At 59.1% G+C, this 56,541-nt stretch carries 55 protein-coding genes (2 of these 55 only partly in view); 31 read left to right on the top strand and 24 right to left on the bottom strand.

The window, feature by feature from the left end; translation table 11 throughout:
* The 8 genes from CLU80_RS13745 to CLU80_RS13705 form a co-directional block, all read right to left on the bottom strand.
* Positions 1-283, bottom strand: partial view of an MlaD family protein gene (locus tag CLU80_RS13745; protein ID WP_099757617.1) — the 5' portion only. Its footprint begins 656 nt before the window's first position; 283 of the gene's 939 nt are visible here — the first part of the coding sequence; its start codon is at positions 281-283; the stop codon falls past the left edge of the window.
* Between the two features lies 1 nt (position 284).
* Positions 285-1,088: an ABC transporter ATP-binding protein gene (locus tag CLU80_RS13740; protein ID WP_099757616.1), complete on the bottom strand. Its 804-nt coding sequence runs from the start codon at positions 1,086-1,088 to the stop codon at positions 285-287.
* Positions 1,085-2,233, bottom strand: a complete 1,149-nt coding sequence (locus CLU80_RS13735) for an ABC transporter permease (protein WP_093429519.1) — start codon at positions 2,231-2,233, stop codon at positions 1,085-1,087. Before CLU80_RS13735 ends, CLU80_RS13740 begins: the two co-directional genes overlap by 4 nt.
* 54 nt (positions 2,234-2,287) lie before the next feature.
* A complete protein-coding gene (locus CLU80_RS13730) occupies positions 2,288-3,316 on the bottom strand; it encodes a DUF5924 family protein (RefSeq protein WP_016986428.1) in 1,029 nt (342 codons plus the stop codon).
* Positions 3,317-3,494: 178 nt separating this feature from the next.
* A complete protein-coding gene (locus CLU80_RS13725) occupies positions 3,495-4,886 on the bottom strand; it encodes a M16 family metallopeptidase (RefSeq protein WP_099757615.1) in 1,392 nt (463 codons plus the stop codon).
* A gap of 169 nt (positions 4,887-5,055) precedes the next feature.
* Positions 5,056-6,714: a Na/Pi cotransporter family protein gene (locus CLU80_RS13720; RefSeq protein ID WP_095125091.1), complete on the bottom strand. Its 1,659-nt coding sequence runs from the start codon at positions 6,712-6,714 to the stop codon at positions 5,056-5,058.
* A gap of 328 nt (positions 6,715-7,042) precedes the next feature.
* A complete protein-coding gene (locus tag CLU80_RS13710; RefSeq protein ID WP_093429523.1) occupies positions 7,043-7,810 on the bottom strand; it encodes a TerC family protein in 768 nt (255 codons plus the stop codon).
* A gap of 85 nt (positions 7,811-7,895) precedes the next feature.
* On the bottom strand, positions 7,896-9,203 hold the full coding sequence (locus CLU80_RS13705; protein WP_007911819.1) for a CitMHS family transporter: 1,308 nt from the start codon (positions 9,201-9,203) through the stop codon (positions 7,896-7,898).
* Between the two features lie 321 nt (positions 9,204-9,524).
* Here CLU80_RS13705 and CLU80_RS13700 point away from each other — a divergent pair, with 321 nt between their 5' ends.
* Positions 9,525-9,926, top strand: coding sequence for a GFA family protein (locus CLU80_RS13700; protein ID WP_099757614.1), 402 nt, complete (start codon positions 9,525-9,527; stop codon positions 9,924-9,926).
* Here CLU80_RS13700 and CLU80_RS13695 read toward each other — a convergent pair whose 3' ends face one another.
* Complete coding sequence (locus tag CLU80_RS13695; protein WP_099757613.1) at positions 9,927-10,253, bottom strand: DOPA 4,5-dioxygenase family protein; 327 nt, start codon at positions 10,251-10,253, stop codon at positions 9,927-9,929.
* Between the two features lie 83 nt (positions 10,254-10,336).
* Here CLU80_RS13695 and CLU80_RS13690 point away from each other — a divergent pair, with 83 nt between their 5' ends.
* Entirely contained in the window at positions 10,337-11,002 is a 666-nt protein-coding gene (locus CLU80_RS13690; RefSeq protein ID WP_093429526.1) for an NAD(P)-dependent oxidoreductase, read from the top strand.
* 7 nt (positions 11,003-11,009) lie between these two features.
* Here CLU80_RS13690 and CLU80_RS13685 read toward each other — a convergent pair whose 3' ends face one another.
* Complete coding sequence (locus CLU80_RS13685) at positions 11,010-11,960, bottom strand: choline sulfate utilization transcriptional regulator (RefSeq protein ID WP_093429527.1); 951 nt, start codon at positions 11,958-11,960, stop codon at positions 11,010-11,012.
* 114 nt (positions 11,961-12,074) lie between these two features.
* On the opposite strand from CLU80_RS13685, the gene betC reads away from it, so the two are divergent.
* The 3 genes from betC to CLU80_RS13670 all read left to right on the top strand — a co-directional run bounded on the left by betC (position 12,075) and on the right by CLU80_RS13670 (position 16,348).
* The gene (gene betC, locus CLU80_RS13680; RefSeq protein ID WP_099757612.1) at positions 12,075-13,589 is read left to right on the top strand and encodes a choline-sulfatase; all 1,515 of its coding nucleotides are present in this window, start codon (positions 12,075-12,077) and stop codon (positions 13,587-13,589) included.
* A gap of 16 nt (positions 13,590-13,605) precedes the next feature.
* Positions 13,606-14,526, top strand: coding sequence for a choline ABC transporter substrate-binding protein (gene choX, locus CLU80_RS13675; RefSeq protein ID WP_099757611.1), 921 nt, complete (start codon positions 13,606-13,608; stop codon positions 14,524-14,526).
* Between the two features lie 253 nt (positions 14,527-14,779).
* Positions 14,780-16,348 (top strand): SulP family inorganic anion transporter, encoded by a 1,569-nt coding sequence (locus tag CLU80_RS13670; protein WP_099757610.1) that lies wholly within the window; start codon positions 14,780-14,782, stop codon positions 16,346-16,348.
* 91 nt (positions 16,349-16,439) lie between these two features.
* On the opposite strand, the gene aroE is transcribed toward CLU80_RS13670, so the two are convergent.
* Both aroE and hemF read right to left on the bottom strand, forming a co-directional pair.
* Positions 16,440-17,261 (bottom strand): shikimate dehydrogenase, encoded by an 822-nt coding sequence (aroE, locus tag CLU80_RS13665; RefSeq protein WP_099757609.1) that lies wholly within the window; start codon positions 17,259-17,261, stop codon positions 16,440-16,442.
* A gap of 9 nt (positions 17,262-17,270) precedes the next feature.
* Positions 17,271-18,185 (bottom strand): oxygen-dependent coproporphyrinogen oxidase, encoded by a 915-nt coding sequence (hemF, locus tag CLU80_RS13660; RefSeq protein ID WP_099757608.1) that lies wholly within the window; start codon positions 18,183-18,185, stop codon positions 17,271-17,273.
* Between the two features lie 150 nt (positions 18,186-18,335).
* Between hemF and CLU80_RS13655 the strand changes: the two genes are divergently transcribed.
* Entirely contained in the window at positions 18,336-19,313 is a 978-nt protein-coding gene (locus CLU80_RS13655) for an NADPH:quinone reductase (RefSeq protein WP_099757607.1), read from the top strand.
* Between the two features lie 64 nt (positions 19,314-19,377).
* Here the strand turns inward: CLU80_RS13655 and CLU80_RS13650 are convergent, their stop codons facing one another.
* From CLU80_RS13650 to CLU80_RS13635, 4 genes are all read right to left on the bottom strand, one after another.
* On the bottom strand, positions 19,378-20,052 hold the full coding sequence (locus CLU80_RS13650) for a hypothetical protein (RefSeq protein ID WP_099757606.1): 675 nt from the start codon (positions 20,050-20,052) through the stop codon (positions 19,378-19,380).
* 240 nt (positions 20,053-20,292) lie between these two features.
* Positions 20,293-20,850, bottom strand: coding sequence for an L-threonylcarbamoyladenylate synthase type 1 TsaC (tsaC, locus tag CLU80_RS13645; RefSeq protein ID WP_093429535.1), 558 nt, complete (start codon positions 20,848-20,850; stop codon positions 20,293-20,295).
* 55 nt (positions 20,851-20,905) lie between these two features.
* Entirely contained in the window at positions 20,906-22,006 is a 1,101-nt protein-coding gene (dprA, locus tag CLU80_RS13640; RefSeq protein ID WP_099757605.1) for a DNA-processing protein DprA, read from the bottom strand.
* Positions 22,007-22,086: 80 nt separating this feature from the next.
* Entirely contained in the window at positions 22,087-23,112 is a 1,026-nt protein-coding gene (locus CLU80_RS13635) for a LysM peptidoglycan-binding domain-containing protein (protein ID WP_095049569.1), read from the bottom strand.
* Between the two features lie 160 nt (positions 23,113-23,272).
* On the opposite strand from CLU80_RS13635, the gene def reads away from it, so the two are divergent.
* From def to CLU80_RS13610, 5 genes are all read left to right on the top strand, one after another.
* Positions 23,273-23,779, top strand: a complete 507-nt coding sequence (def, locus tag CLU80_RS13630; RefSeq protein ID WP_016984087.1) for a peptide deformylase — start codon at positions 23,273-23,275, stop codon at positions 23,777-23,779.
* A gap of 57 nt (positions 23,780-23,836) precedes the next feature.
* Positions 23,837-24,796 (top strand): methionyl-tRNA formyltransferase, encoded by a 960-nt coding sequence (gene fmt / locus CLU80_RS13625; protein ID WP_099757604.1) that lies wholly within the window; start codon positions 23,837-23,839, stop codon positions 24,794-24,796.
* Positions 24,793-26,103: a 16S rRNA (cytosine(967)-C(5))-methyltransferase RsmB gene (gene rsmB, locus CLU80_RS13620; RefSeq protein WP_099757603.1), complete on the top strand. Its 1,311-nt coding sequence runs from the start codon at positions 24,793-24,795 to the stop codon at positions 26,101-26,103. Before fmt ends, rsmB begins: the two co-directional genes overlap by 4 nt.
* 22 nt (positions 26,104-26,125) lie before the next feature.
* Positions 26,126-27,502 (top strand): Trk system potassium transporter TrkA, encoded by a 1,377-nt coding sequence (gene trkA, locus CLU80_RS13615; protein WP_093429539.1) that lies wholly within the window; start codon positions 26,126-26,128, stop codon positions 27,500-27,502.
* A 146-nt stretch (positions 27,503-27,648) separates the two neighbouring features.
* Positions 27,649-27,963 (top strand): tetratricopeptide repeat protein, encoded by a 315-nt coding sequence (locus tag CLU80_RS13610; RefSeq protein ID WP_099757602.1) that lies wholly within the window; start codon positions 27,649-27,651, stop codon positions 27,961-27,963.
* 1 nt (position 27,964) lies between these two features.
* On the opposite strand, the gene CLU80_RS13605 is transcribed toward CLU80_RS13610, so the two are convergent.
* The 3 genes from CLU80_RS13605 to CLU80_RS13595 all read right to left on the bottom strand — a co-directional run bounded on the left by CLU80_RS13605 (position 27,965) and on the right by CLU80_RS13595 (position 29,763).
* Complete coding sequence (locus CLU80_RS13605) at positions 27,965-28,204, bottom strand: PilZ domain-containing protein (RefSeq protein ID WP_093429541.1); 240 nt, start codon at positions 28,202-28,204, stop codon at positions 27,965-27,967.
* Between the two features lie 73 nt (positions 28,205-28,277).
* On the bottom strand, positions 28,278-29,165 hold the full coding sequence (locus CLU80_RS13600) for a lysophospholipid acyltransferase (RefSeq protein ID WP_093429542.1): 888 nt from the start codon (positions 29,163-29,165) through the stop codon (positions 28,278-28,280).
* Positions 29,166-29,205: 40 nt separating this feature from the next.
* Positions 29,206-29,763, bottom strand: coding sequence for a DNA-3-methyladenine glycosylase I (locus CLU80_RS13595; protein ID WP_093429543.1), 558 nt, complete (start codon positions 29,761-29,763; stop codon positions 29,206-29,208).
* 81 nt (positions 29,764-29,844) lie between these two features.
* Here CLU80_RS13595 and glyQ point away from each other — a divergent pair, with 81 nt between their 5' ends.
* The 4 genes from glyQ to CLU80_RS13575 all read left to right on the top strand — a co-directional run bounded on the left by glyQ (position 29,845) and on the right by CLU80_RS13575 (position 34,256).
* A complete protein-coding gene (gene glyQ, locus CLU80_RS13590) occupies positions 29,845-30,798 on the top strand; it encodes a glycine--tRNA ligase subunit alpha (protein ID WP_003187265.1) in 954 nt (317 codons plus the stop codon).
* Positions 30,795-32,849 (top strand): glycine--tRNA ligase subunit beta, encoded by a 2,055-nt coding sequence (gene glyS, locus CLU80_RS13585; protein ID WP_099757601.1) that lies wholly within the window; start codon positions 30,795-30,797, stop codon positions 32,847-32,849. Before glyQ ends, glyS begins: the two co-directional genes overlap by 4 nt.
* A gap of 4 nt (positions 32,850-32,853) precedes the next feature.
* The gene (gene gmhB / locus CLU80_RS13580; RefSeq protein ID WP_286079738.1) at positions 32,854-33,393 is read left to right on the top strand and encodes a D-glycero-beta-D-manno-heptose 1,7-bisphosphate 7-phosphatase; all 540 of its coding nucleotides are present in this window, start codon (positions 32,854-32,856) and stop codon (positions 33,391-33,393) included.
* Between the two features lie 83 nt (positions 33,394-33,476).
* On the top strand, positions 33,477-34,256 hold the full coding sequence (locus tag CLU80_RS13575) for a lysophospholipid acyltransferase family protein (protein ID WP_093429546.1): 780 nt from the start codon (positions 33,477-33,479) through the stop codon (positions 34,254-34,256).
* Positions 34,257-34,424: 168 nt separating this feature from the next.
* Here the strand turns inward: CLU80_RS13575 and CLU80_RS13570 are convergent, their stop codons facing one another.
* Positions 34,425-35,957, bottom strand: coding sequence for a sensor histidine kinase (locus CLU80_RS13570; protein ID WP_099757599.1), 1,533 nt, complete (start codon positions 35,955-35,957; stop codon positions 34,425-34,427).
* A 169-nt stretch (positions 35,958-36,126) separates the two neighbouring features.
* Between CLU80_RS13570 and CLU80_RS13565 the strand changes: the two genes are divergently transcribed.
* A complete protein-coding gene (locus CLU80_RS13565; RefSeq protein WP_099757598.1) occupies positions 36,127-36,846 on the top strand; it encodes a response regulator transcription factor in 720 nt (239 codons plus the stop codon).
* Between the two features lie 102 nt (positions 36,847-36,948).
* Here the strand turns inward: CLU80_RS13565 and gyrB are convergent, their stop codons facing one another.
* Genes gyrB through dnaA form a run of 4 tightly spaced genes read right to left on the bottom strand, consistent with a single transcriptional unit; the run spans position 36,949 to position 43,165 of the window.
* The gene (gene gyrB, locus CLU80_RS13560) at positions 36,949-39,366 is read right to left on the bottom strand and encodes a DNA topoisomerase (ATP-hydrolyzing) subunit B (protein WP_093429549.1); all 2,418 of its coding nucleotides are present in this window, start codon (positions 39,364-39,366) and stop codon (positions 36,949-36,951) included.
* Positions 39,367-39,371: 5 nt separating this feature from the next.
* Complete coding sequence (gene recF, locus CLU80_RS13555) at positions 39,372-40,475, bottom strand: DNA replication/repair protein RecF (protein WP_038359568.1); 1,104 nt, start codon at positions 40,473-40,475, stop codon at positions 39,372-39,374.
* 14 nt (positions 40,476-40,489) lie between these two features.
* Positions 40,490-41,593, bottom strand: coding sequence for a DNA polymerase III subunit beta (gene dnaN / locus CLU80_RS13550; protein ID WP_007911887.1), 1,104 nt, complete (start codon positions 41,591-41,593; stop codon positions 40,490-40,492).
* 39 nt (positions 41,594-41,632) lie between these two features.
* Positions 41,633-43,165, bottom strand: a complete 1,533-nt coding sequence (gene dnaA, locus CLU80_RS13545) for a chromosomal replication initiator protein DnaA (protein WP_099757597.1) — start codon at positions 43,163-43,165, stop codon at positions 41,633-41,635.
* A 566-nt stretch (positions 43,166-43,731) separates the two neighbouring features.
* Here dnaA and rpmH point away from each other — a divergent pair.
* The 15 genes from rpmH to atpA form a co-directional block, all read left to right on the top strand.
* On the top strand, positions 43,732-43,866 hold the full coding sequence (gene rpmH, locus CLU80_RS13540) for a 50S ribosomal protein L34 (protein WP_003213577.1): 135 nt from the start codon (positions 43,732-43,734) through the stop codon (positions 43,864-43,866).
* Between the two features lie 16 nt (positions 43,867-43,882).
* Positions 43,883-44,284, top strand: a complete 402-nt coding sequence (rnpA, locus tag CLU80_RS13535) for a ribonuclease P protein component (protein ID WP_042704971.1) — start codon at positions 43,883-43,885, stop codon at positions 44,282-44,284.
* Positions 44,277-44,522, top strand: a complete 246-nt coding sequence (gene yidD / locus CLU80_RS13530) for a membrane protein insertion efficiency factor YidD (RefSeq protein ID WP_010465488.1) — start codon at positions 44,277-44,279, stop codon at positions 44,520-44,522. The genes rnpA and yidD overlap by 8 nt, the downstream gene beginning before the upstream one ends.
* 2 nt (positions 44,523-44,524) lie before the next feature.
* On the top strand, positions 44,525-46,204 hold the full coding sequence (gene yidC, locus CLU80_RS13525) for a membrane protein insertase YidC (protein WP_064389679.1): 1,680 nt from the start codon (positions 44,525-44,527) through the stop codon (positions 46,202-46,204).
* A gap of 79 nt (positions 46,205-46,283) precedes the next feature.
* A complete protein-coding gene (gene mnmE / locus CLU80_RS13520) occupies positions 46,284-47,654 on the top strand; it encodes a tRNA uridine-5-carboxymethylaminomethyl(34) synthesis GTPase MnmE (RefSeq protein WP_093429551.1) in 1,371 nt (456 codons plus the stop codon).
* Between the two features lie 552 nt (positions 47,655-48,206).
* Positions 48,207-50,105, top strand: a complete 1,899-nt coding sequence (mnmG, locus tag CLU80_RS13510) for a tRNA uridine-5-carboxymethylaminomethyl(34) synthesis enzyme MnmG (RefSeq protein ID WP_093429552.1) — start codon at positions 48,207-48,209, stop codon at positions 50,103-50,105.
* The gene (rsmG, locus tag CLU80_RS13505) at positions 50,102-50,746 is read left to right on the top strand and encodes a 16S rRNA (guanine(527)-N(7))-methyltransferase RsmG (protein WP_038359549.1); all 645 of its coding nucleotides are present in this window, start codon (positions 50,102-50,104) and stop codon (positions 50,744-50,746) included. The genes mnmG and rsmG overlap by 4 nt, the downstream gene beginning before the upstream one ends.
* Positions 50,747-50,764: 18 nt before the next feature.
* A complete protein-coding gene (locus CLU80_RS13500; RefSeq protein ID WP_008084406.1) occupies positions 50,765-51,562 on the top strand; it encodes a ParA family protein in 798 nt (265 codons plus the stop codon).
* A 9-nt stretch (positions 51,563-51,571) separates the two neighbouring features.
* On the top strand, positions 51,572-52,444 hold the full coding sequence (locus CLU80_RS13495) for a ParB/RepB/Spo0J family partition protein (protein WP_034152184.1): 873 nt from the start codon (positions 51,572-51,574) through the stop codon (positions 52,442-52,444).
* A 148-nt stretch (positions 52,445-52,592) separates the two neighbouring features.
* Complete coding sequence (locus CLU80_RS13490; protein ID WP_003229783.1) at positions 52,593-53,000, top strand: F0F1 ATP synthase subunit I; 408 nt, start codon at positions 52,593-52,595, stop codon at positions 52,998-53,000.
* A gap of 16 nt (positions 53,001-53,016) precedes the next feature.
* On the top strand, positions 53,017-53,886 hold the full coding sequence (atpB, locus tag CLU80_RS13485; protein ID WP_093429553.1) for a F0F1 ATP synthase subunit A: 870 nt from the start codon (positions 53,017-53,019) through the stop codon (positions 53,884-53,886).
* Positions 53,887-54,019: 133 nt separating this feature from the next.
* A complete protein-coding gene (atpE, locus tag CLU80_RS13480) occupies positions 54,020-54,277 on the top strand; it encodes a F0F1 ATP synthase subunit C (protein ID WP_003097235.1) in 258 nt (85 codons plus the stop codon).
* 59 nt (positions 54,278-54,336) lie between these two features.
* Positions 54,337-54,807 (top strand): F0F1 ATP synthase subunit B, encoded by a 471-nt coding sequence (locus tag CLU80_RS13475; RefSeq protein ID WP_003229781.1) that lies wholly within the window; start codon positions 54,337-54,339, stop codon positions 54,805-54,807.
* 12 nt (positions 54,808-54,819) lie between these two features.
* Entirely contained in the window at positions 54,820-55,356 is a 537-nt protein-coding gene (locus CLU80_RS13470; protein ID WP_007911956.1) for a F0F1 ATP synthase subunit delta, read from the top strand.
* Positions 55,357-55,377: 21 nt separating this feature from the next.
* A protein-coding gene (atpA, locus tag CLU80_RS13465) for a F0F1 ATP synthase subunit alpha (RefSeq protein ID WP_016984064.1) crosses the window boundary here: on the top strand, positions 55,378-56,541 show its 5' portion. The gene runs 381 nt beyond the window's last position; only the first 1,164 of its 1,545 coding nucleotides appear in the window; it begins with the start codon at positions 55,378-55,380; its stop codon lies off the right edge, out of view.

Below are 56,541 nucleotides of genomic sequence, written 5' to 3'. Positions count from 1 at the left end.
CTTCCTTGACCGGGGTGTCACCGGCCAGACGAATCCGCGCCAGCACCCGCCGTGGGTCCTTCGGATCAAGGCGCAGGTTGATCACATCGCCGACCTTGATCCCGCTGTACTGCACCGGGCTGCCTTTGGACAAGCCACTGACCGCCTCACTGAAGACAATTTCGTAATCCTTGAACTCGGTGTCGACGCTGGACTTGGCCAGCCACAGGCCGAAGAGCAGGGCGCCTGCCACCACAATCACGGAGAACAGGCCGATCAACACATGATGCGCTCGGGTTTCCATGTCAGACCTCGTTGAGCAATTTGGCGGCGTCCAGCGCCGAGCGGCCGCGCGGGCCGTGGAAGTATTCGTGAATCCACGCGTCGTCGGTTTCGGAAACGACGTCGATGGGTCCTGCGACCAGGACTTTTTTCTGCGCGAGCACCGCCACACGGTCGGTGATGGTGTAGAGCGTGTCGAGGTCGTGGGTCACCAGAAACACGCTGAGGCCGAGTGCATCGCGCAGGGTCAGGATCAATTGATCGAACTGCGCCGCGCCAATCGGATCGAGCCCGGCGGTGGGTTCATCGAGAAACAGAATGTCCGGATCCAGCGCCAAAGCACGGGCCAGCGCCGCGCGTTTGACCATGCCGCCGGACAGCGACGCCGGGTATTTGTCCGCCGCCGACAGCGGCAGCCCGGCCAACGCCAGCTTCACCGCCGCCAAGTGCTCGGCGTCGTTGCGGCTGAGGCCGGCGTGTTCGATAAGGGGCAGGGCGACGTTCTCGGTGACGGTCAGCGACGAGAACAGCGCGCCTTTCTGAAACAGCACGCCAAAACGCCGCTCGACCAGCGAACGCTCATGCTCGGAGAGGCTCGGCAAGTTCTTGCCGAACACTTTGACCATGCCTTCGCTGGGCCGGCGCAACCCGACAATGCTGCGCAACAGCACCGATTTGCCGCTGCCGGAGCCGCCGACCACGGCGAGAATCTCGCCTTTGTACAAATCCAGATCGAGGTTCTCGTGCACGCTCTGGCTGCCAAAGCGATTGCACAGGCCACGGACTTCGATCACCGCCTCCGAGGGCGCGCGGGGTAGACGACTCACCAGCCCATCTCCATGAAGAACAGCGCGGCCACCGCGTCGAGCACGATCACCACGAAAATCGATTGCACCACGGCAGACGTGGTGTGCGCGCCAACCGACTCGGCGCTGCCACTGACCTTGAAACCTTCCAGACAACCAATCGCGGCAATCAGGAAAGCGAAGATCGGGGCTTTGACCAGGCCCACCAGAAAATGCTGGATGCCGATGTCCGATTGCAGCAACGACAGAAACATCGCCGGCGAAATATCCAGCGACACCGCACAGACCACGCCGCCACCGATGATCCCGCAAAGCATGGCGAGAAACGTCAGCATCGGCAGCGCCACCAGCATCGCCAATACCCGCGGCACCACCAGCAACTCCATCGGATCGAGGCCGAGGGTGCGGATTGCGTCGATTTCCTCGTTGGCCTTCATCGAGCCGATCTGCGCAGTGAAGGCACTGGCAGTGCGCCCGGCCATGAGGATCGCCGTGAGCAGCACACCGAATTCGCGCAGGAACGAGAAGCCCACCAGGTCCACAGTAAAAATTGTCGCACCGAAACTGGCCAGCACCGTCGCGCCAAGAAACGCCACCACCGCACCCACCAGAAAAGTCAGCAACGCCACAATCGGCGCGGCGTCGAGGCCGGTCTGCTCGATGTGCGCGATCATCGGCGTGATGCGCCAGCGCTTGGGCCGTAACAGGTTGCGAGCGATGGTTTCCATGATCAGGCCGACGAAACCGAGCAGTTGCAGAGTGTCCTGCCAGACGGTGTCAACGGCGCGACCAATGCGCGTCAGCAGTTGCACACTGACGCTGATTTCCGGCTCTTTGATCGGCACGCAGAAATCGGTCATCGAGCAGTACACGGTTTGCAGCAGCGCGCGGTCGGCGGAGGTCAGGGTGCAATCGGGGTGTTCGGCGGATTTGCCCAGGCGTTCGGAGCCGAGCAGTTCGACCAGCAACGAAGCGCCAGCGGTGTCGAGGGCGCCGAGGCTGTTGAGGTCGATCGGGGTGTTGGCATCGTACTGACCGTGGAGCTTTTCGCTCAGTTGCTTGAGCTCGGCGTAATGGGCAAGCGTCCAGTCCCCCGTGACCCGCAGGCGGGCAGGGGTTATCGACGTGTCCAGTTGAGCATTACCGCTGATCGAGCTGCTGGTCATAAGCTCCGTGCTTGTTCGGCCTTTATGCGAACTAACGTAATAGCACGAACCGGATTACTTTTCTTTGATCGCTGTGCTGTCCGTGACTTCGAAACGCAGCACGCCGATCACCTGGCCATCCTCGGTCAACACCCGCACCTGCCACTTGCCCGCCGGATTGCCAGGGAAATTCTGCTTGTGCGTCCACGCCCGGTAGCCTTCCTTGCGCCCGCCATGGATGTCGAGGGCGATGCGGTCGACCTCTTTGCCGTTGAATTGCCAGACGTGATAGATCCGCTCATCGAGCCCGCGCGGCGCGTTTATTGCGGTGTAGGCATAGAGGCCATCGCCACGAATCTGCTCGGCGCTGACCGTGTCGAGGCTGGCGCCGGGGGTGCGATCCTGCATTTGCGTGCTGATCGCCACGTCGGTCATCCACAGCGTCGCCGGCGGCACCCACGAACGCAGCGCCCAACCCACGCCACCGATGCCGACCGTGATGCACAGGATTGCCAAAGCATTGCGCACCGTGCGGATCGGGAAGATCGACGCCAGGCTCGGGAACGACAACAACACGGCAATGCCCAGCGCCCATTTGAAGCTTTGCGCGGTGGTCAGGTGCATGATCACCGGCAACGCGGTGAGCAGGGCGGCGAACAGGGTCAGCGTGTGCAGCGCGAGAAACGCCCAGCGCCGTGGCGCCAGCCATTTGTAATAAAGCGGATCAACGATGGAAATCAGTGCGGCGACGCTGAGCAGCCCGGTGAAAAACAACTGGCCGCTGTTCCAGGTCGTGGTGATGAAGAAAAACGGCAAGACGAAAAACAGGCTTTCCTGATGGATCATCTGCGTCGCGTAACGCAGCAGCGGCTGGGGAATCTCGCGTTTGAACACGCGGGTGAAGAGGCCGGTGAGGGTGTTTTCCAGCATCAGCCAGATCCAGCTGAGCAGCATGATCACGGTGATCCAGCTCGCCAGGCCCTGCTGACGATCGACCATGATGAAACTGCCGACCCCGGAGATGAACCCGCCAAGCGCAATGACCCCGGGATAACGCTTCATCAGTTCGAGAATGCGCTGGATCAGGAGCTGTATTTTTGGCATTTGGGCGGTTCACGACTTGAGGGGAAAAAACCTCGACAGAGTAGCGCTGGCAAGGCTGATGGTCACTTAAAACCAACGCATTTCCTTGTAGGAGTGAGCCTGCTCGCGATTGCGGTGTATCAGCCGAAGAAATGATGACTGAAGGACCGCTATCGCGAGCAGGCTCACTCCTACAGGGTTAGTGTTCGGCCGGCCGGCGGCGGTGATGCAAACGCCAGCCGATCAGGATCAACAACACCAGACCCAAGCCACCCGCACTCAACCACAAAACCTGATCATCACTGATCAACGGCTTCTCGATCCGCAGATACCCCGGTTGCAACAGCAACTCACGCATGGCCTTGTTCGCCGCTTCCAGCGTCACCCCTTGCAGCTCCCGCGCCGGGTTGGCAAAACGACCGTCCTGGTAATCACCGAGGGCGCTCCAGTAATAATCCGCCAGCGCACTGTTGCCTTGCACCGCCCACGCCTGATGGGCGATCGAGGCCTGCTTGATCCGCGCGAAAGTATCCGGGTCTAGGCCGTTTTTCAGCAGATCAGCCTTGAGGTCCTCCAGCACCTGAATGGCTTCGTCAACGTCATCACGATCCAGATCGGCGTTCAGACTCATGAAGCCCACACCGCCAAACACCTCACGCTCAGCCCACGGCCCGTAGGACAAACCGTGGTTGAGACGAATCTGCCGGTACAGCGCCCAGTCGAGATAATCCTTGAGGATATCGAACGTCTGGTCGTACTGATCGTCCAGCACCGGTTCCGGCACCAGCCAGTGCAATTTGGCGCTGTCGCCGATAAAGCCACGGGTGAGCGTGCGCTCGTGGGCGGCGCTGGTGCGGATATCCGGCAGTGGGCGGTGTTCGCTTGGCTCGACCGCTTCGAGCGCGCCCCAAGTGCGTTCCAGATACGCCGGCAGCAGTTTGTCGAGTTCGCCGACGACAATCAGCGTCATGTTGTTCGGCGCGTACCAGGCCTTGCGCACCTTCTCCAGTTGCTCCTGAGTCAGATGGCCGACCTCGGCGCGTTGCGGGCATTTGAGGCCCAGTTCAACAGCTAGCTGATTGCTCGCGGTGTGGCCGAGGTCCTGACGATCGAGAAAGCGTTGCAGGCGTGTGTAATGGCCGCCGTCCTCGCGCTCGACCACACGTTTGGCGGCGTTGATCGCGTTGTCGTCGATACGTGTTTGCGTGAGCAGAGCGAGCAGCAGGTCGAGTACCTTGCGCTGGTTTTTCGCCGGAGCTTCGATGACGAAGGTGGTGTCGGCGTTGCTGGTGAAGGCATTCCAGTCACCGCCCAGCGCTTGCATGCGCTCCTCCAGACCACCTTCGCCGGTGGCGTCGATGCCACTGAACAGCAGGTGTTCGAGCAGGTGCGGCAGCTCCTTGTCACCGCATTCGAAATCATCAAGGCCGACGCCGACCACCAGCCGGATCGCCACGTGCCCCCGTTCGGTGCCGGGCTTGAGCATTAGCTGCAAACCGTTGGGCAGCGCATAGCCTTCAACCTGAAAACGATCCAGGGCGAAGGCGGGCAGGGAACCGAGCAACAGACAGGCGAACAACAGGCAACGCATAACAGGCTTCCGTACGGCTGATTTGGAGATCCGTGTCGTCAGTCAGGGCCCCATCGCGAGCAGGCTCACTCCTGCATTTGGAATGCGTCCCCCCTGTAGGAGTGAGCCTGCTCGCGATAGCGGCCTGAAGGCTGAATCAATGTAACTGACTAAACCCAGCCCCAGTCGTTCAAGGCGAATGCGTAATGTCGGCAATATCATCCGCCGCCAGCGCCCCGGTATCCGCCGTTTCCAGCACCACATACGCACTGCCGCAAAACAGCGAATTCAAGCGTTTCATGTCGGCAATCAACTCCAGGTGCAGCGAGCTGGTTTCAATACTCTGCACGATCTTGCGTTGCAAACGGCTGACATGCGCGTGGGCCAGACGACGTTCCTGCGCGCGAAAGCGGCGTTTCTCGCGGAGCAATTGCCGGGCACTTTCGCGGTCGCCGCTGAGAAACACCGACAGGCCCAAACGCAAATTGGCGATCAGTTGCTGTTGCAGCCCGGCCAGGTCCTCCAGACCTTCTTCGGAAAACGAGCGCCGCTGCGAGGTTTTCTGCTGCTGGATCTTGCGCAGCATGCGTTCGATCAAATCGGCGGCCAGTTTCAGATTGATCGCCAGCTCGATGATTTCGGCCCAGCGCCGACTGTCCTGCTCGCCGAGGTCTTCGCGGGGCATCTGCGCCAGGTACAGTTTGATTGCGCTGTACAGCGCTTCGACGTCGTCGGTCAGTCGACGCATTTCCTGGGTGACGGCGGTCTGCTTGCCGCGCAACACATCGAGGGTCGCGTCGAGCATGTTGTCGAGCAGATCGCCCATGCGCAGGGTTTCCCGCGCGGCGTTGGCCAACGCCAGGCTCGGTGTGACCAGCGCGGTCGCGTCGAGATGGCGCGGTTTGGCGGTGCCGTTGACCTCCGGCCGCTCCGGCAGCAGCCAAGCACACAGGCGTGCCATCGGCCCGACGCTTGGTAGAAGAATCAGGCAGCGCGCGGTGTTGTAGAGCAGGTGGAAGCCGATGACCATTTCCTGCGGGCTGAAATCGAGGCTGTCGATCCAGTGCACCAACGGATCGAGTACCGGAATGATCAGCAGCAAGCCGATCAGTTTGTACAGCAGACTGCCCAGCGCCACTTGCCGCCCGGCCGCGTTCTGCATGCTGGTGCTCATGAACGCAAGAATGCCGCTGCCAATATTGGCGCCGATCACCAGGCCGATCGCCACCGGCAGACTGATCACACTGGCGCCGGCCAGTGTCGCGGTGAGCAACACGGCGGCGAGGCTCGAGTAGGAAATCATCGCGAACAACGCGCCGACCAAGGCGTCGAGAAGGATATCGCCGGTCAGCGAGGCGAAGATCACCTTGACCCCTTGCGCGTGGGTGATCGGTGCGGCGGCCTCGACGATCAATTGCAGCGCGAGAATGATCAGCCCCAGACCGATGCTGACCCGGCCCATCTGCCCGAGCCGCGTCTGTTTGCGCGACAGAAAGAAAATCACCCCGAGGAAAATCAGCAGCGGCGACAGCCACGACAAGTCAAACGTCAGCACCCGCGCCATCAGCGCGGTACCGACGTCGGCGCCGAGCATGGTCGCCAGCGCCGGGGTCAGCGCCATCAGGCCCTGGCCGACGAAAGAGGTCACGAGCATGGCCGTGGCATTGCTGCTCTGCACCATCGCGGTAACGACGATGCCGGCGACAAAGGCCAGCCAGCGCTTGGACATGTTCTGGCCGATCACATGGCGCAGATTGGTGCCGTACACCCGCAGGATGCCGGTTCGAACAATGTGCGTGCCCCAGATCAACAGGGCGACGGCGGAAAGCAGATTGAGCAGGGTGAGCATGCAGACCCCCTGTAATAGCAGTGCCTCAGAGAGGCAAGTTGACGGTACCGCGCGGTTTCTACGTTTTTGATACTTAAGCTGTAGTTGGCTAACGGTCTGGGCGCCAGCATTGCACAGCTAAAGTGTCGATTGAAACAAAAGTGTCATGAAAACGGGTTCATTCACCCACCTGAATCCGACACGTTCCCCCTGTGTTACTCAAAACAAATGTGGGAGCGAGCTTGCTCGCGAAAGCGGTGGATCAGCCAACATTTTTGTCGACTGACACTCCGTCTTCGCGAGCAGGTTCGCTCCCACAGGGGGTATTGCGTGCGTCTGGATTACCGGGTTACTGGCCCGGGATGTCCTTGCGCAGTTTCACCGGGTCTTGCTGCTGTTTTTTCTTGGCCATTGCGCCGCGCAGCTTGATGTTGATCGCTTCCACGGCCAGCGAGAACGCCATGGCGAAGTAGACGTAGCCCTTCGGCACATGCACGTCGAACGACTCGGCAATCAGCACGGTGCCGACCACCAGCAGGAACGACAGCGCCAGCATCTTCAGCGACGGGTGTTTGTCGATGAACTCGCTGATCTTGCCCGAGGCCAGCATCATCACCAGCACCGCCACGACGATCGCCGCGACCATCACCGGCACGTGGGACACCATGCCCACCGCCGTGATCACCGAATCCAGCGAGAAAACGATGTCGATGATCGCGATCTGGATGATGGTGTAGAGGAAGTTGCCACCCTTGCCGCCCGGGGTTTCGTCGCTTTCGTCTTCGCCTTCCAGCGCGTGGTACATCTCTTGCGAGCTCTTCCACAGCAGGAACAGACCACCGAAGAACAGGATCAGGTCACGGCCGGAAATGCCTTGGCCGAACACTTCGAACAGGTCGGCGGTGAGGCGCATGACCCAGGTGATCGACAGCAGCAACAGGATGCGGGTGATCATGGCCAGGCCAAGACCGAAGATCCGGGTGCGCTGTTGCATGTGTTTGGGCATGCGGCTGACCAGGATCGAAATCATGATGATGTTATCGATGCCCAGAACGATTTCCAGGGCGGTCAGGGTAAAGAAGGCAACCCAGATTTCGGGGTTGGTCAGCCAATCCATGTGTATTCCTTTGAGCGAGTGTTAAACCGAAAAAGGCCCGGGCTTCAAACCGCGAAGCCAGGACCCGAAACGGTGAGTCGTGGGCTTATAGAGTGCTGAACACCGGGAAAGTCCCCAACAGCAGTGCAGCAATCAGAATGCAGATACATACCAGGATCGCCCATTTCAGGGTGAAACGCTGGTGGTCACCAAAATCAATACCGGCCAGGGCCACCAACAGATAGGTCGATGGCACCAACGGGCTCAGCAAGTGGACGGGCTGACCGACGATCGAGGCACGGGCCATTTCCACTGCGGTGATCCCGTAGTGGCTGGCGGCTTCGGCCAACACCGGCAACACGCCATAGTAGAACGCATCGTTGGACATGAAGAAGGTGAACGGCATGCTCACCAGCGCCGTGATCACGGCCAGGTAAGGGCCGAGGAAATCCGGAATCACCGCCAACAGGCTCTTCGACATCGCATCGACCATGCCGGTGCCGCTCAGGATACCGGTGAAGATACCCGCCGCAAAGATCAGCCCGACCACTGCCAGCACGCTACCGGCGTGAGCCGCAACGCGATCCTTCTGCATCTGCAGGCAAGGGTAGTTGACGATCATGGCAATACTGAACGCGACCATGAATAGAACCGGCAGCGGCAGCAGGCCAGCGATCAGGGTGCACATCAGGCCGAAGGTCAGGGCGCCGTTGAACCAGATGAGTTTTGGACGGCGGGCATCCGGGAACTGCGACACGCTGATTTCGCTGTGATCGATATCATCGCCAACCAGATGCAGCTCACCCAGACGCGCACGTTCACGTTTGCCGTAGAAATAAGCGATAACCAGAATCGCGACCACACCCGCGGCCATCGCCGGGATCATCGGTACGAAGATGTCCGACGGGTCAACGTGCAGCGCACTCGCGGCGCGGGCAGTCGGGCCACCCCATGGGGTCATGTTCATCACGCCGCCGGCGAGAATGATCAGACCAGCCATGATCCGCGGGCTCATGCCGATGCGGCTGTACAGCGGCAGCATGGCGGCCACGCAGATCATGTAAGTGGTCGCGCCGTCACCATCGAGGGAAACGACGAGCGCCAGTACGGCGGTGCCGACCGAAACCTTCAGCGGGTCGCCCTTGACCAGTTTGAGGATCTTGCGCACGGCCGGGTCGAACAGGCCGGAGTCGATCATCAGGGCGAAATAGAGAATGGCGAACATCAGCATCACGCCAGTCGGCGCGAGCTTGGTGATGCCTTCGAGCATCATCGGGCCGATCTTCGGTGCAAAGCCGCCGAACAGGGCGAAGACGATCGGGATGATGATCAGAGCGATCAGCGCGGACAGGCGCTTGGTCATGATCAGGAACATGAACGTGATGACCATGGCGAAGCCAAGGAAAGTCAGCATGGGAATACTCCAGGCGTAGCGCGGCTAGTTAAATGAGCAGATCGGGCCGATCAGCGCAGAACGGGAAGCACGAGACGTACGGGCGGAGTGACAGCGTAAAGGCGGGCTACAGAGGACATCAGAATCACCATTGTTGTTGTTAATTGGGCCTTTAGTGCGAGGTATCACACGCATTGGCCAACCGGTCTGTTGCCGGAAGTGAGGCGATCCTAATCGGGCAAGCTTTCAGCTACCTTTCGCTGCAGAAAGCTTTGAATGAACGGTCACCCGGCCGTCGGATGCGAACTAGAGTCAATAAACACGGGAAAGGGAGCTTTCGAGATGAGCCAATCGCACAGCGGAGGCTGCCACTGCGGACATATTCGTTATCAGTTCAGCGGGGCGTTGCAGGATATCGCCCATTGCCATTGTTCGATTTGCCGCAAGGTCAGCGGCGGCATCGTCACGACGTGGATCACGGTGCCAGCCTCCAGTTTCCAATGGCTGGCTGGTACGCCGGCGCGTTATGACTCATCCGACAGTTGCGCGCGGTACTTCTGCCCGCAGTGCGGCGCGCAACTGGCGTTGGTGACGTTGCTCAGCCCACAGAGTATCGACGTGACCATCGCCACCCTCGATCAACCCGAGCTGGCGCCCGCCGAACGACACATCTGGACCGACAGCCAATTGCCCTGGCTGCACCTGGACGAGCATCTGCCGGGCGAAGCCGAAGAAACGATCTGATCAGAAAACAGACAGATCCAGCGACCGCATCGCGCCCATCCAGATTGCGTGTTCGGTGTGGTCGAGCAGGTCATCGCCAGTGTCCGGGTGCAGAAACACCACCAGACCTTTGCGGTTCAACACCAGCCACGGCAGCACATCGCTGATCAACTCGGGGCCGAAGGCCAACTGGCAACTCCAGTCCGGATGCGGACCGACCGGACGTTCGTGAAGGCGGCCCATTTTCACTGCAAATAACTGCGCGGCCTGCTCGCACAAGGCCCGTGCCTGTTCAATGGTGCTGGCGTCGAAATAGACGTGGGCGTGGTAGCCCTTGATCGCTTGCATCTGAAGCCCTCGGAAATCGGTTCGAACCCTCGGCGTTGCCCGTATGTCACACTTCATACAAGGGATAAGAAAAGGGATCAGCCATGAAAAATGCCGAAACCCCGGCGGTAAAAGTGGTGCTCTATGGTGCCATGAGTAGCCTGGGCAGCGCGTTGATGGCTGAGTTGCTGCGTCGTCAGCATGAAGTCATCGCCATTCTCGACGATCTGACCGCACTTGCGCCGCGTCCCGGACTACGCACCAAGAGCGGCGATCTGTTCGACTCCGAGAGGGTCAATCAAAGTGTGGCCGGCAGTTCGGTGGTCATCTGCTTATTGGATGCGCCAGGTTTGCCATTCAGCAGCGATCACGTTGAGCGCTCTGTCGTACTCGGCCCCGTCGAGCAGGTGCTGGCCGTCGATGCATTGGTCGATGGACTGCAAGCCGCCAACGTTTCGCGGCTGTTTCTGGTGGGGGATTTTGCCGTACTCGATGAGCCGGACGTCGATGATCGCCTGCAACGCCATGCTGCCGAAGAAATTCGCGAAGCCGTGCAAAGCAGCCCGCTGCACTGGACACTGGTCAATGCGCCACACGGCGTGGCCGGGCTGACCATTGAGCATTTCAGCCAGGTCGGCGGCAATCTCGAACCGGGTCTGGCCGAGCCACTGGAGCGGCTGAACCGCGTGGCGGTGGGGATTGCCGATGAGCTACGACTGAATTTGCATGTAGGGCAGCATGTGAATTTCGTTGCGGCTTCAGATTCGTAAAAGATCTTCAAACCGCGATCGACGGCAACGTCAAACCGTTGAGGGATTGCGCGCTGCTCGCCTGTTCCGCCATTAACCAATCGACAAACTGTTGAATCAACGCGCCCCGACGTTTGCGCTGGGGCAGCACCACGTAATAGCCGAGGCGCGACAAGGTCGTTTCGGCGATGGGGCGGCACAGCAAACCCTGACTCAGCAAGTTATCCACAAGGTGCCGCCAGCCAATCGCCACGCCTTGACCGCCAATCGCCGCTTGAATCAACAGCGTGTAATTGTCGAAGCGCAATTGCCCCGGCGCCGGCGGCGTATTGATACCGAGTTCACGGAACAGACCACTCCAGTCAAACCAGTTGCTGCTGTTTTCCCCACGCAGGTGCAGCAACGGGAACTCCAGCAGTGCGTGAGCAGGCAAGGGCAGGGCGCGATCCTTGAGCAATTGCGGGCTGCACACCGGGAATACTTCTTCGCTGAACAACCAATGGCTTTCGCCCTGCTTGAAACGCCCATCACCGAACAGGATCGCCACATCGATATCGGTGCGCAGCATGTTGTGGTTGCGTTCACTGGTCACCAGGCTGACGTCGACCTGCGGGTTAGCTTCATGAAAGCGGTGCAGGCGCGGCATCAGCCAATAAGCAGCGAAGGCAAAGTCAGTGGCAACTTGCAGGACTTCATGTTGTTGCTGTGCGCTGATCGCGCTCAATCCTGCATCGATATTCTGTAAACCGAGAGTAACTTGCTCAAACAGTATCGCGCCGACTTCGGTCAGCTCGATCCCACGGTAAATGCGATCAAATAGTCGCGTACCGAGTTGTTCTTCCAGCCGTTTGATCTGCTGACTGATCGCTGGTTGCGTGGTGCCAAGCTCTACCGCCGCTGCGGTAAAGCTGCGCTGGCGAGCGGCCGCCTCAAAGGCGCGCAACAGGTCGAGGGACAGATCACCCAAGGCTTCATACATAAGCTGTGCTTATCCTAGTCATTGTCCGGCGCGGGCTTTACCGGATAAAGCATGGACTCCATGCTCGATCGCAGCAATGTCGCATAAATATTTACTATGGAATGCCGCGATCACATGAAGCGCAAGAATATTCTTTTCATCATGGCCGATCAGATGGCCGCGCCAATGTTGCCGTTCTACGGCCCATCGCCGATCAAACTGCCGAATCTTTCCCGCCTCGCCGCCCAAGGCGTGGTGTTCGATGCCGCTTACTGCAACAGCCCGTTGTGCGCGCCATCGCGGTTCACCCTGGTCAGCGGCCAGTTGCCGAGCAAGATCGGCGCCTACGACAACGCCGCCGATTTCCCTGCCGATGTGCCGACTTATGCCCATTACTTGCGCCGCCTCGGCTACCGCACCGCGCTATCCGGCAAGATGCACTTCTGCGGTCCGGACCAGTTGCACGGTTATGAAGAACGCCTGACCAGTGATATCTACCCGGCCGATTACGGTTGGGCCGTGAACTGGGATGAGCCGGATGTACGGCCGAGCTGGTACCACAACATGTCTTCGGTGCTGCAGGCCGGGCCATGTGTGCGCACCAATCAACTGGATTTCGATGAAGAGGTGGTGTTCAAGGCACAGCAATATCTGTTCGATCACATCCGCGAGGACGGCGATCAGCCGTTCTGCCTGACAGTATCGATGACACACCCACACGACCCGTACACCATTCCCAAGGCGTTCTGGGATTTGTACGACGATGCCGATATCCCGCTGCCTACAACTCCGGATCAACACGAACTCGATCCGCACTCACAGCGGCTGCTCAAGGTTTATGACCTGTGGGACAAGCCACTGCCTGTGGATAAGATTCGCGATGCGCGCCGGGCGTATTTCGGTGCCTGCAGCTATATCGACGCCAACGTCGGCAAACTTCTGCAAACCCTCGAAGAAACCGGGCTGATCGAAGACACAATTATTGTCTTCTCCGGTGACCACGGCGACATGCTCGGCGAAAAGGGCCTTTGGTACAAAATGCATTGGTACGAAATGGCGGCCCGCGTCCCCCTGTTGATAAGTGCTCCAGGCCAGTTCGATGCCGGGCGTGTCAGCGCTGCCATATCGACTGCAGACCTGTTGCCAACCTTCGTCGAATTGGCCGGCGGCACGCTGGAAGCCGGCTTGCCACTGGATGGCCGCTCACTGGTTTCGCACCTGCGAGGGCAGGGCGGTCATGACGAAGTGTTCGGCGAGTACATGGCCGAAGGCACCATCAGCCCGCTGATGATGATCCGTCGCGGCGCCTACAAATTTATCTACAGTGAAAGCGACCCTTGCCTACTCTTCGACGTAGATAACGATCCGCATGAACTGGAAGAACTCAGCCAATCGCCGCAACATCGCCCGCTGTTCGACGATTTTCTCGCCGAAGCACGAGCCAAATGGGACATTCAGTCGATTCACCGGGAGGTCCTCGCGAGCCAGCGCCGCCGCCGATTTGTCGCCGACGCGTTGACCATCGGCAAGCTGAAGAGCTGGGATCACCAGCCACTGGTGGACGCCAGTCAGCAATACATGCGCAACCACATCGACCTCGACGATCTGGAACGCAAAGCACGTTATCCACAACCCTGCCAAAACCAATAATGTTAAGGGGAAGTCCATGCGTAAGTTATCCACAGTAATGACGATCAGCCTGCTCGCGCTGAGCAGCGCCTCGGCCTTCGCTGAGCAAAGCTGCGACACCGTGAAAATGGCCGATCCGGGCTGGAGCGACATCGCCGCGACCAACGCCATCACCGGGTTTCTGCTGGACGGCATGGGCTACAAGGCCAAGGTCGACACTCTTGCAGTGCCAATCACCTTTGGCGGGTTGAAGGATGGCCAGGTGGATGTGTTCCTCGGCAACTGGATGCCGGCGCAGCAGGGCTTCTATGACAAGTTCGTCGCCACCGGTGACGTCACGCAACTGGCGAAGAACCTCGACGGCACCGAATTCACCCTCGCCGTGCCGGACTACGTGTGGGACGCGGGTGTGCATAACTTTGCCGACCTGAACAAATACGCGGACAAGTTCGATCGTAAGATCTACGGCATCGGTTCGGGTGCGCCGGCGAATATCTCGCTGCAGGAAATCATCAAGAAGAACGACTTCGACATGGGCCAGTGGAAGCTGATCGAATCCAGCGAACAGGCGATGCTGGCTGAAGTGTCGCGGGCGGTGAAGAAACAGAAATTCGTCACCTTCCTCGGCTGGACGCCGCACCCGATGAACGTGCAGTTGAAGATGCATTACCTCAAGGGTGGCGAGAAGTACTTTGGCGACACCGGCAGCGTGTTTACGTTAACGCGCAAGGGCTACGCCGAGGCGTGTCCGAATGTGGGTAAATTGCTGACCAATCTGTCGTTCACGCAGGAGATGGAGAACAGCATCATGGCTGAGGTGGTGAACAAAAAGGTCAGCAATGCCGAGGCGGCGAAGGCTTGGATCAAGGCGAATCCGGCGGTGTTGGATAAGTGGCTGGATGGCGTGAAGACCGTCGATGGCAAGGATGCGTTGGCTGCGGTGAAGGCGAAGCTTTGATCGTGGTGTTACTGGAATTGTGCTCGGCTCGAGATTTTTGCCCCCTCACCCCAGCCCTCTCCCCAGAGGGGCGAGGGGGAAAGGGAGCCGATATCTGTTGGATTCAAAACTTGCGTTCAACTCTGAAATCGCAGGTCGGTGAATCTTGAATAAACACCACGGTCAGTCCCCTCTCCCTTGGGAGAGGGTTAGGGTGAGGGGCCTTTCCCCTGGCACCCTGATAACCTTGAACAAAACCCAACCGCGAGGACCCATGGCCTTCCCCAGCCGCCACTCTCTCTTCCCCTTCCTCACCTGGTTGCCGCGACAAACCCGCGCCAGCGTCGGACGGGATCTGATCGTCGGCCTCAGCGGGGCGATTCTTGCGCTCCCCCAGTCGATTGCCTACGCGTTGATCGCCGGTCTGCCACCTGAGTACGGCCTCTACGCCGCAATCATTCCGGTGCTGATCGCCTGCCTGTGGGGTTCGTCGTGGCATTTGATCTGCGGTCCGACGGCAGCGATTTCGATTGTGCTGTTTGCCAGTGTCAGCCCTTTAGCGGTTCCAGCCTCGCAGGACTACATCACCCTGATCCTGCTGCTGACCTTGCTTGCGGGGATATTCCAGTGGCTGCTCGGTTTGCTGCGCTTTGGCGCGCTGGTGAATTTCGTCTCGCATTCGGTGGTGCTGGGGTTCACCCTTGGCGCGGCGGTGGTGATTGCTATCGGGCAATTGCCAAACCTGCTGGGCCTGGAGTTGCCGGCAAAAGCCACGGCGCTGGCCAGTTTGATGGATTTGCTGCAACACCTGCGGGCTGTGGATAAACCTTCGCTGGTGTTGGGTTTGGCCACGGTGGTCGTCGGTCTGCTGCTCAAACACCTGTTGCCGCGCTGGCCGACGCTGTTGATCACACTGGTGCTGGCCAGTTTGCTGGTGTGGTTGTGGCCGGGCGTGTTCGGCCATGTGCATCTGGTCAGCGCGTTTGTCGGGCGTTTGCCGCCGTTCAGTGGATTGCCGCTGGATCTGGATTTGATCCTGCGATTGCTGCCAAGTGCTGTGGCGGTGGGCATGCTCGGCCTGGTTACCAGTCTGTCGATTGCGCGCTCGATTTCGGCGCGGTCGCAGCAATTGCTTGATGCCAATCAGGAAGTCCGTGCACAGGGCTTGTCGAATATTCTCGGGGCGTTCTTTTCCGGGTCGCTGTCGGCCGGGTCGTTCACCCGCTCGGGCCTCAGTTACGAGGCAGGCGCTTGCTCGCCGCTGGCCGGAGTGTTTTCGGCAATCTGGGTGGCGTTGTTCGCAATTTTTGGTGCGGGGCTGATCGCGCACATTCCGATCCCGGCGATGGCCGGGAGCATTCTGTTGATTGCCTGGGGGCTGGTCGACCACCGAGGCATTCGCGCATTGCTGCGTGTCAGCCGCGCCGAGTTTGTGGTCATGGCGCTGACCTGCCTCGCGACTTTGCTACTGGAATTGCAGACGGCGATTTATGCCGGTGTGCTGGCCTCGCTGTTCTTCTACCTCAAGCGCACTTCGCAACCGCGCGTGCAGCACTGGCGCGACGGCGAAGACGATGTGTTGCGTGTCGGCGGATCGATCTTTTTCGGCGCCAGCCATTACCTGCAAGTACGCCTGCAACGTATGCATGGCGCGCGGGTGGTGATCGAGGCGCAGCAGATCAACTTCATCGACTATTCGGGCGTGGAAATGCTGCATCAGGAGGCGCGACGTTTGCTTAGCCAGGATCGCAGCCTGACCTTGCGCCGGGCGCGGCCGCAGGTGGTGGAGGAGTTGCGGAAGCTGGAAGGGCCGGAGAAATGTCCGATCCGGTTTGAAGACTGATCCAGAATCGGTGGTGAGGCCATTCGCGAGCAAGCTCGCTCCCACATTTGATCGCATTCCACTGTGGGAGCGAGCTTGCTCGCGAAGCTTTTTAAAGGGCCAGTTGTCGACGCAACTCTGTGAGCACGGGCGCAGTGTCCGGGCGCACACCACGCCACAGGAAAAACGCCTCAGCCGCCTGCTCCGCCAACATCCCCAAGCCATCCATCGCCACCGCCGCGCCATGTTCACGGGCCCAGCGGCAAAACGCCGTCGGCTCTTTGCCGTACATCATGTCGTAGCACAGGGTCTTGCCCGGCTCGATCAGGCTCGGTGCAATCGGCGGCACGTCACCAGTGAGGCTGGCCGATGTGGCATTGATGATCACGTCCACCGGCTCGCGCAACCAGTCGAAACCACTGGCCGAGACCGGCCCGAGGTCGCAGAACAACTCCGCCAGCAACTCAGCCTTGTCCACCGTACGATTGGCGATGATCACCGAGGCCGGTTGTTCCGCCAGCAACGGTTCCAGCGCACCGCGCACCGCACCACCGGCACCGAGCAGCAGAATGCGTTTGCCGGTCAGGCTGAACCCGGCGTTCACCGTCAGATCGCGCACCAGTCCGGCGCCGTCAGTGTTATCACCGAGCAGTGAGCCGTCGGCCAGTTTGCTCAAGGTGTTCACCGCACCGGCCCGTTGTGCGCGAGCGGTCAGGCTATTGGCCAGACGATAGGCGTCTTCCTTGAACGGCACAGTGACGTTGGCGCCGCGACCCTCCTGGAAAAACGCCGTGGCGCAGCCGGCGAAATCGTCGAGCGGCGCCAGCAAGGTGCTGTAGTCGAGCTGCTGGCCGGTCTGCTCGGCGAACAGCTTGTGAATCATCGGCGATTTGCTGTGGCCGATCGGGTTGCCGAAAACGACGTAACGATCCATCAGATGTCCTCAGGCCTCGGCCAGCCAGTCGCGGTCTTGCAGGAAGTACTCGGTCAGGCGTGCTTCTTCGCTGCCAGGCTCGGCTTTCCAGTCATAGCCCCAGCGCACTTGCGGCGGCAACGACATCAGGATCGACTCGGTACGCCCGCCCGATTGCAGACCGAACAAGGTGCCACGGTCATACACCAGGTTGAACTCGACGTAACGGCCACGGCGGAATTCCTGGAATTCACGCTGCTGAGCGGTAAACGCATCGTTTTTGCGGCGCTGCACGATCGGCAGATAAGCATCGATGTAGGCGTCGCCGATGGCCCGCATAAAAGCGAAGCTGGTATCGAAGTCCCACTCGTTCAGGTCATCGAAGAACAAACCGCCAATGCCGCGCGGTTCGTGGCGATGCTTGATGTGGAAGTAGGTGTCACACCAGGCCTTGTAGCGCGGGTAGACGTCCGGGCCAAACGGCGCGCAAGCCTGCTCGGCAACGCGGTGCCAGTGAACGCAATCTTCTTCATTGCCGTAATACGGGGTCAGGTCAAAGCCGCCGCCGAACCACCAGACCGGCTCTTCACCCTCCTTCTCGGCGATGAAAAAGCGCACGTTGGCGTGGGACGTCGGCACATGCGGGTTGTGCGGGTGGATCACCAGCGACACGCCAAGGGCTTCGAAACCGCGGCCAGCCAATTCCGGGCGATGGGCGCTGGCCGACGGTGGCAGACCACTGCCGAAGACGTGGGAAAAGTTGACACCGCCCTTTTCGATTACCGTGCCGTTCTCGATCACGCGAGTACGACCGCCACCGCCGGCGGGCCGGGTCCAGGCGTCTTCGACGAAGCGCGTGCCGCCGTCTTCGGTTTCGAGAGCCGCGCAGATGCGGTCTTGCAGGTCGAGCAGATAGGCCTTTACGGCGTCGGTGCGGGTCGTCATGGCTTCACCTTGAATCGGGCGGCGCCCCGGCAGACGGGCGACGCAAATGGGCGCGTAGCATACCACCGCACAATAGCCCGCCGCAGTTGACGAAGATCAAGCATGGGAGTTGGATAGGGGGCTCACAAAAGATCCAAGGAGAGCAGGCAGATGGCAAAGCGTATCCAGTTCCGCGCCCACGGCGGCCCCGAAGTGCTCGAATATGTTGATTATCAACCCGCCGCGCCCGGCCCCAATCAAGTCCGCGTGGCGAACAAGGCGATCGGCCTGAACTTCATCGACACCTATTACCGCAGCGGTCTGTACGCACCGCCCGCCTTGCCGTCCGGCCTGGGTGCTGAAGGTGCGGGGATCGTCGATGCCGTGGGCAGCGACGTCACCCGGTTCAAGGTCGGTGATCGCGTGGCCTATGGCAGCGGCCCGTTGGGGGCCTACAGCGAATTGCATGTGCTGCCCCAGGACAATCTGGTGCATCTGCCCGACGAAATCAGTTTCGAAACGGCTGCCGGTGTAATGCTCAAAGGCCTGACCGTGCAATACCTGCTGCGCCAGACCTATGAACTCAAGGGTGGCGAAACCATTCTGTTCCACGCGGCGGCCGGCGGTGTCGGTTCACTGGCCTGCCAATGGGCCAAAGCGTTAGGCGTGAAGCTGATTGGCACCGTCAGCTCCAAAGAGAAAGCCGAACTGGCCAAGGCCAATGGCGCCTGGGCGACGATCGATTACAGCCACGAAAACGTTGCCCAGCGCGTGCTGGAATTGACCGATGGCAAGAAAGTCCCGGTGGTCTATGACGGTGTCGGCAAGGACACCTGGCTGACGTCCCTCGACAGCGTGTCGCCGCGTGGCCTGGTCGTGAGCTTCGGTAATGCTTCCGGCGCGGTGGACGGCGTGAATCTGGGTATTCTCTCCGCCAAGGGTTCGCTGTACGTGACCCGGCCGACTCTGGCGACTTATGCCAACAACGCCGAAAACCTGCAGCGAATGGCCGATGAGCTGTTCGAGATGATCATCAGCGGCAAGTTGAAGGTGGACGTCAGCCAGCGTTATCCACTGGCTGATGCGGCGAAGGCGCAAACCGAGCTGTCGGCGCGGCGCACTACCGGTTCCACCATCCTGCTGCCTTGATACCTCCCGGCGTCCTGCCAGTCAGGGTTTCAGGACCATGACTGGCAGGACGCTTCGAGCGTGTTCAGTACTGCGGTGGATGAGCCGCCAACGGTCTTGGCGCCCAATGGCCGACATTCGCGGAATCAGGCTGTTGCAACGCGGCGAGGATTTGCCGCCACTCGGCTGACAACACCCAGTAATCCCCGCGTGCGCGCTGTTCGATATGCAAGGGATTGGAGGCGACCGGCATCAGACCGAAACGCTGGTACAGGCGCAGCTGCGATGCCCTGCACAACGCGGTGACACCTAGATAGCCCTGTTTTATGGCCCACTCGGCAGCGGCCGCCAGCAGACTGTCGACGGCAATGGGCTGTTGGCTGGGCGCGTACGAGATCAAGCGACTGAGTTCGACATGGCGTGACAACGCCACCGTGGGCGAAACATGTTGCTGCGCCAGTGATGCCCACTCGAACGGCGCCGGAGTGGCCCTCAATACCGCCAGCAGTTGCTCGTGCCGATACAGCAGAAAGTGGGTACTGCGCGACCGTGTCGCCAGTCGGGTTTCGAGCATCCGCGCCCTGGACGTCAGCATGTAATGCTGCAGCCGAAGCCGAAATTGCCGATCGATAAACCGATCGAACACCTGGGTATCCGACCCCGCTTCAAGCATCACGATACGGCAACCCTCCTGATGACTGTTTAACGTCACCTGGAGCGCCTGCAGGTAATCCGTGAGTTGCAAATCCGTAGTGTCCATTCTTTCTCCGCAGACCTTAACTTATCGAAGTGTTTCGAGTGCAGGGAAAGGATGGTTGCTTTTGGCGATACCGCCACGAAACGCGGTCTGATAATCAGGTGGGAAAATTCAGTTGATTCAGATAGTTGATGATTTTTCCGACGCAGCAATCAGCATCATTGCAGGATAATTCGCAGGCACGTGTAGTACTCCTCGCCATCAAGGCGAGGAGTACCCACGTTACAAATGTTCGAGGCTGAATCAGTCGGGACGAATGACTTTGCCGGTCGCCAGATCACGAATCACGCTGGGGTTCTTGCGCCCACCCAGTTGCCCGCCCAGTATCAGATCGATCTGCCCTCGGAAATACTGCTCGACACGCAATCGCGTGCGCGCCGCCGGGCGGCCCTGCGGGTTGGCTGAGGTCGAAATCAACGGCCCGACCATCGAGCACAGATCGCGTACTTGCGGATGATCACTGACCCGCAGTGCGACGGTGTCGTGCATGCCGGTCACCCATTCCGGGAGCAAGCCCTGATGCGGCACCAGCCAGGTGTTCGGCCCCGGCCAGGTGCTGGCCATGCGGTCGATCCATTCTTGCGGGAAGTCTTCGAACAGAAAGTCGAATTGGCGAATGTTGTCGGCAACCAGAATCAGGCCTTTGACCACCGAACGATTCTTGATCGCCAGCAACCGATCCACGGCCTCTTCGTTCCATGGGTCGCAACCCAGCCCCCAGACGGCTTCGGTTGGATAGGCAATCACCGCCCCGGCGCGAATCTCTCGTGCGGCTTGTTGCACACGCCAACTGTTAACCATGAAAAAACTCTCCGCAAACAGGTTTCGCGCAGTTTACCGATCTTCCTTGTAAAACCTAGCGTGTCCTGGCCAACCAGCGACCGTTTTCGCACACTGCACGGCCATCCATTTCCAGTTCGGTGAGTGCCGCCAGCACTTTGGGCAACGTCCAGCCGCTGCTGTCAGCCAAGCCTTCGCTGGTGTGCGGGGCAGCATGGAGCAGGATGAGCAACGGATGATCGGCTTTCGCCGTGTCAGTGGATAGCGGCAGATGCTGCCAACCACGCAAGGCTTCGAGGATGTGCTCAATGGTTTCCACCAGCACCGCGCCATCGCGGATCAGCTGATGGCAACCGCGAGCGCCGGGGTGATGGATCGAACCGGGAATCGCGTAAACCTCGCGCCCCTGTTCCGCCGCCAGCCGTGCGGTGATCAGCGAACCGCTGGCCACGCTGGCCTCGACCACCAGCACGCCGAGGGACAAACCGCTGATGATGCGGTTACGTCGCGGGAAGTTGCTCGCCGTTGGTCCGGCGTCCAGCGGAAACTCGGAAAGCACTGCGCTGCCGGACGCAATCATCGCGTCAGCCAGGCGGCGGTTGCGCTGTGGATAAAAATTTTCCAGCCCCGTGCCGAGGACACCGACCGTCAACCCGCCAATATCCAGCGCGGCCTGATGCGCAGCGGCATCGATGCCTAGCGCCAGGCCGCTGGTGATGACGAAACCGGCCCCGGCGAGACTGCGGGAAAATGCCACTGCGGTGTCCATGCCCGGACGCGATGCCCGGCGACTGCCAACCATCGCCAGTTGCGGTTTTTCCAGAATCTGCGGATCACCGGCAACAAACAATAGTGGTGGCGGATCGGGAATCTGCGCCAGCAACGCCGGGTAATCCGGCTGGTCCCACATCAGCAAATGATGCTCGGGGCGCTCTAGCCAGCGCATTGCATGGCTGGCGCCGTCGCGAACCTCGGGACAGCGCCGCGCTTCGGCGCACGCCGCCGGCAAACCGAGAGAACGCCAGGCGCTGGCCGGCGCGCTGATGGCTTTGGAGGCCGAGCCGAAGGCTTCGAGCAATTTGGCAAAACGCTTCGGGCCAACATCCGGCAAGCGGTGCAGGCGCAGACGCGCTTCCAGTTCCGCCGGGGAAACCGGCGTACAGACAGGCAACATGATGGATCATCCTTGATCGTTATAAGCCCCGAACCAATCGGAACAAGCTGTGGATAACTCTGTTGGTAACTTGTGAAGCACGCTTACGGATTGCGCACCTTGTCGAGCACCGCGAGCGAGCGCGATGCGTTGAGGACGAGGCCGTAGCTGAGTTTGTCGTAAGTGCGGAACACCATCAGCAACCCGGCGCGTTCATCGGGAATCTTCAGTGGCTGGCCGGTGATGCGGTCACGCACGGTTTCGCCGGTTTTCATCACCACCAGCACGTTGCCTTCGGCCAGACCGTCGCGCTTGCCTTTGTTCAACGTGACCACGTCCATCACGCCAATCTGGGTGACGCCGCGCGGTACATCGATGATCACGCCGTTGATACTGGTGGTTGGCGCGCTGGGCATGAAGGTCGAGTTGATCGAACGCTCTTCGCCACTGAACAAACGGTCGCCGAGGCGCACTTCCTGGGTGGTGCGTTGCAGGGCGAGGGTGGCGACGTCGCCTTCGGTGGCGACGATTTCGCCGCCGCCGATGTCGTCGGCGTTGATCCCGAGAAACTCCTGGGTCTGTGGATCGGTGTAGACCTTGCCCTGACGGAAGATGCCGTAGACCGGTTGATCGGGATCGAAATGGCCGCGAGCGAAGATCCGGTCGCCAGTGCCGCTGAGCACGCGTTCGGCATCGCCGGCAACGATGTACGGCGCCTTGTCGAAGTCCTCGACCTTGTCGACGATGCGGTTGCTCAGCAAAAAGCTGTTGATGGATTTCAGCGGAATGCTCGGAATAGCCTCGGCCACCGGGCTGGTGCGAATGCGTGGCGAGAGCTTGATGGTGCCGCGCGACTCGCCGCGATTAAGGGTCAGACGTGGCTGGCCATCGACATAACTGAGCGTCAGCGTGTCGCCGGGATAGATCAGGTTGGGGTTTTCGATTTGCGGATTGGCCCGCCACAGTTGTGGCCACTGCCAGGGCTCGCGCAGGTATTTGCCGGAAATGTCCCAGAGCGTATCCCCCGAAACCACCGTGTATTGCTGTGGAAAACCATCCCTGAGTTGCACTTGCCCTTGCGCCACGCCGGCCGAAGCCAACAGCAGCAGGGCGAGTAGTGTTTTCCTCATGCAGTGAATCCCTTTATCATGTGCATTCGCGTGAACCGTCAGAGCCCCCGTGGCTCGCTTGTGCAAAATGCACAAGCTACGCTTCACAACGGTAGCCTGCATCTTCGGACCTGCCAGGCCATCGCCCGACTTTACTCAACGTGTGCAGCAATCAAAGCCTATGGCCATTTTAAACATCCTCGAATTCCCGGACCCGCGTCTGCGCACTATCGCCAAGCCTGTGGCTGTAGTGGACGACGAAGTGCGTCAGTTGGTCGATGACATGTTTGAAACAATGTATGAAGCGCCGGGCATCGGCCTTGCCGCGACCCAGGTCAACGTGCACAAACGTATCGTCGTGATGGACCTTTCCGAAGACCGCACCGAACCGCGGGTGTTCATCAACCCCGAGTTCGAATCGCTGACCGACGAAATGGACCAATACCAGGAAGGTTGCCTGTCGGTACCGGGTTTCTACGAAAACGTCGACCGCCCGCAAAAGGTCAAGATCAAGGCGCTGGACCGCGACGGCAAGCCTTATGAGCTGATCGCCGAAGGCCTGCTCGCGGTGTGCATCCAGCACGAATGCGACCACCTCAACGGCAAATTGTTCGTCGATTACCTGTCCACGCTCAAACGCGACCGGATCAAGAAGAAACTGGAAAAGCAGCACCGCCAGAACGCTTGATGCCCCTCTTCAAAGGCTTGCTGCGGCAAGCCTTTTTCTTTTTATGAGACTCCCTTCATGACTGAGCCACTGCGCATCGTTTTTGCCGGCACCCCGGAATTCGCCGCCGAACACCTCAAGGCCCTGCTGAAAAGCCCTTACGAGATCGTTGCGGTCTACACCCAACCGGATCGTCCGGCCGGTCGCGGGCAAAAACTGATGCCAAGCCCGGTCAAACAGCTCGCCCTGGAAAACCATATCCAGGTGTTGCAGCCGCCGACCTTGCGCAACGCTGACGCTCAGGCTGAACTGGCCGCACTGAAGCCGGACTTGCTGGTGGTGGTCGCCTACGGCCTGATCCTGCCGCAAGTGGTGCTGGATATCCCGCGTCTGGGCTGCATCAACAGCCACGCCTCCTTGCTGCCACGCTGGCGTGGTGCGGCGCCGATTCAGCGCGCCGTTGAACACGGTGACGCGGAAAGCGGCGTGACCGTGATGCGCATGGAAGCGGGCCTCGACACCGGACCGATGCTGCTCAAGGTCGTCACGCCGATCACCGGCGAAGACACCGGCGGCACGCTGCACGACCGCCTCGCCGAAATGGGCCCGCCCGCCGTGGTCCAGGCGATTGCCGGTCTGGCTGCAGGCACGCTGGAAGGCGAAGTGCAGAACGATGAGCTCGCCACTTACGCGCACAAGCTGAACAAAGACGAAGCACGCATCGACTGGAGCCGTCCGGCCGTTGAGCTGGAACGCCTGGTGCGCGCCTTCAACCCATGGCCGATCACCCACAGCACCCTCAACGGTGAAGCGCTGAAAGTACTGGCGGCGACACTCGCCGACGGTAACGGCGCGCCGGGCGAAGTGCTCAGCGCCAGCAAGGACGGTTTGGTCGTCGCTTGCGGCGAGCGGGCGCTGTGCCTGACCCGCCTGCAATTGCCGGGTGGCAAGGCGCTGAACTTCAGCGACCTGTTCAACAGCCGTCGAGAGAAATTCGCTGTCGGCACCTTGCTCGGCGCAGCGGTGGACGCGCAATGAACCCGCGTCTGGCCGCCGCCAAGGCACTCGCCGCCGTGCTCAGCGGCAAAGCCTCGTTGAACAGCTCCCTGCCGACGCAACTGGACAAGGTCGAGGATCGTGATCGCGGCTTCACTCAGGATCTGGCCTTCGGCACTGCGCGCTGGCAGCCACGCCTGTCGGCACTGGCCGAGAAGCTGCTGCAGAAACCGTTCAAGGCTGCCGACGCCGATGTCGAAGCGCTGCTGCTGGTCGGTCTCTACCAATTGCTCTACACCCGCGTGCCGGCCCATGCCGCCATCGGCGAAACCGTCGGTTGCGCCGACAAGCTAAAAAAACCTTGGGCCAAGGGCCTGCTCAACGCCGTGCTGCGCAATGCCCAGCGCGAAAGCGAAACGATTTTCGCCGAGCTGGAACGTGACCCAGTGGTGCGCACCGCTCACCCGCGCTGGCTGCAAAAATCCCTGAAGGCCTTCTGGCCGGAACAGTGGGAAGCGATTTGCGAGGCGAACAATGCGCATCCGCCGATGATCCTGCGGGTCAACCGCCGTCACCACAGCCGCGACGCCTATCTCGGCTTGCTGACGGAGGCCGGGATTGCCGCGACGCCATGTGTGTACAGTTGCGACGGCATCATTCTCGAAGCCGCCGCCGACGTACGCAGCCTGCCTGGTTTCGCCGAAGGCTGGATCAGCGTGCAGGACGAAGCGGCGCAACTGGCCGCCGATCTGCTCGATCTGGCGCCGGGGCAACGCGTGCTCGACGCCTGCTGCGCGCCGGGCGGCAAGACTTGCCACATCCTCGAAGCCGAACCTGCGCTGGCCGGTGTAGTGGCGGTGGATCTGGAAGCCAAGCGTCTGGTGCGGGTCAAGGAGAACCTTGAACGCCTTGGTCTGAACGCCGAACTGATCGCCGCCGACGGTCGCGATACCGAAAAGTGGTGGGACGGCAAACCGTTCCAGCGCATTCTGCTAGACGCGCCGTGCTCGGCGACCGGCGTGATCCGCCGCCATCCGGACATCAAGCTGACCCGTCAGCCGGACGACATCGTCGCCCTCGCGCAACTGCAAGGCGAACTGCTCGACGCGATGTGGAAAACCCTCGAAGTCGGCGGCATCCTGCTGTACGCCACCTGCTCGACGCTGCCGACCGAGAATACCGAAGTCATCGCTGCGTTCCTTGAGCGTACCCCAGGCGCCCGTGAACTGGATCTGGCCACGTCGGCCGGAATCAAACAGCCCCATGGTCGCCAACTGCTGGCCCAGCAAGGTGGGCATGACGGGTTCTACTACGCCAAGCTGATCAAGATTGCTGCCGCACGCAGCTAAACGGATTTAACGGAGTGACTGGATGAAAATCATCATCCTCGGTGCAGGACAGGTCGGCGGTTCGCTGGCAGAACATCTGGCCAGCGAGGCCAACGATATTACGGTAGTCGACACCGACGGTGAGCGCCTGCGCGACCTCGGCGACCGCCTCGACATCCGCACCGTGCAGGGCCGGGGCTCGCTGCCGTCGGTGCTGCGTCAGGCCGGCGCCGACGACGCGGACATGCTGGTGGCGGTGACCAACAGCGACGAAACCAACATGGTCGCCTGCCAGGTCGCCCACACGCTGTTCCACACCCCGACCAAGATCGCCCGGGTGCGCGAAGCGTCCTACCTCAATCGCGAGGAGCAACTGTTTCAGAACGAAGCGATTCCGGTCGACGTGCTGATCAGCCCCGAGCAGGTGGTGACCAACTACATCAAGCGCCTGATCCAGCATCCGGGCGCGTTGCAGGTGATCGACTTCGCCGAGGGTGCAGCGCAACTGGTAGCGGTGCGCGCCTATTACGGCGGGCCGCTGGTGGGTCAGCAACTGCGGCAGTTGCGTGAGCACATGCCGAATGTCGAGACTCGCGTCGCCGCAATTTTCCGCCGTGACCGGCCGATCCTGCCCCAGGGCGATACGGTGATCGAGGCGGATGACGAAGTCTTTTTCATCGCCGCCCGTGAGAATATTCGCGCGGTGATGAGCGAAATGCGCCGCCTCGACGAAACCTACAAACGCATTGTCATTGCTGGCGGCGGGCAAATTGGCGAGCGTTTGGCCGAGGCCATCGAAAGCCGTTATCAGGTGAAGATCATCGAGATGAATCCGGCGCGTTGCCGTTATCTCTCCGACACCCTCGACAGCACCGTGGTGCTGCAGGGCAGTGCATCAGATCGTGATTTACTGATGGAGGAGAACATTGCCGACGCCGATATCTTCCTCGCCCTCACCAACGATGACGAAGCCAACATCATGTCGTCGCTGCTGGCCAAACGGCTGGGGGCGAAGAAGGTCATGACGATCATCAACAACCCGGCCTACGTCGATCTGATTCAGGGCGGCGATATCGACATCGCCATCAGCCCGCAACTGGCGACCATCGGCACCTTGCTGGCGCACGTGCGTCGTGGCGATATCGTCAGCGTGCACTCACTGCGCCGCGGTGCGGCAGAAGCCATTGAGGCGATTGCCCACGGTGATGCGAAGTCGAGCAAGGTCATCGGCAAACCTATCGAGAAGATTGGCCTGCCGCCGGGCACCACCATCGGCGCGGTCATTCGCAACGAGCAAGTGATCATCGCCCACGACGACACGGTGATCGAAGCGGGCGACCATGTGATCCTGTTCCTTGTGGATAAAAAGCATATTCGCGATGTGGAGAAGCTGTTTCATGTTGGGTTGAGCTTCTTTTGAGGTTTGCGCTGACGGCACTGGCGCCTTCGCGAGCAGGCTCGCTCCCACATCTGGAATGCGTTTCCCCTGTGGGAGCGAGCCTGCTCGCGAAGGCGGTCTCACTAAGCCCCATCAACGCCTGACAGTCCCAAGAAAGGAATCCACCGATGCTCGACTCCCTGGAAAAAATGCTCGCCAAGGGTGTGGATAACTCCCTGCTGCGCTTCGGCCTGGGCAAGGGTTATCTGGATCTGGGTGAAAACGCCAAGGCCGCCGAGCACTTTGAACGTTGTGTCGGCTTCGATCCGAAATATTCCGCAGCCTGGAAGCTGTTGGGCAAAGCGCATCTGGCGCTGGGCGATCACGCCGCCGCACGTCAGGCGTGGGAACAAGGTCTGGAAGCGGCCCGCGCCCATGGCGACAAGCAGGCCGAGAAGGAAATGACGGTGTTTCTGAAGAAGCTTGATCGTCAGGCGCTATAAGTCAAAGGTAGCGAAGACCGATCCCGTCGGCATCTACCGTCACCACTTCCATCCGCACCCGCGGCGCGCCTGTGGGTAAACCCTGCACCTCGCCGTAAACCACTGCGCCTTTGGGCAAAGTAGCCAAAACCGGATGCTGCACAAACACCCCGGTAGGCGACAGGTTGCGCGTCTGCCCGAGGCATTCGCCAAAGCTGTCGTGGGTAATCTTGATGCGGAAGGATTTGCGTTGTTCGGACATCTTGTTGCGCCCTTTGATGAACGGTTGTGGATAACCTCGCCAGTGAGGTTATCCACAGATCATGCCAATCAGCTCAGTACCAGCGCTCTTCGCCCGGCGGACGCTTCTTGAAGCGCTTCATGCTCCACATGTACTGGCTCGGGTACGCGGCGACGTAACGCTCGACGACTTTACTCATCGCGGCGCAGGATTCGGCGGTATCGGTGCTGTACATGGCTTCTGGCGCGGCTTCGAGGATCACTTTGTAGCCGGAACCGTCGGGCAGGCGCAGCGCATGCAGGAACACACCGACGGCTTTGCCACCGGCGAGCATGTTCGGCACGAATTTGCTGGTCAGCGCTTGAGTGGCGAAGAACGGCACGAAGATCCCGGCGGATTCGGCCGGTTCCGGGTCAGCAGGAATGCCCACTGCACCACCTTTGCGCACTTCCTTGATCACACTGAGGATGCCTTCCTTGGTGGAAGCAGCGACTTTGTTGCCCAATTGCACGCGCTGTTTGCGCAGCAATTCGTCCACAGCCTTGAGCTTCGGCGGACGGTAGAAAATGATCGGTTTGCACTGGCTGCAATAGAAGTGATTGAGCACTTCCCAATTGCCTAAATGGCTGGTGATGCCGACCACGCCTTTGCCCGAGGCCAAGGCATTCTTGAGGATGTCGAGACCTTCGACTTCGCGCACCAGATCGATCGAGCGCTGCGCCGGCCAGATCCACGCGCAGGCGCTTTCGGTCAGCGACTTGCCGATGTCTTTCAGGCTTTGGCCGACCAGACGTTCACGTTCGGCGGCATCCATCTGTGGAAAACATTTCGCAAGGTTGATCCGCACCACTTCGCGGGAACGGTTGGGGGTTTTCCACATGATCCAGCCAATCGCCGAACCTACGGCCTGCACGGCCCGCCATGGCAGCAGGGCAAACAGCCGCAGAGCGCCTACCAGCAAGGCGCCTTTAAACTTTTCCACAGGTCACTCCTGATCTTGTGCGGTGCGCGAGGCGGCCATTCTAACCGGCGTTGACGAGCTGCGCGTAGCGGTCGCAGTCCTGAGTGTGGTCCATGACCATGCCCGAGGCCTGCATCAGTGCGTAGCAAATGGTCGGGCCGACGAACGTGAATCCGGCCTTTTTCAAGCCTTTGCTCATCGCCAGCGCTTCGGGGGTGATCGCCGGGACTTCGCTGCGATCCTTGAAATGATTGATGAGCGGTTGGTCACCGACGAACGACCAGAGGAACGCCACCGGGTCCTCCAGCGCCAGCCAGGCCTGGGCATTACGCCGGGCGGCGTTGAGTTTCAGGCGGTTGCGGATGATCCCAGGATCGAGCATCAATTCGTCGATTTCAGCGTCGCTCATCTGCGCCACGCGCTGTACGTCGAAGCCGAACAACACCTCGCGATAACGCTCGCGCTTGCGCAACACGGTGATCCAGGACAGCCCGGCCTGGAACCCTTCGAGCAAAAGCAACTCGAACAAACCCTGCGCATCGCGTAGCGGCGTGCCCCACTCCTGATCGTGATAAGCCATGTACAGCGGATCTTCGGTACACCAAAAGCAGCGTGGCATAAGGCTCCAGGGGGTGGAGGTGCGACTGAATCGGGTATACTCCCGCTCTTTAAATCGCAGCCCAAGAAACAGGTGAATTTCGTGAGCCAGCCTACGCCAGCCGTGCGTACCTTCCAAGACTTGATCCTCGCGCTCCAGCAATACTGGGCCGAGCAAGGTTGCGTGGTACTTCAGCCCTACGATATGGAAGTAGGCGCCGGCACTTTCCACACCGCGACCTTCCTCCGCGCCATCGGCCCGGAAACCTGGAACGCCGCCTACGTGCAGCCAAGCCGCCGTCCGACTGACGGCCGCTACGGCGAAAACCCGAACCGTCTGCAGCACTACTATCAGTTCCAGGTCGTCCTGAAGCCGAACCCGGATAACTTCCAGGAACTGTACCTGGGCTCGCTCAAGCATGTCGGCCTGGACCCGCTGGTCCACGACATTCGCTTCGTCGAAGACAACTGGGAATCGCCGACCCTCGGCGCCTGGGGTCTGGGCTGGGAAGTCTGGCTGAACGGCATGGAAGTGACTCAGTTCACTTACTTCCAGCAGGCGGGCGGCATCGAGTGCTACCCGGTGACCGGCGAGATCACTTACGGTCTCGAGCGTCTGGCCATGTACCTGCAAGGCGTGGATTCGGTCTACGACCTGGTCTGGGCTGACGGTCCGTTTGGCAAGGTGACCTACGGCGACGTGTTCCACCAGAACGAAGTGGAACAGTCCACTTACAACTTCGAACACGCCAACGTCGACAAGCTGTTCGAACTGTTCGACTTCTATGAAAGCGAAGCCAAACGCCTGATCGAACTCGACCAGCCGCTGCCGTTGCCGAGCTACGAAATGGTGTTGAAGGCGTCGCACACCTTCAACCTGCTGGATGCGCGCCGGGCGATCTCGGTGACCGCGCGTCAGCAATACATTCTGCGCGTACGCACCCTGGCGCGTTCCGTTGCGCAAGCCTACCTGCTGGCGCGCGCCAAGCTGGGCTTCCCGATGGCGACCCCGGACCTGCGTGACGAAGTACTGGCCAAGCTGGAGGCAGCACAATGAGTGCGCAAGATTTTCTGGTTGAACTGGGCACCGAAGAACTGCCACCGAAAGCCCTGAACACCTTGGCTGAAGCGTTCCTCGCCGGTATCGACAAGGGCCTGCAAGCCGCTGGCCTGAGCTACGAGACTAAAACTGTCTACGCCGCACCGCGTCGTCTGGCTGTGCTGATCACCGCGCTGGCTACCCAGCAACCGGATCGCAGCATCAACCTCGACGGCCCGCCACGTCAGGCGGCGTTCGACGCTGACGGCAATCCAACGCAAGCAGCACTGGGCTTCGCCAAGAAGTGCGGCGTCGATCTGAGCGAAATCGATCAGAGCGGCCCGAAACTGCGTTACAGCCAGAGCATCGCCGGCAAGCCGACCGCGAGCCTGCTGCCGACCATCGTCGAAGACTCGCTGAACGACCTGCCGATCCCGAAACGCATGCGTTGGGGTGCGCGCAAGGAAGAGTTCGTGCGTCCGACCCAATGGCTGGTGATGCTGCTCGGTGACCAGGTCATCGACTGCACCATCCTCGCGCAGAAGGCTGGCCGTGATTCCCGTGGTCACCGCTTCCATCACCCGGAAAGCGTGCGCATCGGTTCGCCGTCGAGCTACCTCGCCGACCTGCGTGCCGCTTATGTATTGGCCGATGCCAACGAGCGTCGCGAGATCATCAGCAAGCGCACCGAAGAACTGGCCACCCGTCAGGAAGGCACGGCAATCGTTCCGCCGGCACTGCTCGACGAAGTGACCGCGCTGGTTGAATGGCCGGTGCCGCTGGTGTGCTCGTTCGAGGAGCGTTTCCTCGACGTGCCGCAAGAAGCCCTGATCACCACCATGCAGGACAACCAGAAGTACTTCTGCCTGCTGGATGCCGACGGCAAGTTGCTGCCACGTTTCATCACTGTGGCCAACATCGAAAGCAAAGACCCGCAGCAGATCATCGCCGGTAACGAGAAAGTGGTTCGTCCACGTCTGACCGACGCCGAGTTCTTCTTCAAGCAAGACAAGAAGCAGAAACTCGAAGCCTTCAATGATCGCCTGAAGAACGTGGTGTTCCAGGAAAAACTCGGCAGCGTCTACGACAAGGCCGAGCGCGTATCGAAACTGGCTGCCTACATCGCCGCACGCATTGGCGGCAACGCCTCGTGGGCTGCTCGTGCGGGCCTGCTGTCGAAGTGTGACCTGGCCACCGAAATGGTCGGCGAATTCCCGGAGATGCAAGGTGTCGCTGGTTACTACTACGCCCTCAATGACGGCGAGCCGGAAGACGTCGCGCTGGCGCTCAACGAGCAGTACATGCCACGCGGTGCCGGTGCGGAACTGCCAGCCACCCTGACCGGTGCAGCCGTCGCGATCGCTGACAAGCTCGACACTCTGGTCGGTATCTTCGGTATCGGCATGCTGCCAACCGGCAGCAAAGACCCGTATGCCCTGCGCCGTGCGGCCCTCGGTGTGCTGCGCATCCTGATCGAGAAAAAACTCGACCTCGACCTGAACGACGCCGTGGCTTTCGCCGTGACTGCGTTCGGCGCCAAGGTCAAGGCTGCCGGCCTCAACGAAGCCGTGCTGGAGTTCATCTTCGATCGTCTGCGTGCGCGTTACGAAGACGAAGGCGTTGAAGTCGCCACTTACCTGTCGGTGCGTGCCCTGAAGCCGGGTTCGGCGCTGGACTTCGACCAGCGTGTGCAAGCAGTGCAAGCCTTCCGCAAACTGCCGGAAGCGGCAGCGCTGGCGGCGGTGAACAAGCGTGTGTCGAACCTGTTGAGCAAACTCGAAGGCGCGGTACCGACCGAGGTGCAAGCCAAGTACTTCGACAACGCCAACGAGTTCTCGCTGTACTCGGCGATCCAGCAAGCGGATCAAGCGGTGCAACCAATGGCGGCAGCGCGTCAGTACAACGAATCGCTGGCACGCCTGGCAGCATTGCGTGAGCCAGTCGATGCGTTCTTCGACGCGGTGATGGTCAATGCCGACGACGCCAATGTGCGGGCCAACCGTTACGCGCTGCTGGCGCGTCTGCGTGGTCTGTTCCTCGGTGTTGCCGACATTTCGCTGCTGGGTTGAGGGATTGCTGTTGAAACTGCTGATTCTCGATCGGGACGGAGTGATCAATTACGACTCCGACGCTTACATCAAGTCAGTGGCGGAGTGGATTCCGCTGCCCGGCTCGATCGAGGCGATTGCGCAGTTGAGCAAGGCCGGCTGGACGGTGGCGGTCGCCACCAACCAGTCGGGCATTGCTCGCGGCTACTACGACCTCGCCACCCTCGATGCCATGCACGCGCGACTGCGTACGCTCGTGGCGGAGCAGGGCGGTGAAGTCGGGCTGATCGTGTATTGCCCGCATGGGCCGGACGAAGGCTGCGATTGCCGCAAGCCGAAACCGGGGATGCTGAAAACCATCGCGGCGCATTACAGCGTGACGCTGGCCAATGTCTGGTTCGTCGGCGACAGCCTTGGTGACCTGGAAGCTGCCAAAGCCGTCGATTCACAGCCAGTTTTGGTAAAGACCGGAAAGGGCGCAAAGACTCAGGGCAAAACCCTGCCGGTTGGCACTCTGATTTTTGACGATCTGGCGGCGATTGCCGCAGAACTTATCCACAACTAGAGTACTTCTGAAGTTCCTGACCAGGGATTGATCGGGAGTGCGCTTGAACATTCGGGCATTGCCCCGTAACGGTAAACGTCACTATGTCGATACTGCGGGCCATCAGGATTTTTCTCTTTTACCTGCTGCTGGGCACCACCTCCCTGCTGTGGTGCAGCTTGAGTTTTTTTATCGCGCCGTTTTTGCCGTTCAAGGCGCGCTATCGTTTTATCAACGTGTACTGGTGCCGCTGTGCCTTGTGGTTGACCAAGGTGTTCCTCGGTATCCGTTACGAAATCAAAGGCGCGGAAAACGTACCTGACCGGCCCTGCGTGATTCAGTCGAACCACCAGAGCACTTGGGAGACGTTCTTTCTCTCCGCTTATTTTTCGCCGTTGAGCCAGGTGCTCAAGCGCGAGCTGCTTTATGTACCGTTCTTTGGCTGGGCCATGGCCATGCTGCGGCCAATCGCGATTGACCGTGACAACCCGAAAGCTGCACTGAAACAAGTCGCCGCCAAAGGTGACGAGCTGCTCAAGGACAACGTTTGGGTGCTGATCTTTCCTGAAGGCACACGCGTGCCGTTTGGCACTGTCGGCAAGTTCTCCCGCAGTGGTAGCGCTTTGGCGGTGAATGCGGCGCTTCCGGTCCTGCCGATTGCACACAATGCCGGCAAATTCTGGCCGAAAATCGGCTGGGGCAAGAAGTCCGGGGTGATCACCGTGGTCATCGGTGAGCCGATGTATGCCGAAGGCACAGGGCCTCGCGCCATTGCTGATCTGAACGACCGCGTACAAGCGTGGAACGAGAAGACTCAACGGGAAATGGGTTCGCTGCCACCGGCACCGCAAGCACCGGCTGCAAGCGATCAGATCGCTGTCTGAGATTTTGTGGATAACCTGTGTACGGTTTTGTTGAAAAAGCCTGAATATTTAAATTAAGTTATTGATTTACTTATATATTTCTCAAGCTCATAAAACACCGTAAAAGGTGCATAAGTTTTTTTCGGATGTAAAAAAACCGGCTGATATAGCCGGTTTTTTTGTGCCTGTTCACTCGGCGATCAGCGGTAATTCGAACAGAAATGTGGTGCCTTGATCGACCACGCTGCGGCATTCGATTTTACCGCCATGGTGATCGACCACCGCTTTGACCATCGATAAGCCCAGGCCTACACCGTCGATCCCTTGTGCGGAGGAAAAGCGTCGGTACTGACTGAACAGATCAGGCAACTCTTGTTCGGCGATGCCTTTGCCTTGATCGGTCAGTTCGCAACGTAGCCACTCTCCTTGGCAACTGACTCGTAGTTCAATCGTGGTATCTGCCGGGCTGTACTTGATCGCATTCTCCAGCAGGTTGAACAGCGCACGCGTCAGTAATCCCTGGTCAGCCATGATCAGGCGCTCCTGGGATTGCTCATCCATGTCGTGCAGCAGTTCGATGCGTTTCTGCTGGGCGATGGGCAAGGCCTGATCCAGCACGTCCAGCACCAACATAGCGAACAGGCTCGGCTGGAACTGATAGGCTTCGGACTCGGCCCGCGCCAGCAAGACGAAACCATCGGTGAGATCCAGCGCGCGACGCACCTGCCGCTCAATCTGTTCGAATAACGGCGAGTCCGCCCCGGCCTGATGGCGGTGAACATCGAGCAGGGCGAGGATCGCCGAATGCGGGGCACGCAAGTCGTGGGAAAGAAAGCGCAGCAATACCCCGCGTTGTTCCTCGGCGGCACGTTCGGCGCTGAGATCGGTGAGGCTGAGCAGCCAACCAATCGGCGTGTCTCCGTCCACCGGCAGCAGGGCGGCACGCTCCAGGCGCAGGCTGCGTTCCTTGTGATCGCGAAACTCCAACAGCGGAATGGCCGACAGTGACGGGCGCAACTCTGTGGACAACTCCGGGTAACCGAGGCTGGCCAGTTGATCGAGGACGTCGTCCCCCACCAGATTGTGATCGAATAGCTGGCGAGCCTTGCGATTGCCCAGCAGGATCTGGCCTTTGGGATCGCTGATCAGTGTGGCGACGGGCAAGTACTCCAGACCGTCGGCAATAAAGCGCCGGGTATCACGGGTGCGACTCATAGCCTGTTCCAGCGCCATGATCTGCCCCTGCAAGCGATCAGCACCGGTGAATTGCGAGCGACGGCGTTCGGGGAAAACCTTCGGCTCGCTGTCCAGTCGTGCCAGCTCCCAGCCGAAATAAGTCAGCACTACGCTCAGGCGCCGCCAGTTCCAGATCAGATAACCGAACAACATCCCCAACACGGCTGGCGTCGGCGACCACCAGCGGCGCGTTTCCGCTAAACCTGCACTGGTCAGCAACGCGCACGCCATGCTGATCAACGTGACCCAGAGCGCCCAGCGCGGGCGCCACAACAGCAGCCCAAGACTGCCGGCCACCAAGGCGACCGACAACAGGGCGCCTTTGGCGGCAGACGCATCGTGCAGGTTAATCTGCGCGCGATAAGACAGCAGCGCAGTCAGCGGCAACAGCACTAGACTTATCCACAACCATTCGCGCACCAACTGTCGAAACAATCGCTGCACCTGGCTCGGTTCACGGCTTTCACGCCGACGCTGATTGTTCATGGGGAAAAAGGGCAGGGCAGTGTGAATGGTTTCATGGGCCACAGGTCTGAGACGTAGACCCGAAGAATCATAGCGGACGTCGACCAACGGCGGGCCGCTTACTTTCACAGCTTGGGCCGAGCGACTATGGTTGTCCGCCAACTGCCCCAGCAACAAGGAATAACCGCGAATGCGCGTTGCGATTCTGGACGACGAACCCGCCGAACTGCGCCGGGTCGAGCAAACCCTGCAGCAAATGGCCGATGCCGGCGATCAGCCATGGTCGCTGCACAGCTTCGAGCGTGGCGAAGACTTGCTGCGCCAGTTGCGCCGGGAAACCTTCGACCTGTTGATCCTCGACTGGCAACTGCCAGACCTGACCGGCCTGGCCCTGCTGCGCTGGACTCGCGAACACATGGAAGCACCGCCGGCGGCGATCATGCTCACCAGTCGTGATGGCGAGAGCGATATCGTCCAGGCGTTGAATGCCGGGGCCGACGATTATGTAAGTAAACCGTTCCGCCCCAATGAACTGAAAGCCCGAGTCGCCGCAGTACTACGTCGGCATAGCCAGCCACGCAGCACGGCGACCGAAGTGCTGAGCTTCAATGACCTGACGTTTGATGATGCAGAGCTGACCGTTACCCGGGAGGGAAAGCCGATCGTCATGACCGAGCGTGAATATCGGCTGGCGCGGTGTCTGTTCAGCAATCTGGGCCGGCCGTTGTCACGGGATTATCTATATGAGCGGTTTTGGCCGCATGAAGAGATGGCGTCGTCGCGACCGCTGGATACGCATATCTACCGGTTGCGGAACAAGCTCGGGCTGACGGCGGATCGAGGGTGGCAGTTGCTGACGATTTATGGGTATGGGTATCGTTTAGAAAGTGTCGCATCTGCGGTCGAGTAGACCATTCCGAGCACATGCTCGGAATGGTTGACAGTGGCAAACCGGGAAAATAAAAAAAGGCCAACGCAATGCGTTGGCCTTTTTCGTTGCAGCTGATATGGATCAGAAATCCAGGTTCGAAACCGCCAGCGCATTGCTCTCGATGAAGTCACGGCGAGGTTCGACCGCATCACCCATCAGGGTGTTGAAGATCTGGTCTGCGCCAATGGCGTCTTCGATGGTGACTTTCAGCATGCGGCGCACGCTTGGGTCCATGGTGGTTTCCCACAGCTGATCCGGGTTCATTTCGCCCAGACCTTTGTATCGCTGAATGGTGTGGCGCTTGGTGCTTTCAGCCATCAGCCAGTCAAGGGCTTCCTTGAACTCGGTGACTGCCTTCTTGCGCTCGCCACGCTGGATGTACGCGCCGTCGTCGAGCAGGGTGCTCAGTTGAGCGCCAAGGGTGACGACGGTTTTGTAGTCGTTGCTGCCGAAGAAGTCGCGGTTGAAGGTGACGTAGTTCGACAGGCCGTGGGAGATCAGTTCGACCTCCGGCAGCCATACACCACGTTCACGGTCTTCACGCAGGCTGGCCTTGTAGACCAGACCGGACTTCTCGACGGTGCGCAGACGGACTTCGTACTGGGCCAGCCAGTCCTGCATCTTGGCGTGGTCGCCAAGCATTTCCAGGCTCACGGCCGGCAGGTAGATGAAGTGCTCGGTCAGCTCTTGCGGGTACAGGCGCGACAGGCGCTTGAGGGTCTTCATCACCATGCGGAAGTCGTTTACCAGACGCTCCAAAGCTTCACCGGAAATGCCTGGGGCCTCTTCGTTCAGGTGCAGGCTGGCATCTTCCAGAGCCGATTGCGTCATGTACTCTTCCATGGCGTCGTCGTCTTTGATGTATTGCTCTTGCTTGCCTTTTTTGACCTTGTACAGCGGCGGCTGGGCGATGTAGATGTAGCCGCGCTCGATCAGCTCCGGCAACTGACGGAAGAAGAAGGTCAGCAGCAGGGTACGGATGTGCGAACCGTCGACGTCAGCATCGGTCATGATGATGATGTTGTGATAACGCAGCTTGTCGATGTTGTATTCGTCGCGACCGATGCCGCAGCCCAGCGCGGTGATCAAGGTGCCCACTTCCTGGGAAGAGATCATCTTGTCGAAACGCGCTTTCTCGACGTTGAGGATCTTGCCCTTCAACGGCAGGATCGCCTGGGTCTTGCGGTTACGTCCCTGCTTGGCAGAGCCGCCCGCGGAGTCACCTTCCACGAGGTACAGTTCGGAGAGTGCCGGGTCTTTTTCCTGGCAGTCAGCGAGCTTGCCTGGCAGACCGGCAATGTCCAGCGCGCCTTTGCGGCGGGTCATCTCACGGGCCTTGCGCGCAGCTTCACGGGCACGGGCGGCGTCGATCATCTTGCCGACGACCAGCTTGGCTTCGTTCGGGTTTTCCAGGAGGAAGTCGGAGAAGTACTTGCCCATCTCCTGCTCGACCGCAGTCTTCACTTCGGAAGACACCAGCTTGTCTTTGGTCTGCGAGCTGAACTTCGGATCCGGCACTTTCACCGAAATGATCGCGGTCAGGCCTTCACGGGCATCGTCGCCGGTGGTGGCGACTTTGTGCTTCTTCGCCAGACCTTCCTGCTCGATGTAGTTGTTCAGGTTACGCGTCAGGGCCGAGCGGAAGCCCACCAGGTGGGTACCGCCGTCGCGCTGCGGAATGTTGTTGGTGAAGCACAACAGGTTCTCGTTGAAGCTGTCGTTCCACTGCAGGGCGATTTCCACGCCGATGCCGTCTTCACGCTGGATGTTGAAGTGGAACACCTGGTTGACCGCAGTCTTGTTGGTGTTCAGGTATTCAACGAACGCACGCAGGCCACCTTCGTATTTGAACAGCTCTTCCTTGCCGCTGCGCTCATCCTTGAGGACGATGCCGACACCGGAGTTGAGGAAGGACAGTTCACGAATGCGCTTGGCCAGGATGTCCCAGCTGAAGTGAATGTTCTTGAAGGTTTCGCTGGAAGCCTTGAAGTGGATCTGGGTACCGGTGGTTTCGCTGTCGCCAACGATGGCCATCGGTGCCTGAGGTACGCCGTGGACGTAGGTCTGTTCCCAGATCTTGCCGCTGCGGCGAACGGTCAGGACCAGTTCTTCGGACAGTGCGTTCACTACCGATACACCTACGCCGTGCAGACCGCCGGAGACCTTGTAGGAGTTGTCGTCGAACTTACCGCCAGCGTGGAGGACGGTCATGATGACCTCGGCGGCGGAAACGCCTTCCTCTTTGTGCACGTCTACCGGGATGCCACGGCCGTTGTCTTTAACGGTGATGGACTCATCCGGGTGGATGATGATGCTGATGTCGTCGCAGTGGCCGGCGAGGGCTTCGTCGATCGAGTTGTCGACCACCTCGAACACCATGTGGTGCAGACCGCTGCCATCGTCAGTGTCACCAATGTACATACCGGGACGTTTGCGTACGGCATCCAGGCCTTTCAGCACTTTAATGCTCGTTGAGTCGTACGTATTTTCTTCGCTCAATGCCTTCACTCCCGATGGTCGTGGGTCTGGGTGATACGGCCCTGTTCCACGTGGAACAGAGCGACTGGCGTTTCCGTCTGCCAGCCTTCCCTCAATAATTCGTGATCTACACAGGTGATGAACACCTGGCAGCGTAAGTCTTCCAGCAAACGGCACAGCGCGCGACGATGGCCCTCGTCCAGCTCGGACGGCAAGTCATCCACCAGATAAATACACTGACCGCGACGGGCCTGGCTGACCAAATGCCCTTGGGCAATCCGTAGTGCACAGACCACTAACTTCTGCTGACCCCGGGACAATATGTCCGCGGCGTTGTGAGCGCCCAATCTAAGACGCAAATCAGCCCGTTGCGGTCCGGCCTGGGTATGACCCATTTGCTGATCCCGTTGCACGGATCCAGCCAGTACGGCGCTCAATTCCCGGTCTTTGTCCCAGCCTCGGTAATAGCTGAGCGTCAAACCTTCAAGCTCAACCAGTTCGCTCAAGGTTTGTTCAAAGACTGGTTTCAAGGCTTTGATGTAGGCGCGGCGGTATTCATCGATTTCAGCGCTGGCCTGGCACAGTTCCCTGTCCCAAACCGCTTGCGAAACGGCGTCAAGTGTACCATGTCGCAGCCAAGAGTTTCTCTGGCGCAGGGCCTTCTGCAACCGCTGCCAGGTGGCCATAAAGCGCGGCTCGACGTGGAACACGCCCCAGTCGAGAAACTGTCGACGAATCTTCGGCGCACCTTCAAGCAAGCGGAAGCTGTCGGGGTTGATCAACTGCAGCGGCAGGATCTCCGCCAGCTGCGCAGCACTGCGGGCGTTCTGGCCGTCGATGCGGATCTGGAACTCGCCCTGACGATCGCGCGAGATCCCCAACGCACTGTGCCCACCCTCAGCCAATTCGACCTGACCGAACACGGTGCAGGCGAGTTGCTCGTACTGAATGACCGGCAACAGCCGCGTGCTACGAAACGAACGGGCAAGCCCCAGCAGATGAATGGCTTCCAGAACACTGGTTTTGCCGCTGCCGTTGGCGCCGTAAAGAATGTTGATGCGGGGGGAGGGGGAGAAGGTCACCGGGTGCAGATTGCGCACCGCGGTGACCGAAACACGACTTAAGGACATCCAGGGTCAGCTGATTACAGACGCATCGGCATGACAACGTAAGCCGAATCGTCGTTGTCGGACTCTTGCACCAATGCACTGCTGTTGGAGTCGGACAGGATCAGACGAACCTGCTCGGTGGTCATCACGCCCAGCACGTCGAGCAAATAGCTCACGTTGAAGCCGATTTCCAGAGAGCCGCCGTTGTATTCAACGCCCACTTCCTCTTCCGCTTCTTCCTGCTCCGGGTTGTTGGCCTGGATCTTCAACTGACCGCTGGCCAGTTGCAGACGGATACCACGGTACTTCTCGTTGGACAGAATCGCGGTACGGCTGAACGCTTCACGCAAGGCCTGGCGATCGCCCAATACCAGCTTGTCGCCGCCCTTTGGCAGAACGCGCTCGTAGTCCGGGAACTTGCCGTCAACCAGTTTCGAGGTGAAGGTGAATTCGCCGGTGGTGGCGCGGATGTGATGTTGACCCAGCACGATGCTGACATTGCCGTCCGGCTCGGTGAGCAGACGCGCCAGTTCCAGAATACCTTTGCGCGGCACGATCACCTGATGGCGATCTGGCTGGCCGATATCGGCCTTCATCGAGCACATGGCCAGACGGTGACCGTCGGTGGCCACAGCGCGGATGATGCCTTCGGACACTTCCAGCAGCATGCCATTGAGGTAATAACGCACGTCCTGCTGGGCCATGGCGAAGCTTGTGCGTTCGATCAGGCGACGCAGTTTGCTTTGTTCAAGACTGCAAGTCAGCGAGCCCGGACCTTCTTCAACGGTCGGGAAATCGTTGGCCGGCAGAGTCGACAGGGTGAAGCGGCTACGGCCAGCCTTCACCACCAGCTTCTGCTCGTCGACCTTGATGTCGATCAGCGCGTCGTTGGGCAGGCTTTTGCAGATATCCATCAGCTTGCGCGCAGGCACGGTGATGGAACCTGTTTCAGCCGGCTCTTCAAGTTGCACACGACCGACCAGCTCGACCTCGAGGTCGGTACCGGTCAGCGACAGTTGCTGGCCTTCGACAACCAGCAGCACGTTGGAGAGTACCGGCAAGGTCTGTCGGCGCTCGACGACGCCTGCGACCAGTTGCAGGGGTTTCAACAGGGCTTCGCGTTGAATGGTGAAATGCATGGTCTAGTCCCTTGCCTTAATAAGCTGCGCTGGTGTTCATCAAGTGGTCAGTGTACGCAGCAGGTTCTTGTAGTCCTCGCGGATGTCCGCGTCGGATTCCTTAAGTTCGTTGATCTTTCGACAGGCGTGCAACACCGTGGTGTGGTCGCGGCCGCCGAACACATCGCCGATTTCCGGCAGGCTGTGGTTGGTCAGTTCCTTGGACAAGGCCATGGCGACCTGACGCGGACGAGCCACCGAGCGCGAACGGCGCTTGGACAGCAGATCCGAGATCTTGATCTTGTAGTACTCGGCGACGGTGCGCTGAATGTTATCCACAGAGACCAGTTTGTCCTGCAACGCCAACAGGTCTTTCAGGGATTCGCGAATCAGCTCGATGGTGATGTCGCGGCCCATGAAGTGCGAGTGGGCGATCACGCGTTTCAGCGCACCTTCCAGCTCACGGACGTTGGAGCGAATGCGCTGGGCGATGAAGAACGCGGCGTCATGCGGTAACTCGACTTTGGCCTGGTCGGCCTTCTTCATCAAGATAGCCACGCGGGTTTCCAGTTCCGGCGGCTCGACGGCAACCGTCAGGCCCCAGCCGAAGCGGGATTTGAGGCGTTCTTCAAGGCCTTCGATTTCTTTCGGGTAGCGGTCACTGGTGAGAATGACCTGCTGGCCACCTTCAAGCAGGGCGTTGAAGGTGTGGAAAAACTCTTCCTGCGAGCGCTCTTTGCGGGCGAAGAACTGAATGTCGTCGATCAGCAAGGCATCCACCGAACGGTAGAAACGCTTGAACTCGTTGATCGCGTTCAGTTGCAGTGCCTTGACCATGTCGGCCACGAAACGCTCGGAATGCAGGTAAACGACCTTGGCATTCGGGTTCTTCTTTAATAGATGGTTACCCACCGCGTGCATCAAGTGGGTTTTACCCAGGCCGACGCCACCATAAAGGAACAGCGGGTTGTAACCGTGCTTGGGGTTGTCCGCCACTTGCCAGGCCGCCGCGCGGGCGAGCTGGTTGGATTTACCTTCGACGAAGTTTTCGAAGGTGAAGGTGCGGTTCAGGTAGCTGGTGTGCTTGAGCGCACCTTCGACCTGCACGGTGCGCTGTTCGGCGCGAACCGGGGCTTGCTGCGAAGCGGCACCGGACATCGGATCGAAACTATCGCGAGACGGTTCATCGCTGACTTCAGGGCTTTTCTGCGTCGAGCGCTTGGCCGTCGGTGCGGGCGTCTGCGTCTGCGTCGGTGCCTGCACGTTCGCAGGCGCGGCATTGACCTGAGCCTGGGAAACCTGAGCGGCGGCCAGCGGTGCATTCGGTGCGGCACGCGGTGCCGAGCTGCGCTTGCTGCCTATTAATAAGGAGAGCGCCGGCGCCGTGCCGTTGCCATGCTCATCCAGCAGTTCAAGGACGCGGCCCAGGTACTTTTCGTTGACCCAGTCCAGCACAAAACGGTTCGGTGCGTAGACGCGCAACTCGTCGCCTTCGGCTTCGACCTGTAGTGGACGGATCCAGGTGTTGAATTGTTGGGCAGGCAGCTCCTCGCGCAAAAGCTCCACGCACTGCTGCCAAAGTTCCACTGACACGGATATCCCCTAAGTTGAAAGCCGGTGAGGCAAAAACAAGCGGCCATTGTAGCGGCGAGCCGTCCACTTATCCACATGCAGGTTGCCCGGTGACCATGATTTATCAATGTGTTAACCGATGAAAAAGCGACCAACGGTGCGTGAATAAGCTCTGTGGATAACCGCCTCTAAGGGCACTGGACAACTGGGGGCTGAACTCGGTGGATAACCTGCCTGTGGATAACAGGCCTTTCCACACACAGGTTATCCGATAGCGCAGCACAGGCTGAACACGGTTTTCCACTGTAGTTGTCATTCTCTGTACATCAGGCGAAATATGGGCTGATAGCACTTATCCACAGAAGGAGGCATTCCTAGCTTTTATAAGCTTTACAGAAAAGCTTTAAATAATTCCCTTCTTTATTTTTATGTTTGGCAGACAGGCTTTCAGCCAGAGACAGCCCTGAGATCTATTTATAAGGAAACGCTGGTTGGAAATTGACCTGAAGGCTTGCTTTCTCTAGAATCCCCGGTCTCTTAAAACGGGGGCCATTCCGGCCCGTTGTGGACGAACCAGGTAACACGACATGAAACGTACTTTCCAACCAAGCACCATCAAACGCGCCCGTACCCACGGTTTCCGTGCTCGCATGGCTACCAAGAACGGCCGTGCTGTCCTGTCGCGTCGCCGCGCCAAAGGTCGTGCGCGTCTGGCAGTTTGATAATCCGGTACTGGAGGTGAGTCAGGACTTCAGTCGGGAAAAGCGTCTGCTTACTCCCCGGCATTTCAAGGCAGTCTTTGACTCCCCTACCGGCAAGGTTCCGGGGAAAAATCTCCTGCTCCTTGCACGCAACAACGATCTTGATCACCCCCGTCTCGGGCTGGTTATCGGGAAAAAGAGCGTAAAGCTCTCCGTTGAGCGCAATCGCCTCAAACGTTTGATGCGCGAATCGTTCCGTCTGCACCAGGATTCACTGGTCGGCTGGGACATCGTTATCGTCGCGCGCAAAGGTCTGGGCGATGTAGAAAACCCCGAATTGATTCAGCATTTCGGCAAGCTCTGGAAGCGTCTGGCACGCAGCAAGCCAGTTCCAGAAGTCAAAACCGAAACTGTAGGGGTAGACAGTCCAGATGCGTAAACTGGCCCTCGTTCCGATCCAGTTTTATCGCTATGCCATTAGTCCTTTGATGGCCAGTCACTGTCGTTTCTACCCCAGTTGTTCCTGCTACGCGTATGAAGCCATCGAAAATCATGGCCTTCTGCGCGGTGGCTGGCTGACCTTTCGTCGTTTAGGTCGCTGTCATCCGTGGAATCCCGGTGGTTATGACCCGGTTCCACCTATCCCTACCTCCCGTTCTTCTTCGATGGCCGAGTAATCATGGATATCAAACGCACGATCCTGATCGTCGCCCTGGCAATCGTGGCCTACGTTATGGTCCTTAAATGGAACCAGGACTATGGTCAGGCTGCCCTGCCGACTCAGAATGTTGCTTCCAGTACGACTACATCCGGTTTGCCGGACACCGCCACTGGCAATAATGCTGCCGCCAGTGACGATATTCCGCGCGCCGCTAGCGATACCAGCGCACCTGCCGAAACACCGGTAGCCGCCAGCAAGGATCTGATCCAGATCAAAACCGACGTGCTCGATCTGGCGATCGATCCACAAGGTGGTGATGTTGCTCAACTGACCTTGCCTTTGTATCCACGTCGTCAGGATCGTCCTGATGTGCCGTTCCAGCTGTTCGATAACGGCGGCGAACGTGTTTATCTGGCACAAAGCGGCCTGATCGGCACCAATGGCCCGGATGCAAATCCGGCCGGTCGTCCGGTCTACTCCTCGGAGAAGAAGACTTATCAACTGGCTGACGGTCAGGACCAACTGGTCGTCGACCTGAAATTCAGCAAGGACGGCGTCAACTACATCAAGCGTTTCACCCTGAAACGCGGCCTGTATGACGTAGCCGTTTCCTACATTGTGGATAACCAGAGCGCTCAGCCTTGGAACGGCGCAATGTTTGCTCAGTTGAAACGCGACAACAGCGCTGATCCTTCGTCCACAACCGCTACTGGCACCGCGACTTACCTGGGCGCCGCCCTGTGGACAAGTTCGGAGCCGTACAAGAAAGTGTCCATGAAGGACATGGACAAGGCGCAACTGAAGGAAACCGTCACCGGTGGTTGGGTAGCCTGGCTGCAACACTACTTTGTGACCGCGTGGATTCCGGCCAAGGGCGAAAACAACATCGTCCAGACCCGCAAAGACAGCAAAGGCAACTACATCATCGGTTACACCGGTCCTACACTGACCGCTGCTCCGGGTGCCAAAGTTGAAACCAGCGCTGTGCTGTACGCCGGTCCGAAAAGCCAGGCTGTACTGAAAGAGTTGTCCCCAGGTCTGGAACTGACCGTCGACTACGGCATTCTGTGGTTCATTGCCCAGCCAATCTTCTGGCTGCTGCAACACATCCACGCGATCGTTGGTAACTGGGGCTGGTCGATCATCTTCCTGACCATGCTGATCAAGGGTCTGTTCTTCCCTCTGTCGGCTGCCAGCTACAAATCGATGGCGCGCATGCGTGCCGTTGCGCCGAAACTGGCTGCTCTGAAAGAGCAACATGGCGATGACCGGCAGAAAATGTCGCAAGCCATGATGGAGCTGTACAAGAAAGAGAAGATCAATCCGCTAGGCGGCTGCTTGCCGATCCTCGTGCAGATGCCGGTTTTCCTTTCGCTGTACTGGGTTCTGCTGGAAAGCGTGGAAATGCGCCAGGCGCCGTTCATGCTGTGGATCACTGACCTGTCGATCAAGGATCCGTTCTTCATTCTGCCGATCATCATGGGCGCAACCATGTTCATCCAGCAGCAGCTGAACCCGACTCCGCCGGATCCGATGCAGGCGAAGGTCATGAAAATGATGCCAATCATCTTCACCTTCTTCTTCCTGTGGTTCCCTGCAGGTCTGGTGCTGTACTGGGTTGTGAACAACTGCCTGTCCATCACCCAACAGTGGTACATCACACGTAAGATCGAACGGGCTACCAAAGCAGCCGCTTGATTTACACTGTGGATAACCACTCAAAACGCCCCCTAGTGGGGCGTTTTGCTATCTGCCACTTTTGTCTGGATTCCGGTTTATGAGCACACCTCGTGAAACCATCGCCGCCGTCGCCACCGCTCAGGGTCGCGGCGGTGTGGGCATTGTTCGTATTTCCGGGCCGCTGGCCAGCGTTGCAGCCAAAGCTATAAGCGGCCGCGAGCTGAAACCGCGTTACGCCCATTACGGGCCATTTTTCAGTGATGACCAGCAAGTGCTCGATGAAGGTCTGGCGCTATATTTCCCGGGGCCAAACTCGTTCACAGGCGAAGACGTTCTGGAATTGCAGGGCCACGGTGGGCCGATCGTTCTGGACATGCTGCTCAAACGCTGCCTGGAACTGGGCTGCCGTCTGGCGCGTCCGGGTGAGTTCAGCGAACGCGCGTTCCTCAATGACAAACTCGACCTGGCCCAGGCCGAGGCGATTGCCGATTTGATCGAGGCGAGTTCTGCACAGGCGGCGCGCAATGCCCTGCGTTCTTTGCAAGGCGCGTTTTCCCAGCGTGTGCATAACTTGACCGAACAACTGATCGGCCTGCGCATCTACGTCGAAGCCGCCATCGACTTCCCGGAAGAAGAAATCGACTTCCTCGCCGATGGCCATGTGCTGAGCATGCTCGACAAAGTCCGTGATGAATTATCCACAGTATTGCGCGAAGCCGGGCAGGGCGCGTTGTTGCGCGATGGCATGACCGTGGTGATTGCCGGTCGTCCGAATGCCGGCAAGTCCAGCCTGTTGAATGCGTTAGCCGGTCGCGAAGCGGCGATCGTCACCGAGATTGCCGGCACCACCCGCGATATTTTGCGTGAACATATCCACATCGACGGTATGCCGTTGCACGTTGTGGATACCGCAGGTTTGCGTGATACCGAAGACCAGGTGGAAAAGATTGGCGTTGAACGCGCATTGAAAGCCATCGGCGAAGCGGATCGCGTCCTGCTGGTGGTCGATGCAACCGCTCCGGAAGCACTGGATCCGTTTGCCTTGTGGCCTGAATTCCTCGAAACCCGCCCGGATCCGGCCAAGGTTACGTTGATCCGTAACAAAGCAGACCTGACTGGTGAATCCATTTCCCTGGAAGTCAGTGAAGATAGCCACGTGACGATCAGTCTGAGCGCCAAATCTGCAGGTGATGGCCTGGAACTCCTGCGTGATCACCTCAAGGCCTGTATGGGCTACGAGCAGACTTCGGAAAGCAGCTTCAGTGCTCGTCGTCGCCATCTGGAAGCGTTGCGCCATGCCAGTGCAGCCCTTGAACACGGTCGTGCGCAACTGACTCTGGCGGGTGCGGGCGAGTTGCTGGCCGAAGACCTGCGTCAGGCTCAGCACTCTCTAGGGGAAATCACCGGGGCATTCAGCTCTGATGATCTGCTGGGACGGATCTTTTCCAGCTTCTGTATCGGTAAATAAACCCTCCGCTTTCCACAGACAGGTCCATTCGCGACCTGTCTGCGCCTCCTCTTTCTCAAACCTTTCTCCAGTGCCGGGCAGATTTCGTCTCCCTGAGCGGATTTCTCGCGCCTGTTATTTCTTCATTCACCGTATTTCTGTGGATTAAGCCCTGTGAATAACTGCCACTAAGGGCAGTTGATAACAGGGCCTGAAAACTGGACATAACCCCCTCTGTGGATAACCAACCCTTTAATCCACAGGCTTAAACCGGTTATCCAAGGCCCTCATTGGCACATGGTCACAGGGTTTTGAATCTCTGTACATATTGTATATAAAGGCCTGTATCAATCTATCCACAGAAAATGGCCTCAGTAGAAATAAACATAAAAACAAAGGTTTTATAAATTTCTCTCTTTTTTATTCTTTTAACCTCGAGTTCTCCACAGCTGGTTAAATTTTGTGCAAAGGGTTCTTTAGGAAGGGCGAAGTCCCTATACTTGTCGACCAGGTTCAGAAACCTGATCTCAAACTATTCCTGAATTACCTACTTAAGCAGGCACGAGGTGCGTGGTGGATTTCCCTTCCCGTTTTGAAGTGATCGTCATCGGCGGCGGTCATGCCGGTACCGAGGCAGCACTGGCCTCAGCACGTATGGGGGCAAAAACCCTGTTGCTGACGCATAACGTGGAAACCCTCGGTGCCATGAGTTGCAACCCGGCCATCGGTGGCATTGGCAAAAGCCATCTGGTCAAGGAAATCGATGCCCTCGGCGGCGCGATGGCCACCGCTACCGATTTGGGTGGCATTCAGTTTCGCGTGTTGAACAGCCGCAAAGGCCCGGCCGTACGGGCGACCCGTGCGCAAGCTGACCGGATTCTGTACAAAGCCGCTGTCCGCGAAATTCTGGAAAACCAGCCGAACCTGTGGATATTTCAACAAGCTGCTGACGACCTGATCGTCGAGCAGGAACAAGTCCGTGGTGTTGTCACGCAAATGGGTCTGCGTTTTCTCGCCGATTCCGTGGTGTTGACCACCGGTACGTTCCTCGGCGGACTTATCCACATCGGTTTGCAGAATTTTTCCGGCGGTCGTGCCGGTGATCCGCCGTCCATCGCACTGGCTCACCGTCTGCGTGAACTGCCGCTGCGTGTCGGTCGCCTGAAAACCGGCACACCGCCGCGTATCGACGGCAAGTCTGTGGATTTCTCGGTAATGACCGAGCAACCAGGCGATACGCCGATCCCGGTGATGTCGTTCATGGGTAACAAAGAACAGCATCCACGTCAGGTCAGTTGCTGGATTACTCACACCAACGCCCGCACCCACGAAATCATCGCGGCGAACCTCGACCGTTCGCCGATGTATTCCGCTGCCGGTGAGATCGAAGGCATTGGCCCGCGCTACTGCCCGTCGATCGAAGACAAGATCCACCGCTTTGCCGACAAGGAAAGCCATCAGGTGTTTATCGAACCGGAAGGTTTGACCACCCATGAGCTGTACCCGAACGGAATATCCACAAGCTTGCCTTTCGATGTGCAATTGCAGATCGTGCAATCGATTCGCGGCATGGAAAACGCGCACATCGTGCGTCCGGGTTATGCGATCGAGTACGACTACTTCGATCCGCGCGACCTGAAGTACAGCCTCGAAACCAAGGTCATCGGCGGTCTGTTCTTTGCCGGACAAATCAACGGCACCACCGGTTACGAAGAAGCTGGCGCCCAGGGTTTGCTGGCCGGGGCCAACGCGGCACTGCGCGCCAAGGGCAAAGAAGCCTGGTGTCCGCGTCGCGATGAAGCGTACATCGGTGTGTTGGTCGACGACCTGATCACCCTCGGTACCCAAGAGCCGTACCGCATGTTCACTTCCCGTGCCGAGTACCGCCTGATACTGCGCGAGGACAACGCCGACCTGCGTTTGACCGAAAAAGGTCGCGAGCTCGGATTGGTCGATGACGCACGTTGGGCAGCCTTCTGCAAGAAACGCGAAAGCATCGAACTCGAAGAACAGCGCCTGAAAAGCACTTGGGTTCGCCCGAATACGCAGCAGGGCGATGCGATCGCGGAAAAATTCGGCACGCCGCTGACCCACGAATACAACTTGCTCAACCTCTTGAGCCGCCCGGAAATCGACTACGCTGGTCTGGTCGAAGTGACCGGCAATGGCGCCGAAGATCCACAGGTCGCCGAACAGGTTGAGATCAAGACCAAATACGCCGGTTACATCGACCGTCAACAGGACGAAATCGCCCGTCTGCGCGCCAGTGAAGACACGAAATTGCCTGTGGATATCGATTACACCAACATTTCCGGTCTCTCCAAGGAGATCCAGAGCAAGCTCGGCGCGACTCGACCAGAGACGCTGGGCCAGGCTTCGCGGATCCCGGGTGTGACCCCGGCAGCGATTTCGCTGTTGATGATTCATTTGAAAAAACGCGGCGCGGGCCGTCAGTTGGAGCAAAGCGCTTGAGTTCTAAGGTCACTTCGCAACACGCCGAAGAGTTATCCACAGGAGCCCGCGAGCTCGGTGTCAACCTCACTGAAGCCCAGCATGAATTGCTGCTGGGTTATCTGGCCCTGTTGATCAAATGGAACCAGGCCTACAACCTGACTGCGGTGCGTGATCCGGACGAAATGGTTTCGCGTCACCTGCTCGATAGCCTGAGCGTGATGTCGTTCATCGAAAACGGCCGTTGGCTCGACGTCGGTAGCGGCGGCGGCATGCCGGGAATCCCGTTGGCGATCCTGTATCCGGACTCGCAAGTGACTTGTCTGGACAGCAACGGCAAGAAAACCCGCTTCCTGACCCAGGTCAAACTCGAACTTAAACTGGATAACCTGCAAGTTATCCACAGTCGTGTCGAAGCGTTCCAGCCTGCGCAGCCGTTCAACGGGATCATTTCCCGGGCGTTCAGCAGCATGGAAAACTTCACCAACTGGACTCGCCACTTAGGCGACGCCGATACACGCTGGCTGGCAATGAAGGGCGTTCATCCGGCCGATGAGCTGGTAGCATTGCCGGCAGACTTCAAACTCGATAGCGAACACGCCCTGGCCGTACCCGGTTGCCAAGGCCAACGCCATCTGCTGATACTGCGCCGCACGGCATGATTGGGAACACAAGCAAGAATGGCTAAGGTATTCGCGATAGCGAACCAAAAGGGTGGTGTGGGCAAGACCACCACCTGCATCAACCTCGCAGCATCCCTGGTCGCGACCAAGCGCCGGGTGCTGTTGATCGATCTCGATCCACAGGGCAACGCCACCATGGGTAGCGGTGTGGATAAACACGGCCTGGAAAACTCGGTCTACGACCTGCTGATCGGCGAATGTGATCTGGCTCAGGCCATGCACTATTCCGAACATGGCGGTTACCAACTGCTGCCGGCCAACCGCGATCTGACGGCGGCCGAAGTCGTGCTGCTGGAAATGCAGATGAAGGAAAGCCGTCTGCGCAGCGCGCTGGCGCCAATCCGCGAAAACTACGATTACATTCTGATCGACTGCCCGCCGTCGCTGTCGATGCTTACGCTGAACGCCTTGGTTGCTGCTGACGGGGTCATTATCCCCATGCAGTGCGAGTACTTTGCGCTCGAAGGTCTCAGCGACCTTGTGGATAACATCAAGCGCATCGCTGAACTGCTGAATCCGAACCTGAAAGTCGAAGGGTTGCTGCGGACCATGTATGACCCGCGCCTGAGCCTGATGAACGACGTTTCGGCGCAGCTCAAGGAACACTTCGGCGATCAGCTGTACGACACGGTGATCCCGCGCAACATCCGCCTGGCCGAAGCGCCGAGCTACGGCATGCCGGCGCTGGCCTACGACAAGCAATCGCGCGGCGCCCTGGCTTATCTGGCCCTGGCCGGCGAGATGGTTCGCCGTCAGCGCAAAAACTCACGCATCGCCGCCGCTCAGGCAACTTAAGGAATCCCCATGGCCGTCAAGAAACGAGGTCTCGGACGTGGACTGGATGCACTGCTGAGTGGTCCGACCGTCAGCGCGCTGGAAGAACAAGCGGCGCAAGCTGACACCCGCGAACTGCAGCACTTGCCGTTGGATCTGCTGCAGCGCGGCAAATACCAGCCGCGCCGCGACATGGATCCGCAGGCGCTGGAAGAACTGGCAGCGTCGATCAAGGCGCAAGGCGTCATGCAGCCGATCGTGGTGCGCCCGATTGGCGGTGGCCGCTTTGAGATCATCGCTGGTGAACGTCGCTGGCGCGCGAGTCAGCAAGCCGGGCAGGAAACCATCCCGGCGATGGTCCGCGATGTGCCGGATGAAACCGCAATCGCCATTGCGCTGATCGAGAACATCCAGCGCGAAGACCTCAACCCGATCGAAGAAGCGGTGGCCCTGCAGCGTTTGCAGCAGGAATTCCAGCTGACGCAGCAGCAGGTCGCCGAGGCTGTGGGTAAGTCCCGCGTCACTGTGGCTAACCTGTTGCGGCTTATTGCACTACCGGAAGTCATCAAGACCATGCTGTCCCATGGCGACCTGGAAATGGGGCATGCCCGTGCTTTGCTCGGTCTGCCGGACAATCAGCAGGTGGAAGGGGCGCGACATGTTGTCGCACGCGGTCTCACCGTGCGCCAAACTGAGGCACTGGTTCGCCAGTGGTTGAGTGGCAAACCGGAGCCTGTGGAAGCGACCAAACCCGACCCGGATATCGCCCGCCTTGAACAGCGTCTGGCCGAGCGCCTAGGCTCTGCGGTGCAGATTCGCCATGGGAAGAAGGGAAAGGGCCAGTTGGTGATCGGTTACAACTCTCTCGATGAGCTTCAAGGTGTGCTCGCACACATCCGCTGAAACATTTCCTCATGTAGCGCGCAGTCGGAAATCACTACCTGACAGTTGAATAGGGGCAGAACCGCCCCTATACTCTGCGCGCATTTTGTCGGCACAAATTATGCCAAGTTATTGAATTCTGGCAGCCGACCATTGGAGAGCAAACGTGATGGAAACCCGCAAGCCAAACCGCCTGCCGTTCCATCGCCTGGCGGTTTTTCCGGTGTTAATGGCTCAATTTGTCATTTTGCTCATTGCCGCTTTGGCGCTCTGGCAATGGCACGGAGTCGTTGCCGGATACTCGGGACTTTGCGGAGGCCTGATAGCCTTGCTGCCCAATGTTTATTTCGCTCACAAGGCATTTCGGTTTTCCGGCGCCCGAGCAGCCCAGTCCATCGTCCGGTCTTTTTATGCCGGCGAGGCAGGCAAACTGATTTTGACGGCAGTGCTCTTTGCACTGGTGTTTGCAGGTGTGAAGCCACTGGCGCCGATAGCTGTATTCGGCGCGTTCGTGCTGACTCAGTCGGTCAGCTGGTTCGCTCCCCTGCTGATGAGAACAAGACTTTCGAGACCTTAGGGCGTTTGAGGCAACCATGGCAGAAACAACCGCTTCGGGCTATATCCAGCACCACTTGCAGAACCTGACCTTCGGTCAGCTACCTAACGGCGGCTGGGGCTTTGCCCATACCGCAGCAGAAGCCAAAGAAATGGGCTTCTGGGCTTTCCACGTCGATACCCTCGGCTGGTCGGTCGCGTTGGGTCTGATCTTCGTACTTCTTTTCCGCATGGCGGCAAAGAAAGCGACTTCGGGTCAGCCGGGTGCTTTGCAGAACTTCGTTGAAGTATTGGTCGAATTCGTCGATGGCAGCGTGAAAGACAGCTTCCATGGCCGTAGCCCGGTGATTGCACCGCTGGCACTGACCATCTTCGTCTGGGTGTTCCTGATGAACGCCGTCGACCTGGTACCGGTCGACTGGATTCCTCAGTTGGCCATCCTGATCACCGGCGACCACCACATCCCGTTCCGCGCCGTGTCGACTACCGACCCGAACGCGACTCTGGGCATGGCGTTCTCGGTTTTCGCATTGATCATTTTCTATAGCATCAAGGTCAAGGGCTTCGGCGGCTTCATCGGCGAACTGACCCTGCACCCGTTCGGCAGCAAGAACATCTTCGTTCAAGCCCTGCTGATCCCGGTGAACTTCCTGCTGGAATTCGTGACCCTGATCGCCAAGCCGATCTCTCTGGCTCTGCGTCTGTTCGGCAACATGTATGCCGGCGAGCTGGTGTTCATTCTGATCGCTGTGATGTTCGGCAGCGGCCTGCTCTGGCTGAGCGGCCTGGGCGTTGTTCTGCAGTGGGCGTGGGCTGTGTTCCACATCCTGATCATCACGCTGCAGGCGTTCATCTTCATGATGCTGACCATCGTCTACCTGTCGATGGCGCACGAAGAAAACCATTAAGGCCAGTCTCGACTAGTCTGATGTCCTTCCCGGTCAAACGGGAAGGGGCTCTTCACAGGGCACCTGAAACGATTTGTTTTACCGCTTTAATCTAAAAAACCTAAACCATACGACGTAAAAGTCGGGAGGAAAGATGGAAACTGTAGTTGGTCTAACCGCTATCGCTGTTGCACTGTTGATCGGCCTGGGCGCACTGGGTACCGCAATTGGTTTCGGCCTGCTGGGCGGCAAGTTCCTGGAAGGCGCAGCGCGTCAGCCAGAAATGGTTCCAATGCTGCAAGTTAAAATGTTCATCGTTGCCGGTCTGCTCGACGCCGTAACCATGATCGGTGTTGGTATCGCTCTGTTCTTCACCTTTGCGAACCCGTTCGTTGGTCAGATCGCTGGCTAATTACCCGGATTCTTCCGAGTAATTTGATGTGATGGACAACGTAACTGCGAGGTGTTGGCGTGAACATTAATGCGACCCTGATTGGCCAGTCCGTTGCGTTCCTGATTTTTGTACTGTTCTGCATGAAGTATGTATGGCCTCCGGTCATCGCTGCTCTGCACGAACGTCAAAAGAAGATCGCTGATGGTCTGGACGCTGCCAGCCGTGCAGCTCGCGACCTGGAGTTGGCCCAAGAAAAAGCGGGTCAGCAACTGCGCGAAGCGAAAGCTCAGGCAGCTGAAATCATCGAGCAAGCCAAGAAACGCGGTAACCAGATTGTCGAAGAGGCCGTTGAAAAGGCCCGTGTCGACGCTGACCGTGTGAAGGTTCAGGCTCAAGCCGAGATCGAACAGGAACTGAACAGTGTCAAAGACAAGCTGCGCGCCCAAGTGGGTTTGCTGGCTGTCGGCGGCGCCGAGAAGATCCTGGGTGCCACAATCGATCAAAACGCGCACGCAGAGCTGGTTAACCAACTGGCTGCTGAAATCTAAGCGAGGGCGATCATGGCAGAACTGACCACGTTGGCCCGACCTTACGCTAAGGCGGCCTTCGAGCACGCTCAGGCCCACCAGCAACTGGCCAATTGGTCAGCCATGCTCGGCCTGGCTGCAGCGGTGTCGCAAGACGACACCATGCAGCGCGTGCTCAAGGCCCCGCGACTGACGAGCGCAGAAAAGGCCGCCACGTTTATTGACGTGTGCGGCGACAAGTTTGATGCCAAGGCTCAGAACTTCATCAATGTCGTTGCCGAAAACGACCGTCTCCCGCTTCTGCCGGAGATAGCCGCTCTTTTCGACCTGTACAAGGCCGAACAAGAGAAGTCGGTAGACGTTGAAGTGACCAGTGCTTTTGCATTGAACCAAGAACAGCAAGACAAACTCGCCAAGGTTCTCAGTGCACGACTCAACCGGGAAGTGCGCCTGCAAGTTGCGGAGGATGCTGCCCTAATAGGTGGTGTCGTTATCCGCGCCGGCGACCTGGTTATCGATGGCTCGATTCGCGGCAAAATCGCGAAACTTGCCGAAGCATTGAAATCTTGAGTTTGAAGGGGCAGCAGAGCAATGCAGCAACTCAATCCTTCCGAAATAAGTGAAATTATCAAGGGCCGCATCGACAAGCTCGATGTGACCTCCCAAGCCCGTAACGAAGGCACTGTCGTCAGCGTATCTGACGGCATCGTGCGGATTCACGGTCTGGCCGACGTTATGTACGGCGAGATGATCGAGTTTCCGGGCGGCGTCTACGGTATGGCCCTCAACCTGGAGCAAGACTCCGTAGGTGCCGTTGTACTGGGCGCTTACCAGTCTCTGGCTGAAGGCATGAGCGCCAAGTGCACTGGCCGCATCCTCGAAGTTCCGGTTGGTAAGGAACTGCTGGGTCGCGTAGTCGACGCACTGGGTAACCCTGTTGACGGCAAAGGTCCACTGGGCAACACCGAGACCGACGCGGTCGAGAAAGTTGCACCGGGCGTGATCTGGCGTAAGTCGGTAGACCAGCCTGTACAGACTGGCTACAAGGCTGTCGATGCCATGATCCCTGTCGGCCGTGGCCAGCGTGAGCTGATCATCGGTGACCGTCAGATCGGTAAAACCGCTCTGGCGATCGACGCGATCATCAACCAGAAAGACAGCGGCATTTTCTGCGTCTACGTAGCTATCGGTCAGAAGCAATCGACCATCGCCAACGTGGTTCGCAAGCTGGAAGAAAACGGCGCCCTGGCCAACACGATCATCGTGGCTGCCAGTGCTTCGGAATCTCCTGCGCTGCAATTCCTGGCACCGTACTCCGGTTGCACCATGGGTGAATTCTTCCGCGACCGCGGTGAAGACGCGCTGATCGTTTATGACGATCTGTCCAAGCAAGCAGTGGCTTACCGCCAGATTTCCCTGCTGCTGCGCCGTCCACCAGGCCGTGAAGCATACCCAGGCGACGTGTTCTATCTCCACTCCCGTCTGCTGGAGCGCGCATCCCGCGTTTCGGAAGAATACGTAGAGAAGTTCACCAACGGCGCAGTGACCGGCAAAACCGGTTCCCTGACCGCACTGCCGATCATCGAAACCCAGGCTGGCGACGTTTCCGCGTTCGTTCCGACCAACGTGATTTCCATCACCGACGGTCAGATCTTCCTGGAATCGGCCATGTTCAACTCGGGCATCCGCCCTGCAGTGAACGCCGGTGTTTCGGTATCCCGTGTGGGTGGTGCCGCTCAGACCAAGATCATCAAG

Origin of the sequence: Pseudomonas sp. 29, from assembly GCF_002754355.1 — a bacterium.
In the GTDB taxonomy this organism is placed as follows: Bacteria; Pseudomonadota; Gammaproteobacteria; order Pseudomonadales; family Pseudomonadaceae; genus Aquipseudomonas; species Aquipseudomonas neuropathica.
Note: the sequence above shows the minus strand (reverse complement) of the source record. Positions and strands in the feature narration are given on the sequence as shown.

What these genes read in the sequence shown, in the direction of transcription:
- CLU80_RS13735 (WP_093429519.1), bottom strand. Translation starts at nt 2,233, where the DNA reads ATGACCAGCAGCTCGATCAGCGGTAATGCTCAACTGGACACGTCGATA.
- CLU80_RS13730 (WP_016986428.1), bottom strand. Translation starts at nt 3,316, where the DNA reads ATGCCAAAAATACAGCTCCTGATCCAGCGCATTCTCGAACTGATGAAG.
- CLU80_RS13725 (WP_099757615.1), bottom strand. Translation starts at nt 4,886, where the DNA reads ATGCGTTGCCTGTTGTTCGCCTGTCTGTTGCTCGGTTCCCTGCCCGCC.
- CLU80_RS13720 (WP_095125091.1), bottom strand. Translation starts at nt 6,714, where the DNA reads ATGCTCACCCTGCTCAATCTGCTTTCCGCCGTCGCCCTGTTGATCTGG.
- CLU80_RS13710 (WP_093429523.1), bottom strand. Translation starts at nt 7,810, where the DNA reads ATGGATTGGCTGACCAACCCCGAAATCTGGGTTGCCTTCTTTACCCTG.
- CLU80_RS13705 (WP_007911819.1), bottom strand. Translation starts at nt 9,203, where the DNA reads ATGCTGACTTTCCTTGGCTTCGCCATGGTCATCACGTTCATGTTCCTG.
- CLU80_RS13700 (WP_099757614.1), top strand. Translation starts at nt 9,525, where the DNA reads ATGAGCCAATCGCACAGCGGAGGCTGCCACTGCGGACATATTCGTTAT.
- CLU80_RS13695 (WP_099757613.1), bottom strand. Translation starts at nt 10,253, where the DNA reads ATGCAAGCGATCAAGGGCTACCACGCCCACGTCTATTTCGACGCCAGC.
- CLU80_RS13690 (WP_093429526.1), top strand. Translation starts at nt 10,337, where the DNA reads ATGAAAAATGCCGAAACCCCGGCGGTAAAAGTGGTGCTCTATGGTGCC.
- CLU80_RS13685 (WP_093429527.1), bottom strand. Translation starts at nt 11,960, where the DNA reads ATGTATGAAGCCTTGGGTGATCTGTCCCTCGACCTGTTGCGCGCCTTT.
- betC (WP_099757612.1), top strand. Translation starts at nt 12,075, where the DNA reads ATGAAGCGCAAGAATATTCTTTTCATCATGGCCGATCAGATGGCCGCG.
- choX (WP_099757611.1), top strand. Translation starts at nt 13,606, where the DNA reads ATGCGTAAGTTATCCACAGTAATGACGATCAGCCTGCTCGCGCTGAGC.
- CLU80_RS13670 (WP_099757610.1), top strand. Translation starts at nt 14,780, where the DNA reads ATGGCCTTCCCCAGCCGCCACTCTCTCTTCCCCTTCCTCACCTGGTTG.
- aroE (WP_099757609.1), bottom strand. Translation starts at nt 17,261, where the DNA reads ATGGATCGTTACGTCGTTTTCGGCAACCCGATCGGCCACAGCAAATCG.
- hemF (WP_099757608.1), bottom strand. Translation starts at nt 18,185, where the DNA reads ATGACGACCCGCACCGACGCCGTAAAGGCCTATCTGCTCGACCTGCAA.
- CLU80_RS13655 (WP_099757607.1), top strand. Translation starts at nt 18,336, where the DNA reads ATGGCAAAGCGTATCCAGTTCCGCGCCCACGGCGGCCCCGAAGTGCTC.
- CLU80_RS13650 (WP_099757606.1), bottom strand. Translation starts at nt 20,052, where the DNA reads ATGGACACTACGGATTTGCAACTCACGGATTACCTGCAGGCGCTCCAG.
- tsaC (WP_093429535.1), bottom strand. Translation starts at nt 20,850, where the DNA reads ATGGTTAACAGTTGGCGTGTGCAACAAGCCGCACGAGAGATTCGCGCC.
- CLU80_RS13635 (WP_095049569.1), bottom strand. Translation starts at nt 23,112, where the DNA reads ATGAGGAAAACACTACTCGCCCTGCTGCTGTTGGCTTCGGCCGGCGTG.
- def (WP_016984087.1), top strand. Translation starts at nt 23,273, where the DNA reads ATGGCCATTTTAAACATCCTCGAATTCCCGGACCCGCGTCTGCGCACT.
- fmt (WP_099757604.1), top strand. Translation starts at nt 23,837, where the DNA reads ATGACTGAGCCACTGCGCATCGTTTTTGCCGGCACCCCGGAATTCGCC.
- rsmB (WP_099757603.1), top strand. Translation starts at nt 24,793, where the DNA reads ATGAACCCGCGTCTGGCCGCCGCCAAGGCACTCGCCGCCGTGCTCAGC.
- trkA (WP_093429539.1), top strand. Translation starts at nt 26,126, where the DNA reads ATGAAAATCATCATCCTCGGTGCAGGACAGGTCGGCGGTTCGCTGGCA.
- CLU80_RS13610 (WP_099757602.1), top strand. Translation starts at nt 27,649, where the DNA reads ATGCTCGACTCCCTGGAAAAAATGCTCGCCAAGGGTGTGGATAACTCC.
- CLU80_RS13605 (WP_093429541.1), bottom strand. Translation starts at nt 28,204, where the DNA reads ATGTCCGAACAACGCAAATCCTTCCGCATCAAGATTACCCACGACAGC.
- CLU80_RS13595 (WP_093429543.1), bottom strand. Translation starts at nt 29,763, where the DNA reads ATGCCACGCTGCTTTTGGTGTACCGAAGATCCGCTGTACATGGCTTAT.
- glyS (WP_099757601.1), top strand. Translation starts at nt 30,795, where the DNA reads ATGAGTGCGCAAGATTTTCTGGTTGAACTGGGCACCGAAGAACTGCCA.
- CLU80_RS13575 (WP_093429546.1), top strand. Translation starts at nt 33,477, where the DNA reads ATGTCGATACTGCGGGCCATCAGGATTTTTCTCTTTTACCTGCTGCTG.
- CLU80_RS13570 (WP_099757599.1), bottom strand. Translation starts at nt 35,957, where the DNA reads ATGAACAATCAGCGTCGGCGTGAAAGCCGTGAACCGAGCCAGGTGCAG.
- CLU80_RS13565 (WP_099757598.1), top strand. Translation starts at nt 36,127, where the DNA reads ATGCGCGTTGCGATTCTGGACGACGAACCCGCCGAACTGCGCCGGGTC.
- recF (WP_038359568.1), bottom strand. Translation starts at nt 40,475, where the DNA reads ATGTCCTTAAGTCGTGTTTCGGTCACCGCGGTGCGCAATCTGCACCCG.
- dnaN (WP_007911887.1), bottom strand. Translation starts at nt 41,593, where the DNA reads ATGCATTTCACCATTCAACGCGAAGCCCTGTTGAAACCCCTGCAACTG.
- rpmH (WP_003213577.1), top strand. Translation starts at nt 43,732, where the DNA reads ATGAAACGTACTTTCCAACCAAGCACCATCAAACGCGCCCGTACCCAC.
- yidD (WP_010465488.1), top strand. Translation starts at nt 44,277, where the DNA reads ATGCGTAAACTGGCCCTCGTTCCGATCCAGTTTTATCGCTATGCCATT.
- yidC (WP_064389679.1), top strand. Translation starts at nt 44,525, where the DNA reads ATGGATATCAAACGCACGATCCTGATCGTCGCCCTGGCAATCGTGGCC.
- mnmE (WP_093429551.1), top strand. Translation starts at nt 46,284, where the DNA reads ATGAGCACACCTCGTGAAACCATCGCCGCCGTCGCCACCGCTCAGGGT.
- CLU80_RS13500 (WP_008084406.1), top strand. Translation starts at nt 50,765, where the DNA reads ATGGCTAAGGTATTCGCGATAGCGAACCAAAAGGGTGGTGTGGGCAAG.
- CLU80_RS13495 (WP_034152184.1), top strand. Translation starts at nt 51,572, where the DNA reads ATGGCCGTCAAGAAACGAGGTCTCGGACGTGGACTGGATGCACTGCTG.
- CLU80_RS13490 (WP_003229783.1), top strand. Translation starts at nt 52,593, where the DNA reads ATGGAAACCCGCAAGCCAAACCGCCTGCCGTTCCATCGCCTGGCGGTT.
- atpB (WP_093429553.1), top strand. Translation starts at nt 53,017, where the DNA reads ATGGCAGAAACAACCGCTTCGGGCTATATCCAGCACCACTTGCAGAAC.
- atpE (WP_003097235.1), top strand. Translation starts at nt 54,020, where the DNA reads ATGGAAACTGTAGTTGGTCTAACCGCTATCGCTGTTGCACTGTTGATC.
- CLU80_RS13470 (WP_007911956.1), top strand. Translation starts at nt 54,820, where the DNA reads ATGGCAGAACTGACCACGTTGGCCCGACCTTACGCTAAGGCGGCCTTC.